Below are 56,866 nucleotides of genomic sequence, written 5' to 3'. Positions count from 1 at the left end.
TCGAGGATATTCCCGAATACCAGGTTGATGACCAGATAGCCTGCCAGAACCACCAGCGCATCGTAAAGGCCGCTAAATACCAGCACCTGAGCAATAGGGGGAATGGCCGCCAATACCGAACCGATATTAGGGATGTAGTTCAGGGCGAAGGCCAGTAATCCCCAGACAAAGGCAAAGCGCACATCCAATGCAGCAAGCATGCCCCAGGCGACCAATCCGGTCACAATGCTGATTGCCGTTTTAAGCACCAGATAGTGAGAGACGCTGTCGATGGCGCGTTGAATCGCCGCCATACCTTCAATGGGGCGACTCATCATTTGTTTTAGTTTGTTGGGCAGTTGCGGTACTTCCAGCAGCATAAAAACTACCGTCAGTAGCAGTAAAAAGATCGATGACATAGCATTCGAAAGCTGCGCCAGCAAATTGGTCACCAGCGTCATTGCCGCGTTTGGATCGATATATTTGACGAGCTCATCCACGGAAACGCCGATCCCTGCGCGTTGTAACCATGGTTCAAGATTTTTTAGTGGAATAACCAGTGAAGAGCGATATTGCGGTAGCGTACGCGCAAGCTCATTTAAGGATGTGCCTAAATACGCTAACAGCAGTACCATTAGCATTACAATAATAACGATGAGCAATGACACCGCAAATACGCGCGGTATGCGAAGCTTGACCATCCGCTGCACCACGGGGTTCAGCACAACGGCTATAAATAACGCCAGAATAAAGGGGACGATGATATCTGCGGCAAAGCGAATGCCGCTCAGGATGATAACCAGCATGCCCAGCATAATGACTATTTTTAGACCGTTAAGCGTGATGATCGGTTTCGCCATGTGTATTCCTGCGTTTTTGATTTTTGAATCTGAATAATAGTGTGATTTGCGTCGAGCCGTTATAACAAAAATCAAACGGGGCAGGTAAAGAAGTGAAAAAACTTTGAGTTCGTATTGAAGCTATGATACAAATCATCTGTGTTTAACTACCGAGGACAATTATCATCCGCGATGATGAGAAGCAACACTGCGGATAATTGTAATATTATGGACAATATGTTCAGGATGTTTTTGCGTTTACCTTCACTTCTTCGTACCTCTTCCACTTTCTTGCTTGCGGGTGAGCAACACTGGCGCAACGCGCTTTAGTCCCTTCTTCTGCCTGAGCTGGCGCTGTGCGCTGAGCTAACTAATTTTATTTTTTGGTTTACTGCATGCAGTAGGCCCAAAGGACTATATTCTCAAGCAGGAGAAGCATCATGTTTTACTGGATATTATTAGGTCTGGCCATCGCGGCTGAAATTACTGGTACGCTTTCAATGAAATGGGCAAGCGTCGGCCATGGTAATTCGGGCTTTATTTTAATGCTGGTAATGATCGCCTTATCGTATATTTTTCTCAGTTTTGCCGTTAAAAAAATTGCCCTTGGTGTGGCCTATGCCCTGTGGGAAGGGATCGGTATTTTATTTATTACGCTGTTTAGCGTTCTGTTATTTGACGAAACCTTGTCCACATTGAAGGTGGCAGGACTGGCTTCACTGGTGGTCGGCATTGTGCTGATTAAATCCGGCACCCGAAAGCCTGTTAAACCAGGCAAAGAGGTGACCCATGCAACAGTTTGAATGGGTTCACGGTGCCTGGCTGGGTATGGCTATCGTGCTGGAAATCGTCGCTAACGTCTTTTTGAAATTTTCCGATGGTTTTCGCCGCAAGATTTATGGCGTGCTGTCGTTAGCTGCCGTATTAGCGGCCTTTAGCGCGCTGTCGCAAGCGGTAAAAGGTATTGATCTTTCGGTGGCTTATGCCCTGTGGGGCGGATTCGGTATTGCCGCGACGTTAGCGGCAGGTTGGGTGCTGTTTGGTCAGCGCCTGAATAATAAGGGCTGGATCGGCGTGATACTGCTGCTGGCCGGAATGATAATGATAAAACTTGCCTGATATCCATGCTGCCCGTTAATGCGGGCAGCATGTGTTATTCCTGCGCCAACGCTTCCAGCTTCTCGCGAAAACCGGTCACGGATATGGCGCGATTATCTGCCCGCCAGCGATCTTTTGCTGCTGGAGCGGAGCTTTGCACACCAATCAACTGCCAGCCAGAATCTGTCTGCAACATCAATGGCGAACCGCTGTCGCCCGGGAGCGTGTCGCACTGGTGTGACAAGACGGTATTCTGCGCCCAGCCGGTCACCACACAATCCTGATGTGTGTACAGGTCGTCCAGATGATCTTCCGGATAGCCCGACTGCGTGACTTTACGATCTGCAGTTTTTAGCGCCGCGGTTAACGCGTCTTTGTCACCATCAAACAGTGGCAGCGGTGTGATGCCAGACGGCGGATTACGCAGCACCACCAGACCAAAATCCCACGGGGCTGCGGCAGGCGGCACTATCCAGCCATCACCATCGGCTTTTAAACGTTTGGCAAGTGAGGGCGCAACCCGGCCTTCAATGTCGTGGATTTCATAGCGCCAGAGACCCTTTTTAGACACGAAGCGCAATGCGACGGCTTTGTCCGGCTTACCTTTCGGGGGGGTGAGTAAACAGTGTCCGGCTGTAAGGGCCAAATGTGGCGAAATGAGCGTGGCGGTACACAGGTTACCGCTGGCGGTTTCCAGTTGCCCGATAGCGTCCCACGGCGATTGTGTAGGGTCAGTCACCTTTACGCGATCGTCATGACCAAAAAACAGCGTTTTTATATTTTCTGCTTCAGTGCTGTCCGTTGCAGGCTTGTCCGCATGTGCAACGACAGGAAGTAAACAAAGTGAACCCAGTAATACAGCAATGGTTTTATGCATATCACGCTCTGGTGGGGAATTATGATTATTAACAGCAAACCCTCAGTTAATACTATAGACGGGACGACTTGAAAGTGGGAGTAAAATCAGATAACTACATTCAGGCAAGATAAAAACGCATGGCGATGATGGCGCAAATTATCAACGTAATAAGAATTAACTCAAAGCGGTAATGTGACACCATTTTACCCTCCGAAAGGCGGCGCTACATCAGGTCGATCTAGCGCCGTATGCTATGGCGTGGGGGACGCCATAGTGACTACAAATGCGTTATGCTGCAGGTTGAGCTGCGGGTTTAGCAGTGTCGTGTTTTACTGCTTTTTTGGTGTGTTTTTTAGCGGCCTGAGCTTTCTGCTCTGGCGCTTTTTGTTCTGCAGCTGGTTTGGTTGCAGCTTTTTTGGTGTGTTTTTTAGCAGCCTGAGCTTTCTGCTCTGGTGCTTTCTGTTCTACAGCCGGTTTTGTGGTGGATTTTTTAGCGTGTTTCTTGGCAGCCTGTGCTTTCTGCGGCGCTGCTTTGTGCTGTTTTTTATGATGCGTGGTTTTTGCCGGCGCAGCTTTAGTGGTTGCTGCAGCAGCCGGAGCGGTTGTAGCAGTTGTTTCAGCAGCAAATGCAGCAGAAGACAGACCCATAGCAGCGGCAACAACCAGAGCTAATACTTTTTTCATTCTCATACCCTCGATTTGGTTTTTCATTCAACCCCACTGCGGGGCCGTTGAAATAACTATATCGCTGTAATCACAGGGCTTCCGTGAGTCATTGGTATCGACGTGTAACGATATGTACAATGACTCACGGTATGAGATTACAAATAGCGGGCTTCCAGGTGGGCGCGGAAATAACGGCTGCTAAGCGGCTCTCCGGTGGCCTGGGTAATAAGCTGTTCAGTGGTGAAACGGCTGCCATGCTGCCAGATGTTCTGACGTAACCAGTCAAACAGGGGACCAAACTCACCTTGCGCAATAGACTGATTCAAATCAGGTAATGCGTGGTTAGCGGCACTGAACAACTGCGCCGCATACATAGCGCCCAAGGTATAGGAAGGGAAGTAGCCAAAGCCGCCGTCGGTCCAGTGAATATCCTGCATACAACCGTTACGATAGTTTCCGATCGTTGACAGCCCCAGCCAGGCCTGCATTTTCTCATTCCACAATGCCGGGATATCATCCACTTCAATATCGCCATTAATGAGCGCACGTTCGATTTCATAACGCAGGATCACGTGAGCGGGATAACTCACCTCGTCGGCATCAACACGGATAAACCCGGGTTTGACCTGCTGGTTCCAGGCGATGAAATTGCTTTCTTCAAATGCAGCCTGATCGCCAAAGTAGCGCGTTACAGCAGGAATTAACCGTGTCAGAAAGGCTTTACTGCGTCCCAGTTGCATCTCAAAGAACAGACTCTGGGACTCATGAATGGCAGTTGAGCGTGCCAGAGCGATAGGTTGCCCTGACCAGTTACGCGGAAGATTTTGCTCATAGCGGGCGTGACCGGTTTCATGGATCACGCCAAACAGCGCACTGAGTAATTCGTTTTCATCATAGCGGGTGGTAATGCGAACATCTTCTGGTACGCCGCCACAGAAGGGATGTGCACTGATATCCAGCCGACCAGCGGTAAAGTCAAAACCTAGCTGTGCCATTGTTTCAAGACCCAACTCTCGCTGTACAGCTGTTGGGAAAGGGCCTACCGGGGCGATGAGCGACTGTTGAGACTGCTTTGCCACTACCTTGTTTAGCAAGTCGGGTAGCCAGCTTTTAACGTCCGCGAAAAGGTTGTCCAACTGCGCGCTGGTCATCCCCGGTTCAAAGATGTCCAGTAACGCGTCATACGGCGAACAACCTTTAGCTTCTGCGCGCAGTCGGGCTTCTTCGCGGCTATACTTCACAACCTCTTTCAGGTTTTCGGAAAATCCTTCCCAGTCATTTGCCGGTCGCTGGCTACGCCAGGCATGCTCGCAGCGGCTTCCCGCAAGTGATTTTGCTTCTACCAACGATTCCGGCAACAAGGATGCCTGGTGATGCAGTCGCGACATTTCGCGCAGGTTCGCCTGTTCTACATCGTTGAGGTCTTCGTGTTGTGCTGCGGAGATCCACATTGCCACTTTCGGATCGGTTAACAGTTGGTGTTCAAGCACGCTCAGCTCGGCCAGCGCTTCGCCGCGGGCTTTGCTTCCTCCTGACGGCATCATGGTAAACATGTCCCAACTGGCGATTGCCGAGAGGTGGGAGAAGCGAGAGAGCCGCTGGAACGTGCGGGTGAGCTGATGGTAATTATCATTGTTACTCATTTTTTGTTCTCGTTCTGTTTAGGTGTGGTTAAGAAGTTTACCGTGATTCACTCACTTTTCATAAACACACCTTTATACCTGGTTTTTCGTAAAAGCTTTTTATAGCGAAAAGCCAACAGAACCACAAAACAGATGGCGTAGATAATAGGGAGCGGTGACAACACTTTTACCGACCACAGGTAATGCAGCGGTAGCAATATGGCGGTCAGGTAGACGTAGTTGTGCAATGTTTGCCAGCGTTTACCCATTTTACGCTGCGCGGCTTGCGTGGAGGTCAACGTCAACAGGAATAAGATAATCCAACCGGTCATGCCCAGGGTTAGCCATGGGCGTGAAACCAGTTCACGACCCAACAATCCCAGATTTTGTATACCCAGTTCCAGCAGAGCATAGCTGGCCATATGCAGTGTGGCCCATGCAAAGCACCATAAACCTAACAACAGCCGGGTACGAAACAACAAAGGCTGCTTTGCATAGCGTGCAAGCGGGGATACCAGCAAAGTAGCAAGCAAAAACTTTAGCGCGGTAATACCCGTAAAGTGTTGGATATCTTTTCCCGGGTCGGCACCCAACCCGCCATGCTGCGCGGCCCAAAAGAGCCATAGCAGGGGTAAAAAACCAGCGAGATGCAGCAGCACTTTCAGGCCGGTTATCTGTTTTGCGGTCAATCTCACTAAAAATACTCCCGAAGATCCATACCCCGATATAACGATGCCACCTCATCGGCATAACCATTAAAAGGTAACGTGGGCTGTCGCTGCACATCAAGAATGCCACCCGAACCGATAAACCGTTCAGTAGCCTGAGACCAACGAGGGTGATCGACCTGCGGATTTACGTTGGCGTAAAAACCGTATTCATTCGGTGCTGACATATTCCAGGTCGTCGGCGGCTGCTCACGCGTCAGCGTAATACTGACTATCGATTTAATGCCCTTGAAGCCGTACTTCCAGGGTACGGTCAGGCGTATCGGCGCCCCATTTTGCGGCGGCAATGCTTTGCCATATACGCCTACGGTCAGCAGTGTTAGCGGATGCATGGCTTCATCCAAACGCAGACCTTCAACATAGGGATATTTTAACCCACCGCCAATGAAGCGATCTTTCTGGCCGGGCATTTCATCAGGGGCGTAGCGAGTTTCAAAGGCGACGTATTTGGCGTGACTGGTTGGCTCAACCAGCGCCAATAATTTATGCAAAGGAAATCCGACCCACGGCACAACCATCGACCATGCTTCAACGCAACGCATCCGGTAAATACGCTCTTCTAACGGAAAGCGAGTGGTCAGCGCATCATGATCCAAGGTTAAAGGTTTGTTGACCTCACCGTTGATCGTCAATGTCCAGGGATCGGTTTTCAGACTACCGGCATTGGCGGCGGGATCTGCTTTATCCAGACCAAATTCATAGAAATTGTTGTAGCCCGTCACCTTCTCTTCTGGCGTCAGAGGCAGGCTGTTTTGCCAGCGCCCGGGCTTTGTAAATTCGAGCGCTTTGCCTGCGGGTGCTGGTGGACGATCGTTGCCTTTAAACCAATCCAACAAATTAGCCTGTGTAGGGGAAGACAGCGTGGCCGCCGCCGCGCCTATCCCAAGTGCTTTGAGGATTTGTCGTCGTTGCATAAAAAAAACTGATTCGGCTGTAACATCAGCTTCCCGAAGTGGACGTTTTTTCTGCATAACTTTTCCTTTTTATTTTCATGTTAAGGAAAACAAAGCGACGTTTCCCTGTTGATGCCTGGTGTGTCTATAACGACATACTGCGCGTATGCGTATCCCTGGATCCTCACGAAAAGTTAAAAATTTTGTGATAACTTCCGCCCCTTGCCTGAGGTAAGCTTTCAGCACGACGAGAGGGGGATGACACTGATGGCAGGCGCGAAAAAGATATTTTTGGTGGAAGATGACAGCGATATTGCCTCACTTTTGCAACTTAGCCTGAAGGATGAGGGTTACGAGATAGTTCATGAAGCGGACGGCACGCGAGCGCTTGAACAACTGGAGAAACACGTTTGGGATGCCGTTATCCTCGATTTGATGCTGCCGGGTGTCGACGGGCTGGAGATTTGTCGTCGCATTCGCCAAATGAGTTTTTATTTGCCCGTCATTATTATCAGCGCCCGCACCAGCGAAACGCACCGTGTATTGGGGCTGGAAATGGGGGCCGATGATTATCTGGCCAAGCCTTTCTCGGTGCTGGAGTTGATGGCTCGGGTGAAGGCGTTGTTTCGCCGTCAGGAAGCGATGAGTCAGAACCTGCGAATGGAGGCGGGGATTATCACCGTTCATGGCGTAGAGATTGACCCTTTAGCCCGGGAAGTTCGGCTGCATGGTAAATCCCTCGATTTGACACCGCGAGAATTCGATCTGCTCTATTTTTTCGCCCGTCATCCAGGCGAGGTCTTTTCGCGCCAGGCGCTGTTAGATCAGGTGTGGGGCTACCAGCATGAAGGGTATGAGCATACGGTGAACAGTCATATTAATCGTCTGCGGACCAAAATTGAAAAGGATGCTGCGGAGCCGGAAATTATTCTCACGGTTTGGGGACGAGGCTATAAGCTTGCTGCGGTTAATGCGGAGCATCAGCCATGATTTATCGCCTGTCGCTGAGCCAGCGTCTGACTCTGGTCTTTACCGCCATTATGCTGATTTGTGCGGTTGCCGTCAGTGCTGTCCAGGTTCGTAGTAGCAAACAATATGGCGACGCGATGGTGCAAAGGCTCTCGCTGGAGCTGGCGAGCAAGATTGTCAAAAGTGAGTCGCTTATTGATGCCAGCGGGCAGGTTAATCGGCAGACCTTAAAAGGATTGTTTAATCACCTGATGACGCTCAACCCCAGCGTGGAGCTGTATCTGGTTTCACCATCAGGTGAAATACTCGCTGATGCCGCACCGCCGGGGCATGTCCAGCGGCAGAAAATTAGCGTGCAGCCGATTCAGGATTTCCTTAACTCAGATGCGTTGCCCGTATATGGCAACGATCCGCGCAGCAGCCAGCAAAAGGTATTCAGCGCCGCGCCGGTTTTATATAACGGTGAGCTGCATGGCTATTTGTACATTATTCTGCAGGGCGAAGATCTGAATATGTTGGCGAATACCGCCTGGCAAAAAACGCTCTGGAATACCGTGGCCTGGACGTTAATACTGGTTTTATTAGCCGGCGGAATTGCAGGTTTTCTGGTGTGGCGATGGGTGACGAATCCAGTGAAAAGGTTGACTGGGCAGGTGGTCAAACTGGAACAGGACAGCATTAGCGTCATCAAACAGCTGGCGCAAAAAAATCCCGATCCGGCCCCGGCAAATGAAATTGCGTTGTTGAACAATGCGTTTATCGAGTTAGCGCAGAAAATTGCGCAGCAGTGGGATCTATTAGCGGACAGCGATCGTCAGCGCAGAGAGTTTATAGCCAATATTTCGCACGATTTACGCACGCCGCTGACTTCATTGCTGGGGTATCTGGAAATGCTGTCGCTGAAAGCCGATACGATGACGCCGGAGGAAAACCGGCATTATCTTAGTATCGCGCTGCGCCAGGGACATAAAGTTCGTCATCTGTCACAACAGCTGTTTGAGCTGGCAAGACTGGAGCATGGCGGTATAAAACCGCAGCGTGAACGTTTTGCTATTGGTGAATTGATCCAGGATGTGGCACAGAAATTTGATCTCCCTGTTGCCACGCGTCATTTGCAGTTGCACCTTGATGTAATGGGGCCGTTACCGCTGGTGAATGCCGATTTATCAATGATAGAAAGAGTTGTGACGAATCTGCTGGATAACGCTATCCGTCATACGCCTGACGGAGGCGAAGTGCGGCTAAAAGTCTGGCGTGATGCAGACCGTTTATTAGCCGAAGTTCAGGACAGCGGGCCAGGGGTAGAAGAAGCTGTGCGAAAAGTATTGTTTCAGCGCCCGACCGCGTTAGTTCCCCGTGAGCAGAGGGCTGAGCGCGGCGGCCTGGGCTTACTAATCGTGCGTAGAATGCTCGAGCTGCATGGAGGGGATATCAGCCTGGTTAGCTCAACGGCAGGGGCCTGCTTCCGTTTTTCGTTGCCGCTGGCGGATTCTCCCCTGAGTAGTTGACGGTGAAGTTCCGGAGTAAAGAGGGTTTTGGCATTGTACCAATGGGCATTGCGTAAAAGTTGGTAGGTTGTCAGTGATAATGAGAATTTTTATCATATATCAGTAATTCATCAACTTATCTTCGATGAGCGCAAGGAGATTGTATGTCACAGGATGCCGACAACCTGTATATCGCCAGGACCAAAGCAGTGGCTGGCTGCTTTTCAATGTTTTTACTGATGTTTGGCCTCACGTTTACCCCGTTGTTTTTCCCCGCGAGTCAGGGCCTGCTTGCCAAAGGGCTACTTTTCCCGCTGTTGTTTGCATTGGAATTTGTTGTGCTGGTTCCGCTGTATTACTTCTTCTTCAGAAAAAGAGAGGGGCTGGGCAAAGGCATTTTCAACGCCAGGTGGTTTACCATTTTGTTCGCGGCGCTGCTGTTTATTCAGCTTATCCTGCCATTGATTTTGGGTCTCAGACAAACCGAAGCGTGGGTGACCAGCCAAATATCCTTAAGTAGTTACGCATTGTGGTTATCTACGTTGACTCTGATATTTATTGCGCCAGTTTATGAAGAAATTGTTTTCAGAGGCTGTTTATTCAACGCGTTCCAGTACTGGTTCAATAATAAAACCTGGCTGTCGTCAGTGGTGGTATCGGTCATTTTTGCCATCATGCATACGCAGTATGTGGATCTACGTACGTTGCTGATGTTGTTTCTTGTGTCGCAGGTTTTGATCATCGCCAGACTGAAAAGCAACGGCCTGTTGATGCCGATCATGCTGCATATAGTGATGAACGGGACGGTTATTGCTCTGCAAATGGGAGCCCAGACGTTACTGCCTGATTCATAAAGGCGATGCCCGGAATCCGGGCATCGGGGATTATACGTGCAGACGATGGTGCAAACGTGCGCCGACCAGCAACGCCAGCACCAGCATCAGGGCGATAAATCCGCCCACGCCGTTCCAGCCGTAGCTGTGCCAGAATACGCCGCCGAGCGTACCGGCAATACTGGATCCCAGATAATAGCTGAACAGATACAGGGAAGAAGCCTGGCCTTTAGCGCGTTTTGCCCGTGGTCCAATCCAGCTGCTTGCAACGGAGTGCGCGGCAAAAAAACCGGCTGAAAAGAGCAGCATCCCGACGAAGATCAGCCATAGCGATGTGAGCAGGGTCATCAACAGTCCAACCAGCATCACGCCAGTTGAAAAGAGCATTACCGGGCCACGGCCATAACGAGTGGTCATAGAACCTGCTTTTGGCGAACTCCAGGTCCCGGTCAGATACGCCACAGATAACAGACCGACAACCGCCTGGCTGAGCTCCCACGGAGAGAGCATCAGGCGGTAGCCGATGTAATTAAACAGCGTGACAAACGATCCCATCAGTAAAAAACCTTCCGCAAACAGCAGCGGCAAGCCTCTGTCGCGCCAGTGCAAGCGGAAGTTGATAAACAACGTTTTCGGGCGCAGTGACGTTGGTCTGAAATGACGAGATTCCGGCAGGATTTTCCAGAACATCAGCGCAGAGGCAAGGGCAAAACAGCCGATCGCCGCCAGCGCGATACGCCAGTTAAAAAAGTCGGTAAACACGCCACTGATCAAGCGACCACTCATACCGCCAATCGAGTTACCGCTGATATACAAGCCCATTGAAAAGGCGACGAAACTGGGATGAATCTCTTCACTCAGATAGGTCATCCCTACCGCCGCGACCCCGCTCAGTGAAAGACCTATCAGCGCACGCATGATTAAAATACCGTGCCAGCTGGTCATCATTGTTGAAAGGAGCGTACAACAAGAGGCGAGCAGCAGCGCGGTAACCATCACCGGCTTGCGGCCAATAGCATCTGAAAGTGGGCCGGTAAACAGTAACCCTATCGCCAGCATCGCCGTTGAAATGGAGAGTGAAATACTACTGCTGGCAGGAGAGACACCAAACTCGTGCGAAAGCACAGGCAGTATGGGTTGTACGCAATAGAGGAGGGCAAAAGTCGCCAGTCCGGCGGAAAACAGCGCCAGCGTGACGCGCATAAATGGGGATGTTCCGCGTTTTATAAAACCATCCGGCGGGGTAACTATCTGTTCATCAACATCGCTTGTTGGCGCGGTATCGACAGTTGTTGTACGGCTCACTTGAAATCCTTGCTCATCCAATTACGTCTACAGGACCAGCCTTAAGAGTATGAAAATCACAATATTCTGTCTAATATATTAATAATCTCAAATAATACTTTAAAAATATGAATATCGAACTGCGTCATTTACGTTACTTTGTGGCCGTTGCCGAAGAGTTGCATTTTGGTCGGGCGGCAGCGCGATTAAACATTTCGCAACCGCCGCTAAGCCAGCAGATCCAGATCCTTGAACAGCAGGTTGGCGCCCGGTTACTTGCCCGAACTAACCGTAGCGTGGCGCTGACCTCTGCTGGAAAGCAGTTTCTGGCAGACAGTCGGCAGATCCTCGGGCTGGTTAATGAAGCCGCCGCCAGGGCTGAGCGTTTGCATTTGGGAGAAGCAGGGGAATTGCGTATCGGTTTTACGTCGTCGGCGCCGTTTATCAAAGCCGTTTCAGATACGTTATCTCTGTTTCGCCAAAGCTACCCGGCAGTGCATATGCAAACCCGCGAAATGAACACACGTGAGCAAATTGCCCCGCTCAATGAAGGGACGCTGGATTTGGGACTTCTGCGCAATACGCAGCTTCCGGAAACGCTGGAGCGTGAAATCATTCTTCATGAACCACTGATGGCGATGATCCCACGCGCGCATCCGTTGGCGCAAAAACCCGTGGTCACGTTGGCCGAGCTGGCGAATGAGCCATTTGTCTTTTTTGACCCCCATGTGGGGACAGGGTTGTATGACGATATTCTTGGCCTGATGCGTCGCTATGGACTAAAACCGACGATTGCGCAGGAGGTTGGCGAAGCGATGACTATCATCGGGCTGGTGGCTGCAGGATTAGGGGTTTCTATACTTCCTGCTTCTTTTAAACGGGTGCAGCTATATGAAATGTGTTGGATCCCGATAGCGGAAGAAGATGCTGTCTCGGAAATGTGGTTAGTGTGGCCAAAGCATCATGAGCAAAGTCACGCCGCGCAACGCTTTCGTGAGCAGCTGCTGGCGGCCGTTCAGGCGATTAATTTAGTTTAAAAATGAGTGAAAATGTGCAGTAAATCACAAGGCTAAGTAAAAAGTTGACGGGAACCATTGAAGTGCTTCACCATAGCCCGCAGATTATTTCGGAGCGCGAAAATAAAGGGAGTAAGTGGTGGTTGCTGATAGTCAGCCTGGGCATATCGATCAAATTAAGCAGACCAATGCTGGCGCGGTTTATCGCCTGATTGATCAGCTGGGTCCGGTATCGCGTATTGATCTCTCTCGCCTGGCGCAATTGGCGCCTGCCAGTATTACTAAAATTGTCCGCGAAATGCTCGAAGCGCACCTGGTGCAAGAGCTGGAAATCAAGGAAGCGGGCAGCCGTGGGCGTCCGGCAGTTGGGCTGGTTGTTGAAACGGAAGCCTGGCACTATTTATCCATCCGTATCAGTCGCGGCGAGATCTTTCTGGCACTGCGCGATCTGAGCAGCAAACTGGTGGTAGAAGATTGTCTTGAAATGGAGCTGGTCAGTGAAACACCGCTTCTGGAACGTGTTATTACCCAGGTCGACCAGTTTTTCATCCGCCATCAACAAAAGCTGGAACGCTTAACCTCCATCGCCATCACCTTACCCGGCATTATTGATACTGAAAACGGTATCGTGCATCGCATGCCATTTTACGAAGATGTCAAAGAGATGCCGCTGGGCCAGGCGCTTGAGAACCATACTGGCGTACCGGTCTATATTCAGCATGATATTAGCGCCTGGACCATGGCTGAGGCGCTTTTCGGCGCATCGCGTGGTGCGCGCGACGTCATTCAGGTGGTGATCGATCATAACGTGGGTGCCGGGGTAATCACTGACGGTCATTTACTGCATGCAGGCAGCAGTAGCCTGGTGGAAATTGGCCATACGCAGGTGGATCCGTACGGTAAACGCTGCTACTGCGGTAACCATGGTTGTCTGGAAACGATCGCCAGCGTCGACAGCGTGCTCGAACTGGCGCAGGTGCGCTTGAAGCAGTCAATGAGTTCTTCTTTACACGGACAACCGCTGACGGTAGACGCACTGTGTCTGGCGGCAATGCAGGGTGATTTATTGGCGAAAGATATCATTAGCGGCGTCGGGACCCACGTCGGCAGAATTCTTGCCATCATGGTGAATTTGTTCAACCCGCAAAAGATATTGATTGGGTCTCCGCTCAGTAAAGCGGCAGATATCTTGTTCCCCACCATCGCTGACAGCATTCGTCAGCAGGCACTTCCGGCTTACAGTCAGCATATAGTCGTTGAAAGTACGCAGTTTACCAATCAGGGGACGATGGCGGGGGCGGCGCTCGTTAAGGACGCGATGTATAACGGTTCTTTGTTGATTCGTCTATTACAGGGTTAACATTTTTTAACTGTCGTACGAAAAATTGCGCTATCTCAAGCTGATCCTGGTCGTCATACCTTAGACTTTCTCCACTGTTTTATTTTCCTGACTTATATTTTCAAAGCATAACGGTGGAGTTAGTGATGCTGAAGCGTTTCTTTATTACAGGTACAGACACTTCTGTTGGGAAGACCGTGGTTTCCCGCGCATTACTACAAGCGTTAGCGTCAGGGGGTAAAAGCGTTGCGGGTTACAAACCTGTAGCCAAAGGCAGCAAAGAGACGCCCGAAGGTCTGCGCAACAAAGATGCGCTGGTGCTGCAAAGCGTGTCCACTATCAAACTGCCTTACGAAGCGGTCAACCCGATTGCGCTCAGCGAAGACGAAAGTAGCGTAGCGCATAGTGGTCCGGTCAATTACACCCTGTTATCCAACGGTCTCGCAAGCCTCAGCGAAAAAGTCGATCACGTTGTCGTGGAAGGCACCGGAGGCTGGCGGAGCTTGATGAACGATCTGCGTCCGTTATCGGAATGGGTGGTGCAGGAACAACTGCCGGTGCTGATGGTGGTGGGTATCCAGGAAGGCTGTATTAATCATGCTATCCTCACCGCACAGGCGATTGCCAGCGACGGACTGCCGCTGATTGGCTGGGTCGCGAACCGAATCAACCCGGGGCTGGCGCATTATGCGGAAATCATTGATGTGCTGGGTAAAAAATTACCTGCCCCGCTTATCGGTGAACTGCCTTATCTGCCTCGTGCAGAGCAGCGTGAGCTGTCGCAGTACATCCGTCTGTCAATGCTCGGCAGCGTGCTGTCGGTAGATAGAGTCGTGGCGTAACGTACGCGACAGCACCGACGCCAGGACACAGGCAATCAGTAATCCGGGGAGCAGGCGATACTCCCCGGTCATTTCACAAACCATCAAGGTCGACATTATTGGTGCATGCGTGGTAGCTGCCAGCAGCGTGGCCATCCCCGTTAAGCCCAGCAAAATAGCAATTTCATCTGAGCCCGGAAGCCATAATCCCCATACCTGACCCAGCAGCATGCCCACCGACAAGCCGACAAACAGCGTTGGCGTAAACACGCCACCTGGCGCACCGGATCCACTGCTGGCAAGCACCGCCAGTAATTTGCAGATAAAAATCCCGCTAACTACGGCCAGCAGCGGTGGCGAAAGTAAATATGACTGCACCACGCTGTAGCCATTACCCCAGACCGCAGGCGTGAGCAATGAAAGCAGGCCAACGATCAACCCACCAAGCGCCAGTTGCCACGGCGGCGAGAGTTTTAAGCGCAAAAAACCATTATGACTGGCGGTCATCAGCCACATGAAGAGCGGTCCGCAGAAGCCAGCAGCCAAACCGGTGCTGACAATCATAACGTATTCCAGAGTATGCAATTCCCGAGACAGGTGAACGGTATACAGCAGCGCATTGCTGTCGCTAAGCAGATTGGTGGTGAGTAATGCGACTACGGCGGACACCACTACCGGTCCCAGTGATGCGAGGATCAGCGTGCCAAACAACACTTCGGCAATAAATAAACTGCCCGCCAGCGGGGCATGATAGGCTCCGGCCATACCCGCTGCGGCGCCGCAGGCAATCCATAACTTCCATTCTGTACGTGGGGTAAAGCGTTGAGCAAAGCAGGAAGCCGCCAGCGCCGCCAGTAAAATCATGGCACCTTCGCGTCCGATAGCGCTCCCGCTGGCGACAACCAGTAACGAGGCCAGCGATTTCACCAGGCTGGCACTGACGTCAAATTGTCCGTCGGTTTGTAGAGCTTCCATATAATCAGTGGGAGCCTGTGGGCGTAAACGGTTAAATTTTTGCCAGCCCCACAGTAGTAATCCAGCCGCCAGACCGCCGAGTGCAGGTGTAAGCATACGCCTTAAAGGCGAAAGGTTTGTCGCAGCGTTGACCAGACTCCCCGTGTTATTGCTCAGAAACAACCATTCGAGAAGCAGCATGGCATGACGAAATCCTGCGACGGCCAGCGCAGCAAGGACGCCAATCAACGCGGCGATCAGCAGACGGCGGAACATGGCGCGCAGGTCAGGATAAGCATGTAAATGATGCATGTGTGGCCAGAGAGGAAGTTTCAGACGTTTTATTTTGCGGCTATTTGACAACAGAAGCAAAAGCTCAGCGTGCGCAACAGGATGCACCACAGGCAGTATGCATCCTGCCTGTGACGAAATTAACGAAACAAAGGCTTATCGGCTACCGGGATCAATAACTGTGATTGCCACTGTGCCAGCGTCAGACGCGCCAGCTCACCCAGCGTCTGGTAGAAAGGGTGATCGGCTTTTTCGATAAACACATTAAGGAAGCGCGATGACCATGGGAACAGATGCCAGGCCAGCAGCTGTTCGCACTCGGTGTGGCGTTCGTTCTCAGCAAGCCAGGCCGTCAGCAACAGTAGTGAACCAAAGTGATCTTCCGGCTCATTTTGCTGCATAGCAAACTGGATACCGTTGTCACGCATCCACTGACGCAGAGCCAGCGTGGAGTCGCCAAACAACACGTTTTCACGATCCAGCCAGACGGATCCCCAGGGCGGAGAAGGGAGCGCATAAGGGCCAACAAACAGACGTTGCCAGGCCTGCGGGAGAGACTCATCGGCCTCAGCCTGAAACTGTGCAACTAACGGCGAAATCGTTGTCTTTTCAAGCGGCCACTGCGCCTGCCAACCATCGTTGCTTAACGCACTGACCAGTGCCGAAGCTTCGGCACTGTCTGGGGCATAGTAAAACAGCGCGCCGAGCACACGCGCTGCGGTGGAAAAGTTGTCACGTTGTGAAAAATGGGTCATGCAAACAATCCTGAACAGTGCGGGTTGCCCCGCACCCGAAAATTAACCTGCGACAGCCATTCCGACTGTCATATGTAAACCGTAAAACAAGCCGCGGCCAATGATTTCACCGGCGAGGACGGACACTAAGCCCAGCGCCAGTCCGCCGACGGACGGTTCTTTGCGACGGACAAGCGGGCATATCCAGCAGCCCAGCCCCGCAACCAGCAGGAGGATGCGCCAGACCTGCAGGCTTGCGTAGTCGGGCACCAGCGCGCCAGCGTTTTGTACCGAACTGTGGATTTCGCCGAGCGACAGTCCCTGCAGCACAACAACAGCCACGGTCACCAGCAGGGCCAGCACGCTGATACCGGCGAATCTGGCAGGGCTGCAGGAAACACCCGCAGCCCGCAGCAGCAGGGCGGCAAACAGCGGCCCGCTCAGCAGCATCGTCATGAAAAACGCCAGTGTAGTATAGCCATTATACCAGGTTGGGACGGTGTCTATCTGGTAGACGTTGGTCATCGCATAGACAAATACCAGGCCCAGCAACATGCTCAACAGCAGCCAGATTTTACCTAACGTTGCGGGCATTTTACCGAGAAACGCCACCAGCCACCACAGGCCACCGACGGCGAAAAACAGCGAACCGCTGGCAATTTCGTTACTCAGCGCCGATGCGCCAATTCGGTTCAGCGAGTTAAATGCGCGCAGCGGCGAACCTAAATGCATGACCGAGGCGAGAAAGGCGATGCCCATCACCAGCCACAGAAAAAACATACTGCGAACGATACGTTGTTTTACCCGCTCGTCTTTAGCGGTCAGCCAGCCGTAACCACTTACGATCAGCGCCCCGGCCACGCACTGGCCGAGCACCGTAAACAGGACCAGTGGCCATTCATGCCATCCATTGCCCATTTTACACCTCCTTTGGATTAGCCAGAAAACCCGTGGTATCCCCGGTCGGGCGGCAATTGGCGTTTGGTTTGATCACAATACTCGGTCTGGTGAAGTGCGCACTCGGCAGCGGGGCGACGGCTGCCAGATCACCATATTTTTCGCGCAGCTCATCAATGGGACCGAAGTCCAGCGCACGCAGCGGACAGGACTCGACGCAGACAGGCTTTTTGCCGTCTGCCACGCGTTCATGACAGCCATCGCACTTGGTCATATGCCCTTTGGCGGCATTGTACTGCGGTGCGCCGTACGGACAGGCCATGTGGCAGTAACGACAGCCAATACACACATCTTCATCAACGACCACAAAACCATCATCACGTTTATGCATAGCCCCGCTGGGGCAAACCTTGGTACAGGCCGGATCTTCACAGTGGTTACAGGCAATGGAGAGGTAGTAGGCGAAAACGTTCTGTCGCCAGACGCCGTTGTCTTCCTGCCAGTCACCTCCGGCGTATTCGTAAATCCGGCGGAAACTGACGTCGGGCGTGAGATCCTTGTAGTCTTTGCAGGCCAGTTCGCAGGTTTTGCATCCGGTGCAACGACTGGAATCAATAAAAAATCCATACTGAGTTGTCATGGGTTAGTCCTTAAACCTTCTCGATTTCGACCAGATTAGTGTGCTGTGGGTTGCCTTTTGCCAGCGGTGAAGGGCGCTGTGTTGTCAGCGTATTGACGCAGGCGCCATGATCAATTTTGTCGCCGGTCATATCGGCATCGTGCCATGCACCCTGGCCCATTGCGCTGACGCCAGGCAGGATCCGCGGCGTCACTTTGGCCGCAATACGTACTTCACCGCGGTCGTTAAAGACCCGCACCATATCGCCATTTGCAATACCACGCTTTTGGGCATCGACAGGGTTGATCCACACTTCCTGACGGCAGGACGCCTGCAGAACATCGATATTGCCGTAGCTGGAGTGCGTACGGGATTTGTAATGGAAGCCAAACAACTGCAGCGGAAATGCGCTGCGTTTCGGATCATCCCACCCTTCAAACGTAGAGGCGTAGACGGGAAGCGGGCTAATTACTTCGTCCTTTTGCAACTCCCAGGTGTTGGCTATTTTCGCCAGTCGACTGGAATAAATTTCAATCTTTCCGGACGGTGTTTTGAGCGGATTGGCCTGCGGATCGTCGCGGAATTTTTTATAAGCGACAAAATGCCCGTTAGGGTCTTTACGTTTATAGATCCCCATTTTTTTCAGCTCGTCATAGGAAGGCAGCGCGGGGTCTTTGGCCAGCATTTTTGCATACAAATACTGGAGCCACTGTTCCTGAGTACGGCCCTCCGTAAAGCGTTGATAGATATCATTGCCAAGGCGTTTGGCGACTTCGCTCATTATCCAGTAGATCGGTTTACGCTCGAACTTCGGTGACGTCGCGGGTTGAATAAAAATGAGGTATCCCATGTTGCCCGCATAGTCGTTAGGAATAATGTCTTCCTGTTCGACGGTCATTAGGTCCGGCAGCAGAATATCGGCATATTTGGCCGAGGATGTCATGAAGTTTTCGATGACCACTATCATTTCGCATTTCGTATCATCCTGAAGGATCTCATGCGTTTTATTGATATCTGAGTGCTGATTAGTAATGGTGTTGCCCGCGTAGTTCCAGATAAATTTAATCGGTACATCGAGCTTATCTTTCCCGCGCACGCCATCGCGGGTTGCGGTCATTTCCGGGCCACGAGCGATGGCGTCGGTCCAGCTAAAGCAGGATATCTGGGTCTTGATGGGATTCTCCGGCAGCGGCATGCGTTCAATCGTGATGGTGTAGGTTGATTCTCGTGCACCGCTATTGCCGCCGTTGATGCCAACGTTGCCGGTCAGGATAGGCAACATCGCGATCGCGCGTGAGGTCAGTTCGCCGTTAGCCTGACGTTGCGGACCCCAACCCTGACAAATATATGCCGGTTTTGTGCTGCCGATTTCCCGAGCCAGTTTGATAATGCGATCGGCGGGGATCCCGGTGACATGCGAGGCCCATTGGGGCGTTTTAGCGATACCGTCATCGCCGTTGCCAAGTATATAGGCCTTGTAATGTCCGTTAGCGGGGGCGTCGGCGGGTAGGGTTTTCTCGTCATAACCAATGCAATATGTGTCGAGGAACGCCTGATCGACAAGATTTTCGTTAATCATAACCCAGGCAAGTCCCGCCACGAGTGCGGCATCGGTTCCTGGGCGGATAGGGATCCACTCATCTTCACGACCCGCAGCGGTATCGGTATAGCGCGGATCAATGACGATCATCCGGGCATTAGATCGCTCCCGGGCCTGCTCAAGGAAGTACGTTATTCCGCCGCCGCTCATGCGCGTTTCGGCTGGATTATTGCCAAACATTACTACCAGTTTCGTGTTTTCGATGTCGGATGTGCTGTTGCCGTCATTTGAGCCGTAGGTATAAGGCATTGCTGCCGCGATTTGTGCGGTGCTGTAAGTGCCGTAATGGCTCAGGAAACCGCCATAGCAGTTCATCAGGCGAGCGACCAGCGAGGCATAAGGAGAGGAGCGCGTAATGTTGCCGCCTACAATGCCTGAGGTGTAATTAATATAAACAGCTTCATTACCGTATTTCTCTACGGTATTTTTTAAACTGTCACTGATGGTATCCAGCGCTTCCTGCCAGGTTATACGTTCGAATTTTCCCTCACCACGTTTGCCTACGCGCTTCATCGGATAATTCAGGCGATCCGGATGATTGATCCGTCGGCGGATTGAACGCCCTCGCAGACAGGCACGAACCTGGTGCTGACCATAAAGATCGTCTCCGGTCGTATCGGACTCCACCCATACGACTTCGTCATCTTTGACGTGGAGTTGCAGGGCACAACGGCTGCCGCAGTTTACGGAACACGCGCCCCAAACCACTTTCTCTTCAGCCGGTTGTATCGCCTGTTGTACCGCAGCGGCGGCGGTGCGCATTCCAAAAGGTAATGACAGCCCACCTGCGGCAAGCGCCAGCGAACCGATAGCCGAGGATTTCACTAACGTCCTGCGGCTGATGCCTCCATATTGCTCAGTATCAGACATAACTCACTCCATTATAGTTATCGCTATATATTAATCTCTACAGCGAAATTAATAGCATGCTAATAATGGAGTGAGTTTACCCATTTATGAGTATGTCATCTTAATGCATATCAAACTGGAGTAACCCTCCGCGCACGGAGGGTGAGATTTATTGCGGTTCGGCGACGTGTCCGTCTTGTGCAGATGTGCTATTGGCGGGGGCGTTGCCGCTGTTGGTTCGGGTATAGAGAATTTTGTGCGTATCATTTGCACAATGTCCGACTACCAGTGAGTCAGGTTGATCGGCCTGATCGTTGGGGACAATATTCAGCGTGAAGCTGGATTCAGCAACACCATTATTGATGATGCGCTGTTCGATATCGCTTTTTACGCGTTCGCATGACGCGGGTGCCGCCAGAACCTGCGGGGAAGCGACTACCAACATGATCGCGGCAATTCCTGGTATGTATTTCATCATCAGCTCCTTTATGATCGACTTAAACTAAGATTAGCATTTCTGGTGTAAATAACTGTATTTGCTAATATGATTGAGAATTATCTTCTTATCCCGGTGAAAAATGTGAAGAAACAGACCCTGTTAGGTTTCCTGTGCGTCGTGCTGGTTGGCTGTGATAACGCCAAAGGGCTGGTTTCCTTTACGCCGGAAATGGCCAGTTTTTCCAATGAATTTGATTTCGACCCGCTGCGTGGGCCGGTGAAAGATTTCAGCCAGACGCTGCTCAATGATAAAGGTGAGGTCACTAAGCGTGTCGTTGGTACGCTGTCACAGGAAGGGTGTTTCGATACGCTTGAACTGCACGATATTGAAAACAATACCGGTATGGCGCTGGTCCTGGATGCAAACTACTACCGGGATGCCGAAACGCTGGAAAAACGGATCCGTTTACAGGGCAAATGCCAACTGGCGGAACTGCCTGCGGCAGGAGTGGTGTGGGATACCGACGATAACGGTTTTGTCGTTTCTGCCACGGGGAAAGAGATGAAGGTGCAATATAGATATGATGCGGAAGGCTACCCGCTGGGTAAAACAACCGTTAATAAGGACAATACCTTACAGGTTGATGCCAAACCGTCGGTCGACCCGTTGAAGAAGCTGGATTACACCGCGGTGAGCCTGCTCAACAATCATCCGGTAGGCAACGTCAAACAAACGTGCAAATACGATGAATACGCAAATCCGGTCAACTGCCAGCTCGTTATCGTTGACGAGAGCGTGAAGCCGGCAGTTGAACACCATTACTCAATTGAAAACACCATCGCGTACTATTAGTCAGACTTTATTGAGCGGTAGGTTGCAGCAGGTTAGGACCTGACGTTTTATGTTCTGCCAGATACTGCTGCTGGAAGATACACATACGTATAGTGTTGCGGTATTGGCCGTTGATAAAGAATTCATGAATCAGCTCGCCTTCGACCATAAAGCCAAGTTTACGGTAGATGTGGATAGCTTTTTCGTTCTCTTTATCAACGATCAGATACAGCTTATATAAATTGAGTACGGTGAAGCCGTAATCCATCGCCAGCTTAGCAGCCCGGGAAGCCAGACCTTTGCCCTGATAATCAGGGGAAATAATGATCTGGAATTCCGCCCGTCGGTGCACATGGTTAATTTCAACCAGTTCCACGAGTCCGGCTTTTTCACCGTCGCATTCCACCACAAAGCGACGTTCGCTTTGGTCGTGAATGTGTTTGTCATACAGGTCTGACAGCTCAACAAACGCTTCGTAAGGTTCTTCAAACCAGTAACGCATTACGCTGGCGTTATTATCAAGCTGATGAACGAATCGTAAATCTTCACGCTCCAGCGGGCGCAACTTAACACTGAGGGCGCTAGTCATATCGTATCCTTTCAATATCCTTCAAAGTGCAATAATTATGGGGCAACGGTGCGGCCAGTACGGCGGTCAAGGCAGCGCAGTGTGTTAGGTTCCCAGTACGCATTAATATTAGCGCTCTGTTCGCATTTATCACGGCTATCAAAGGCTGTATCGGCTTTGTCCCACTCTTTCTCTGCACGTTTGTTGACTTTCTGGCGAAGCTGACGCGTATCGTTCCATTGTTCCTTTTCCATTGCTGCTTGTTGACGACTTTGCGCACTGTCCCCGGATTCAATGACCAGTTTACTGGTTTCAGCAAATGCGGAAGAGGTGTACACAGCCGCAGCCAGCGTCAGCATAGCCGTCAGGCACAGGCGTTTGGTCAGTGTAATTTTCATGGCGAATTCCTTTTATGGGAAAGGGTAAAAACGATAAAACAGGGTTAAATTCTACACTATTCCGGTTTGCGGGCATACCCACCCGGTGGATATGGATACGCTAACGAGATTCTGTCGTATCATAGTTAAACCGAAGGTAACTGAATAACATCAATGCTTAAGACCACATTTCTTTTTTTCGTCACCGCGTTATGCGAAATCATTGGCTGCTTTTTACCCTGGCTTTGGCTTAAGCGCGGGGCTACAGCCTGGTTGCTGATACCCGCCGGGATGTCACTGGCTTTATTCGTCTGGTTGCTGACACTGCATCCGGCAGCCAGTGGGCGTGTATACGCAGCCTATGGCGGTGTTTACGTGGTGACCGCGCTGCTATGGCTACGCATTGTCGATGGTGTAAAACTCAGTTTGTATGACTGGTCTGGCGCGCTGGTGGCGTTGTGCGGCATGTTGATCATTGTGGCAGGATGGGGGCGCGCATAGCGCCTTTTTTGTGATCAAGCAGAGTTTTTTTGATCTTTATACTTGTATGGTAGTAGCTCAGTTGGGTAAATTTCATGCATCACAAGAACAGATGTAGGGAATAAGAAATGAAGATTGTTGGGGCTGATGTTTTTGTTACCTGTCCTGGGCGTAATTTTGTGACGTTGAAAATTACGACAGAAGATGGGATCAGCGGGCTGGGAGATGCCACGTTAAATGGACGCGAGCTGTCCGTGGCGTCGTATCTGAAAGATCACGTGTGTCCGCAGCTTATTGGTCGCGATGCGCATCGTATTGAGGATATCTGGCAGTTTTTCTACAAAGGCGCGTACTGGCGTCGTGGGCCGGTCACCATGTCGGCAATTTCCGCAGTGGATATGGCATTGTGGGACATCAAAGCGAAAGCAGCCAATATGCCGTTGTACCAGTTACTCGGCGGTGCTTCTCGTGAAGGAGTTATGGTTTATTGCCACACCACTGGCCATACCGTTGATGACGTACTGGAAGATTATGCGCGTCATAAAGAAATGGGTTTTAAAGCGATTCGCGTGCAGTGTGGCGTACCGGGCATGAAAACCACTTACGGTATGTCTAAAGGCAAAGGACTGGCCTATGAACCTGCCACTAAAGGGCAATGGCCGGAAGAACAGTTATGGTCAACGGAGAAATATCTCGATTTCACACCAAAACTGTTTGAAGCCGTGCGCGATAAATTCGGTTTCAACGAACATCTTCTGCATGACATGCATCACCGTCTGACGCCAATTGAAGCGGCCCGTTTTGGCAAAAGCATTGAGCAATATCGTCTGTTCTGGATGGAAGACCCAACCCCTGCTGAAAACCAGGAGTGCTTCCGCCTGATCCGCCAGCATACCGTCACGCCGATTGCGGTAGGGGAAGTGTTCAATAGCATCTGGGACTGCAAACAGCTGATCGAAGAACAATTGATCGACTATATCCGCACCACCATCACCCATGCGGGTGGTATCACCGGTATGCGCCGGATTGCTGATTTCGCGTCGCTGTATCAGGTACGTACCGGTTCACATGGACCTTCCGATCTATCGCCTGTGTGCATGGCCGCCGCGCTGCATTTTGATCTGTGGGTGCCGAACTTCGGCGTACAGGAATATATGGGCTATTCCGAGCAGATGCTGGAAGTGTTCCCACATAACTGGACCTTTGATAACGGCTATATGCACCCAGGAGACAAACCCGGCCTTGGGATCGAGTTTGACGAAAAACTGGCGGCGAAATATCCGTATGACCCTGCATATCTGCCTGTTGCTCGCCTGGAAGATGGCACGCTGTGGAACTGGTAAGGAGTGATTTGCTATGAAAAGTATCGTGATTGAAAAACCGAATACGCTGATTATCGCTGAACGACCGGTGCCAGAACCCTCAGCAGGTGAGGTCAGGGTAAAAGTGAAACTGGCGGGAATTTGTGGTTCAGACAGCCATATTTACCGCGGTCATAATCCATTTGCACAATACCCGCGTGTGATTGGCCACGAGTTTTATGGTGTGATCGAGGCGGTAGGTGACGGCGTTGACCATTCGCGAATAGGCGAGCGGGTGTCCGTTGATCCGGTCATCAGCTGTGGACATTGTTATCCCTGTTCCATTGGTAAACCTAACGTTTGTACATCGCTAGTGGTGCTGGGCGTGCATCGCGATGGCGGTTTCAGCGAGTACGCTGTCGTGCCGGCGAAAAACGCCTGGACGATCCCCGATACTGTGCCGGATGAGCATGCCGTTATGGTCGAACCATTTACCATCGCCGCAAATGTAACCGGGCAAATTAATCCGACAGAAAACGATATTGCGCTGATTTATGGCGCAGGGCCTATGGGACTGACCACTGTACAGGCGCTTAAGCGTGTCTATAAGGTTAAAACCGTAGTGATTGCTGACAGAATCGATGAACGCCTGGCCATGGCGAAGCAGTGTGGTGCAGACTGGGCCATCAATAATAGTCAGCACTCGTTGCAAGAGTTTCTGGTAGAAAACGGGCTAAAACCGACCATCATCGTGGATGCAGCTTGCCATCCATCCATTTTACAGGAGGCTATCACGCTGGCATCGCCAGCCGCGCGAATTGTTCTGATGGGCTTCTCCAGCGATCCTTGTCAGATTATTCAACAAGGTATTACCGGTAAAGAACTGTCCATTTATTCCTCAAGATTAAATGCGAACAAATTCCCGGTTGTGATTGACTGGTTGGTCAATGGACTCATCGATCCTAATCAACTTATTACTCACACTTTTGACTATCACCACGTTACAGACGCAATTGAATTGTTTGAGAAAGATCAGCAGCACTGCTGCAAAGTCTTACTCACATTCACTGAATAATATAAAAACTGCGAGTAAGTGGTACGCATCTTACCTCTTAGAGATAGCCAATATGAATCAAGAAAAACACGAAAGGTCCACGAAAGATCTGGTCAGAGCTGCCGTATCCGGATGGTTGGGTACTGCGCTCGAATTTATGGATTTTCAGTTATATTCTCTGGGTGCTGCACTGGTATTCCATGAAATATTTTTCCCGGAACAGTCTGCCGCCATGGCGCTTATTTTAGCGATGGGTACATACGGTGCAGGATATATTGCTCGTATCGTTGGCGCATTTATATTTGGCAAAATGGGTGACAGCATTGGGCGTAAAAAAGTGCTGTTTATTACCATCACCATGATGGGAATTTGTACGACCTTAATTGGCGTGCTACCAACATATGCACAAATTGGTATCTTTGCGCCTGTTCTGCTGGTGACGCTGCGTATCGTGCAAGGGCTTGGTGCAGGGGCTGAAATCTCCGGCGCAGGCACGATGCTTGCTGAGTACGCGCCAAAAGGTAAACGTGGCATTATTTCTTCACTTGTTGCCATGGGAACCAACTGTGGAACCCTTAGCGCAACGGCAATCTGGGCAGTGATGTTCTTTGCTCTCGACCGTGAGGAGTTATTAGCCTGGGGTTGGCGTATTCCGTTCCTGGCGAGTGTCGTGGTGATGATCTTTGCCATCTGGTTACGTATGAATCTCAAAGAAAGCCCGGTATTTGAGAAAGTGAATGATGAAGAAAACGCTCCGGCATTAAATAATTCGTCAGAAAACACGCTGGCGGCGATGTTTACCAGTAAATCTTTCTGGCTGGCAACCGGCTTACGTTTTGGACAGGCGGGTAACTCAGGGTTAATCCAAACCTTCCTTGCCGGTTATTTAGTGCAAACCCTGTTATTTGATAAATCTATCCCCACTGATGCCTTAATGATCAGTTCGGTACTGGGCTTTATTACAATACCATTGCTTGGTTGGTTGTCTGATAAATTTGGTCGTCGTTTGCCTTATATTATCCTGAATATCTCGGCAATTATTTTGGCTTACCCGATGTTGTCAATTGTAGTGGATAAAACGTATAGCCCGGGTGTCATTATGACGGCACTGATTGTTATTCATAACTTTGCCGTATTGGGATTATTTGCTCTCGAAAATATTACTATGGCGGAAATGTTCGGTGCCCGTAACCGGTTTACGCGAATGGCGATTTCAAAAGAGGCGGGCGGGTTAGTTGCCGTTGGTTTTGGTCCGGTTCTGGCGGGTATTTTCTGCAACATGACCAATTCCTGGTGGCCAATTCTGGTGATGGTCATCGCCTACTCACTGATCGGTCTGATTTCCGCGTTGCTGATGCCAGAAGTGAAAGATCGCGACCTGAGCGTGCTTGAGGATGCTGCCGAGGTGAATAAAGCCGAGAAGGTTCGTTGCTCGGTGACTCAGACAAACTGATACCAGACACTAGCATGGACGGATGTCTCATAGGCTGTCCATGCTATTACACAGCTTTATATGATGTCATACCAATCATAAAAAGCTTAATGCAAATCAAAACATACAACCATACAGGCGTTACTCTGGAACAGTCCTGATTTCATTTATAAGTAGGCCATACCATGCAAAACAAGCTCTTAGCGGCAAAGGCTGCACTTCCTGACTACGATCGTACAAAACTGGTTCCGCGTATTGTTCATCTGGGGTTTGGCGCGTTTCACCGCGCACATCAGGGGGTTTACGCTGACATTTTGGCTGCAGATCACGGCAGTGACTGGGGCTACTGCGAAGTGAATCTGATTGGCGGCGAGCAGCAGATTTTCGATCTGAAACAGCAAGATAATCTGTATACCGTTGCAGAGATGTCTGCTGATGCCTGGACTGCGAGAGTCGTGGGCGTGGTGAAAAATGCATTGCATGCGCAGGTTGATGGTCTGGAAAGCGTACTGGCAGCGATGTGTGAACCACAGGTCGCGATCGTTTCCCTGACCATAACGGAGAAAGGATACTGCCATTCTCCGGCGACCGGTCAACTGATGTTAGACAATCCAATGATTGCCGCCGATCTGCAAAACCCGAAACAGCCAAAAACTGCGCCAGGCGTAGTGGTTGAGGCTTTGGCACGCCGCAAAGCGGCAGGTTTAGCCGCCTTTACTGTGATGTCCTGCGACAACATGCCTGAAAACGGTCATGTAATGCGTAATGTTGTCACCGCGTATGCCAGAGCAGTGGATGAAGAACTGGCTGCGTGGATCGAACAACATGTGACGTTCCCGTCGACTATGGTTGACCGAATTGTCCCGGCAGTTACCCCAGAGACACTGGACAAAATTGAACACATCACTGGCGTACGCGACCCGGCAGGTGTGGCATGTGAGCCGTTCCGTCAGTGGGTTATCGAAGATAACTTTGTCGCCGGTCGCCCTGAATGGGAGAAGGCAGGTGCGGAGCTGGTGGCAGATGTCATTCCGTTTGAAGAGATGAAACTGCGTATGCTCAACGGCAGCCACTCTTTCCTGGCTTATCTTGGTTATCTGGCCGGTTATCAACACATTAATGATTGTATGGATGATGAAAACTATCGTCTTGCTGCTCGTGCGTTGATGTTGCAGGAACAAGCACCCACGCTGAAAGTAAAAGGTGTTGATCTACAACGTTATGCCGATCTGTTAATTGAGCGTTACAGCAACCCGGCACTGCGTCATCGTACCTGGCAGATCGCTATGGACGGAAGCCAAAAATTGCCGCAGCGTATGCTTGATTCCGTTCGTTGGCACATTGTAAACGGCAGTCACTTTGATTTACTGGCGCTGGGCGTGGCGGGCTGGATGCGCTACGTCGGCGGTGTGGATGAGCAGGGCCAGGCGATTGAAATTAGCGATCCGCTGTTGCCCGTGATCCAGAATGCGGTGCGTAGCAGTAACGAGGGCGAAGAGCGCGTTCGGGCGCTGCTGGCGATCGATGCTATCTTTGGTCGTGAACTGCCGCAGGTTGAATTGTTCAAAAACCAGGTTACACAAGCATATCTTGCTTTACTGGCTGAAGGGGCGAAGGCGACGGTTGCGAAGTATGCAGCAAAACTGAAGTAACGAAGATTATGTTTTATGTCGCCATCTGGCTTTCAACGGGCCAGATGGCGCTGTGTTTTCTGGCATTCACACCAATTAGTTCATGCCTAAACGAATCAGCTCGAGGGGGGCATATTTGCCTTCACACCCTTCGATTTCCACTGTTTTTCCGCGGCGAATCTGCTCAGCGGTCAGGCCATCGGTATCTATCGCTGTAATGCGGCCTGTGAGCCCGGTGTCGCTGATCATGACGCGGCTGCCAGTGGTGATTGCGTTACGGTTACGATCGTATGTTTTCATGGTGTTTTCTCCTTTCCAACTTACCGTCAAAGCCCGTGGGCTTTTAGTCCCACGTAACGGGCGCAATATAAATACGCTTCTCGTTAAGGATTTTTTTTGTTTTCGATCAAAATCACAGCTTTTTTTATGCAGTTATGCAGGAGAGGGTAAAACGCAGGAGAAACTCACCCCGGTGTGAGGCGAGCGTAGTATTAATCTTCGCTGAACCAGTCGCTATTTTCCTGACGAATAAGCTGAACGGACTCACCAATTTCCTGGAGATGGAGCATCATTGCGCGCTCGACCGCATCGCCATCATGTTTCTCAAGGGCGGCAAAGATATCGTGATGCTGGCGTAACAGCATTTCAGGCGGGGAAATATGATCCAGGCTCATATAACGAACGCGGTCAATTGTAGCCTTTATATTCTCAACGGTATCCCAGGCGAGTTGGCACTCGGCGATTAAAGCCAGTTTCTGATGAAACTCATCATCAAGCTGGAAGAAATCATTGATCTGTTTTCGGTCAATTGCTATGCGCTGCTGATGCAAATTTTGTTCAAGCTGATAGCACTGTTGGTCGTTGATCAGCGATGCGGCGCGGCGTACCACGGCACATTCAATCGCCTGGCGGACAAAACAACCATTTTGCACCTGCGACAGCGAAATCTTGTTCACATAGCTGCCACGCTGTGGGCGGATCTGAATCAGACCGTTTTCTGCCAGTTTGATGAATGCTTCTCGTACCGGCTGGCGTGACACATTAAAGCGTACGGAAACCTCTTTCTCAGACAGCGGTGTACCGGGTGCTATCAGACAATGCACGATATCACGGCGAAGAATACGGTAAATCTGTTGATTTACTGGCTGTGTAGGGTTGAGCTGCGTTTCTACGGTCATTCATTCTTACTTTTTAGAGAGTTAACCCGGATATTTTATCACTTCTTTCAGGCTATCTATACCCGGCGCAAGGCCGGGCAGATAAATTAGCTCCGATGAATACTCAGCCCGGCAAAAGACTGTGTGACAGGCATCATTTCAAGGGTGTTGATATTGACATGAGCCGGTAAAGAAGCCACCCACCATACCGCTTCTGTGACATCTTGCGGGGTCAGCGCCGTGGTATTTTCGTAGGCTTTTTCAGCTTTGGCATCATCACCTTTGAAACGGACATTAGAGAATTCCGTACCGCCAACCAGACCCGGTTCGATGTCGGTAACGCGAATGGCAGTGCCGTGTAAATCAGTACGTAAATTCAGGCTAAACTGGCGAACAAATGCTTTGGTCGCACCGTAGACGTTACCGCCAGCGTATGGCCAACTGCCCGCTGTAGAACCGATATTGATAATATGACCGCGGTTGCGTTCAACCATGCCTGGCAGAACGGCACGGGTCATATAAACCAGCCCTTTGTTGTTGGTGTCGATCATATTTTCCCAGTCTTCAACGCTGGCCTTATGGGCAGGCTCAAGGCCCAGCGCCAGACCTGCGTTGTTGACCAGAACATCAATATTGCGCCATTCAGCAGGGAGGGCGTCCAGCATCTCTTCAATTGATGCACGATTACGTACGTCCAGTTGCGCGGTATAGAGGCGGTCACCCAATTCCTCTTTCAGTTCCTGCAGGCGCTCCTGGCGGCGTCCGGTGGCAATAACTTTATGCCCATTCTCAATAAAACGACGCGTAATGCACTCACCAAAACCTGCGGTTGCTCCGGTTACTAAAACGATCATCTCACTGTTCCTCAACGCTTTTTATGTAGTACTACCATAGCACGTCATTTCCGTTCAGAGCTATTCCTGCGTAACGCGATTGCGGTTGATTCCTGGGAAGTCTACTCTGGTAAACAAATCGTTTTCAGGAGTGAAAGATGTCGTTAACGAATCCTTTTTTACGTCACAGCACGTTGCCGTACCAGGCCCCGCAGTTTGATCAGATAGAGGTGCAGCACTATCGCCCGGCGTTCGATGAAGGCGTGCGGCAAAAACGTGCAGAGATCGAGGCGATTGTGCAAAACCCGCAAGCCCCTGATTTTGCCAATACGTTGCTGGCGCTTGAACAAAGCAGCGCTTTGCTGACACGCGTAACCAGCGTTTTCTTCGCGATGACGGCGGCGCACACCAACGATGAACTACAGCACCTTGACGAAGAGTTTTCCGCAGAACTGGCGAGCCTTGCCAATGATATCTATCTCAATGAAGCACTCTTCTCGCGCGTTGACGCTGTCTGGCAACGGAGAGGTTCTCTGAGGCTGGAAAGTGAATCATTACGCTTGCTGGAGGTCATCCACCAGCGTTTTGTACTGGCCGGCGCATGTCTGAATGAGACTGATAAAGCGAACCTTAAAGCGCTCAATACAGAGTCCGCCACGCTGACCAGCCAGTTTAACCAACGGCTGCTGGCAGCGAACAAGTCCGGTGCTCTGGTGGTGGATGATGCACGTTATCTGGAGGGACTCAGCGCTGAGGAAATTGCCGTTGCCGCTGAAGCTGCAAGGGAGAAAGGGCTCGACGCGCGTTGGGTTATCCCGCTATTGAACACGACTCAGCAACCGGCGCTTGCGGCGTTACGCGATCGCCATACCCGTGAAAGTCTGTTCACCCGCGCATGGAAGAGAGCAGAAAACAATGACGCTAACGATACTCGGGCTATTATTCAGCGACTGGTCGAGATCCGGATGCAGCAGGCGAAACTACTCGGTTTTGCCAATTACGCTGCATGGAAAATTGCCGACCAGATGGCAAAAACACCGGAAGCTGCACTGACTTTCATGCGGGCGATTGTTCCTGCCGCGCGAGCTCGGGCGCTAGATGAACAGGCCGAAATCCAGAATGTTATCAATCACGAACAGGGGCAATTTAACGTCGAGGCCTGGGACTGGGCATTTTATGCTGAGCAGGTTCGTCGTGAGAAATATGCTCTGGATGAGGCGCAGCTCAAACCTTACTTTGCCCTTGATACGGTGCTGAACGAGGGCGTTTTCTGGACGGCCAATCAACTCTTTGGCATAAAATTTATAGAACGGTTCGACATTCCTGTTTATCACCCGGATGTTAGGGTATGGGAAATATTTGATCACGATGGTGTAGGTCTGGCGTTATTTTACGGCGATTTCTTTGCCCGGGAATCGAAAAGCGGTGGTGCCTGGATGGGCAATTTTGTTGAGCAATCGCAACTCAATGAAACCCGACCGGTTATTTACAACGTGTGTAATTATCAAAAACCGGCAAAAGGTCAGCCTGCATTGTTATTGTGGGATGATGTTATTACGTTATTTCATGAGTTTGGGCACACGTTGCACGGTCTGTTCGCCACTCAGCGTTACGCCACGCTTTCAGGGACCAACACTCCGCGTGATTTTGTTGAATTTCCTTCGCAGATTAACGAACACTGGGCGAGTCATCCGCAGGTCTTCGCTCGTTTTGCTCGTCATGTTGTTACCGGGGAGCAAATGCCGCAGGCGTTGCGAGATAAAATGCAGCAGGCCAGCCTGTTTAACAAAGGTTACGACATGACCGAACTGCTCAGTGCTGCATTGCTGGATATGCGCTGGCACGGTCTGGAAAATAGCGCGTTATCTCTTTCGGTCGATCAATTTGAACAGCAGGCGCTGGCAGCAGAAGGTTTGGATCTCAAGGCCGTGCCACCACGTTATCGCAGCAGTTATTTTGCCCATATCTTCGGCGGCGGTTATGCCGCGGGTTATTACGCCTATCTGTGGACGCAAATGCTGGCCGATGACGGCTATCAGTGGTTTGTAGAGCAGGGCGGATTAACCCGTGAAAACGGGCAGAAATTCCGCGAAGCGATTTTGTCCCGCGGAAATAGCACTGATTTAGCTGAACTCTATCGCCAGTGGAGCGGACGCGATCCACGAATGGAGTCGATGCTGGAACATCGTGGTTTGAGCGCGTAAGGTTTGTTCAGAGGGGGAAAGTCCTCAATTCAGCTTAGTTAAACAGAATGATGCCGATAAATTCATCATTGTGATGAAAAGGGAATTACGCAGCAGGCCGGATAGCGAAGCGCCATCCGGCCTGCTGCTTACTGTCGCTTCGGGCATCAACAATCGGATGTGATGCCCGTTTATTTGAATTATCTAAGAAAAGAACCCTGCAATTTAACGTCCTTACCGGAAAAAGTTACTTTTACTCTGTGCGACAATCATTGTTCCAAAACATTGAACTTCATAGAGGTCTTAAACATGCCTGAACGTACAGAACTTGTTGATAAAATCGTCCTTAACAGTCTGCAAACCTACTTTGAGAATTGGCCACTGGCGACAGCAGAGGATATTGTAATTTTTATCCTGACCGTAACAACTCTGACGGTAGCATCACTGACACTGGACATTCATAGCTATAAAAAGCTTAAGGCATACACATCAGCTTTCTTATCGGTTTTTATCTATCCGCGAAAATAAAAGGCTCAATGAACCGCGACTAATTTGAGCCAGGTATGAACTGAGTCGGCGATACTCGCTATGCCGCGACCAGTGGCATAGCGCAATGCTATTGTTAATCGCGGCTTATTAATTACTATTAAAAAATTTACATAAATTTTCTTTTTTATCGTTAAGATAATTCCATCAGAAACGCTCGAACAGGGAGAGAGAACGTGATGATGAGAAATACGAAGGAAATAGATGCAATTTTGATTGAGTTGAACAAGTCCATTGATGCCCACTACAAATGGTTAGTGACAATGTTCCGCTGCGTGGTGTCTTCAGATGTTACACAGCCGGATATTGTGGGTGAAAACTCGCATTGTATTTGTCGATTTGGACAGTGGCTTAATAATCAATCGCGGTACAATGAGGATGATTGTAGTTACGTAAGCAAGATAAATGCCACCCACGAAAAGATGCATTTATTAGGCAAGGAGTTGCTATTGGCTATAGTGGAGAAACGTAGTCATTCATGGCATTTCGACAGTTTCCAGGACGCGCTGCTGGCATTTACCTCATCTGTAATGGACTACAAAATATATTTATTGAATATCCGCAGTAATATCGATGTATTAACAGGTTTACCTGGCAGAAGAATGCTCGATGAGTCTTTTGAGCGGCAGTTGCTCGATGCCGAACCGCTTAATCTCTATATATTGTTGTTAGATATCGATCGTTTTAAATACGTTAACGATACCTACGGCCATTTGGTTGGTGACGTTGTATTGCGGGCTCTGGCATCAAATTTATTGTCATGGACGCGATATGATGAGGTGGCGTACCGCTACGGTGGAGAAGAGTTCATTATCATCATCAGAACAAAAACGGACGAGCAGGCATGCCAGGCGGGTTTGAGACTTTGTCGTTTGATTGGTCAGAAAAAAATTCCCTACTCTGATGGAGAGATCGCTATCACGGTAACGGCTGGCATAACCCGGGTTCAACAGGGTGAAACGCTGGATACCGCGCTTGGTCGGGCTGACAGGGCGATGTATCAGGGGAAGCAGACCGGCAGAAATCGCTGTATGTTTATGGATGAAAATGAGCAGATCGCGTTGGTGGACACCAATGACGGGACCTCGTATCCCCTCAGTGCGTGAGTTTTCGAAAACGCTTTGAGGTAGTTGCGTTTCGTTTAACTTTCATTGGGGTTGTTGATGATAGGTTAGCTGACTATCCGTTATCTTCGCAGGGAATTGCCAGATAGCGTATAAAAGCAAAACACAAATCTATCCATGCAAGCATTTACCGCTGGTTTATCCGGCGGTTTTTTTTATCTGTAAATCAGGAAAAAGGTACCACGAGCGCGATTTGGGCAAAAAAATGGCCCCTTGTGCAGCTACGCAACAAGGGGCCGGGTCGGTGCAGGACTATCTCCGTTCATCAATCATCCCATCTGTGGCTAAAATACGCGGCCAGGAAACCGGAAAATAAAATAATTCCCAGAACAGCCATAAAAATATTCATATTACCCAGCATAGTAAATGCTCCTTTATCTGTGAGTTTCCTCTCTTACCTTAAGTTCACCTCGCTTATGACTATAGTAGCAATTCAATCTTAAACAAAGGCTGAACTGTGTGATTATTTCGGCTGAAAAGTAAATTTTTGACATGAGCACGTCGAATAAAATAAATAATAGTGACGAGACACATTTATCTGCGCACAAATAATCCTGTTTTTAAACCCTGAGACGCTGCTATGACAGTGTGCTGCTGACACAGATTGTTGCACGTTTATAATGCAGAGTTGTCTCATGGTGGTTCAATTTTTCCTTTGATTAACCCGTTTGGTGGGAAAATGTAATACTGATTTTTGTGCTCGAGATGCTAATTTATTGATTTTATATGATGTTTTAATATCTGGCATCGTTTTTGCCTTATCACTTCTGAACACCTTTAATTTGCACCGTTTTGTCTGCCCGGCTGCACCGGAGCTTTCAGCAAGTTTAATTTCAGGAGTGAAACTATGCAGCGTCGTACATTTTTAAAAGCTTTTGCACTTTCTGCCTCTGTTGTAGCAATGGGCGTGAGTTTTAGCGTTCAGGCAGCCGACACCATCAAAGTTGGCATCATGCATTCTTTATCCGGCACGATGGCCATATCCGAAACGCCGCTAAAAGATGTGGCGTTGATGACCATCGATGAAATTAATGCTCAGGGCGGTGTGTTGGGTAAAAAGCTGGAACCGGTGGTGGTTGACCCGGCCTCGAACTGGCCCTTATTTGCTGAAAAAGCAAGGCAGTTGCTGAGTCAGGATAAGGTAGCGGCAGTTTTTGGCTGCTGGACATCGGTTTCGCGTAAATCGGTTCTACCAGTATTTGAAGAATTGAACGGTCTGCTGTTTTACCCAGTGCAATATGAAGGTGAGGAGATGTCACCTAACGTCTTCTATACCGGCGCAGCCCCCAACCAGCAGGCGATCCCTGCGGTTGAGTATCTGATGAGTGAGGACGGCGGCAGCGCGAAACGCTTCTTCCTGCTGGGCACGGATTATGTTTATCCGCGCACGACCAACAAAATTTTACGCGCCTTTTTGCACTCAAAAGGAGTTGCCGATAAAGACATCGAAGAGGTGTACACCCCATTCGGACACAGCGATTACCAGACCATTGTCGCCAGTATTAAAAAATTCGCCGCAGGGGGAAAAACGGCGGTGGTATCAACCATCAACGGCGATTCTAACGTTCCATTCTATAAAGAGTTGGCCAACCAGGGCCTGAAAGCCACCGATGTTCCTGTGGTGGCATTCTCCGTGGGTGAGGAGGAGTTACGCGGTATTGATACCAAACCGCTGGTGGGCAACCTTGCAGCCTGGAACTACTTTGAGTCCGTCGATAACGCTGCCAACAAGAAGTTTGTCGCGGATTACCGGGCGTATGCCAAAGCGCACAAATTACCAAATGCTGAATCGGTGGTGACAAACGACCCCATGGAAGCTACGTATGTTGGCCTCCATATGTGGGCGAAGGCGGTAGAAAAAGCCGGAACGACCGATGTGGATAAAGTTCGCGCTGCAATGGCGGGGCAATCCTTCGCTGCGCCATCAGGCTTTACCCTGACCATGGATGCGACCAACCATCACCTGCATAAACCCGTCATGATTGGCGAGATTGAGGGCAATGGCCAGTTTAACGTGGTATGGCAAACCGATGAGCCGGTCCGCGCCCAGCCATGGAGTCCGTACATCGCTGGTAATGATAAAAAATCTGAACAGCCTGTGAAAACCGCCAGCAACTGATCGTGTGCCCTCCTGCGGGAGGGTACCGCTTTGGAGAACGCTCATGAAAGCTATGCGCTTTATTCGTGGTGTGTTGTTGCTGACGTGGTTTTTGCCGTGGATAGCACAGGCATCAGATGCCGATACCTTTACAGCCGCAAATCGAACTCAGCAGGCCGCCTTGCTTGAACAATGGGCGGTGAATCCCGATGTTCAGCGCATCCCGCTGCTCAGCGCGTTGCGAGATGAGAATCTGCTGACTGATAACGCGAAAAATACCTTCATCATGAACGGCTCGCACGCACTACCGTTAGGAACAGCGACAACCCCAAACGGCGAGCTAAAAAAAATTCGCCTGACTAACCGCCTGCGTAATCTGGTGGCAGGAGCGCTGGCTGTCCATCAGCTTTTAAGTGACAGTGTCACGTTAAGGTTAGAGGCAGCTCGTACATTACAGCGTGAGGCACAGCCGGATATGCTGCCGTTTTTACAGCAACGACTGGCTCAGGAGTCAAATGGTGATGTGAAATCCGCGCTGGCTATTGCACTGGCAAATCTGCAGCTGAACAGTTCCTCGCCGGAGGTCAGACGTCAGGCAATCGAACTATTAGGGTCGTCAAATGATCCTGAAACTCAGGCGCGCCTGCAACCATTCACCCGGGCTGAACATGAACCCGATACCCGCGTGCGTGCTGCCGCTGGCGAAAGCCTGAATTCCATCGCGCATCGCATGAAGGTTGGGGACCTTCTTGGACAGGCCTTTATGGGGTTGTCACTGGGCTCAATTTTGCTGCTGGCGGCATTGGGTCTGGCTATAACCTATGGATTACTCGGCGTCATTAATATGGCGCATGGCGAGATGTTAATGCTCGGGGCTTACTGTACCTGGATGGTACAACAGCTGATGAGCCAGTTTTTCCCGCAATGGCTAGCCTGGTATCCGGTTATTGCGCTGCCGGTTGCCTTTTTACTTACCGCGGCGGTGGGAATGCTGCTTGAGCGCGGGGTGATCCGCCATTTATACGGGCGTCCTCTCGAAACGCTGCTGGCGACCTGGGGGATCAGCCTGATGCTCATCCAGTTGGTGCGTATGTCCTTCGGCGCGCAAAACCTGGAAGTCGCCAATCCGGCATGGCTTTCAGGGGGGATTCAGGTTTATGCCAATCTGATTTTACCGTGGAACCGAATTGTGGTGCTTGGCTTTGCCATTCTGGTGCTGTTTTTCACCTGGCTGTTGTTGAATAAAACGCGTCTGGGGCTGCGCGTACGTGCCGTGACGCAAAATCGCAATATGGCGGCCTGCTGCGGCGTACCTACCGGACGCGTCGATATGCTGGCCTTTGGCCTTGGTTCAGGCATTGCCGGGCTGGGGGGCGTAGCGCTCTCGCAGTTGGGCAACGTAGGACCGGAATTGGGGCAAAGCTACATTATCGATTCGTTTCTGGTTGTGGTGCTGGGCGGCGTGGGACAACTCGCCGGGAGCGTGGCCGCGGCGTTTGGACTGGGGATCTTCAATAAAATTCTGGAGCCTCAGGTGGGGGCGGTTCTAGGCAAAATCATGATTCTGGTGCTGATTATTCTGTTTATTCAGAAACGTCCGCAGGGGTTGTTCGCGCTAAAAGGGAGGGTTATTGACTGATGACGATGCCAATGACATTAACGCTGGCGCGTAAAGCGCCACGCGCGACGCGCATCCTGGGGCTGGGGTTATTGCTGGCGTTGATTACTCTGCCGTTTCTTGCGCTGTTACCTGCGGACCATCCGCTGGCTATATCGGTGTGGACGCTAACGCTGGCCGGGAAAATTCTCTGTTATGCCATTGTCGCGGTCGCGCTGGATCTGGTGTGGGGCTATGCCGGCATGCTCTCGCTGGGACACGGTATTTTCTTTGCGCTGGGAGGGTATGCGATGGGAATGTACCTGATGCGCCAGGCCTCTGGCGAAGGATTACCGGCCTTCATGTCATTCCTGTCGTGGAGCGAGTTGCCGTGGTTTTGGTGGGGGACGCAACATTTTATCTGGGCGCTCCTGCTGGTCGTTCTGGTTCCTGGCCTGCTGGCGCTGGTATTCGGTTGGTTTGCCTTTCGGTCAAAAATCAAAGGGGTCTATTTCTCTATCATGACCCAGGCCCTGACGTTCGCAGGAATGCTGCTGTTTTTTCGCAACGAAACGGGTTTTGGGGGAAATAACGGTTTTACCGGCTTTACCACCATTCTGGGATTCCCGGTAACCGCCACCTCAACCCGTATCGCGCTGTTTCTGGCGACGGTCATGCTGCTGGTGCTGGCATTATGGCTGGGACTGGCGCTGGCCCGCAGTAAGTTCGGTCGTATTTTGACTGCCGTGCGCGATGCAGAGAACCGTCTGATGTTCTGTGGTTACGATCCGAAAGGTTTCAAGTTACTGGTGTGGACGCTTTCCGCTGTACTGTGCGGCCTGGCAGGAGCGCTGTATGTTCCGCAGGTGGGGATCATTAACCCCAGCGAAATGTCGCCGACCAACTCGATTGAAGCGGCGATTTGGGTTGCTCTCGGCGGACGTGGAACCCTGATCGGCCCGGTATTCGGCGCCGTGTTGGTGAGCGGTGCGAAAAGCCTGTTTACGGTGATTATGCCGGAATACTGGCAGCTGTTTCTTGGCCTGATCTTTATTGGCGTTACGCTGTTTTTACCCCGAGGGGTAATTGGTCTGTTTCGCAAGGGAGACAAATAATGCAACCAGATGAAGGGCTATTTACTCGCCAGATGCCGGGGGATCGGTTTCGCAACCAGACTGATCCGGTGCTACAGCTGGAAAAAATTAACGTTAACTTCGATGGATTTCAGGCGCTAACCGATCTCACGCTCAATATTGGCGTTGGGGAACTGCGTTGCATCATCGGGCCCAACGGCGCCGGAAAAACGACGTTAATGGATGTCATTACCGGTAAAACCAGGCCGCAAAGTGGTCGTGCGATATACGATCAGTCGACCGACTTAACGACGCTGGATCCCATTGCCATTGCGCGTCAGGGGATTGGACGGAAATTTCAAAAGCCCACGGTATTTGAAGCATTAACGGTGGAAGAGAACCTGGAGCTGGCGCTGAAAAATGATAAATCTGTCTGGGGTTCTCTACGGGCACGACTCTCAGGCGAACAACGGGATCGTATTGATGAAGTACTGGCGCTGTTGCGGCTGGGTAATGAGCGGACCCGCCGCGCCGGTCTGCTTTCGCATGGGCAAAAACAGTTTCTCGAAATTGGCATGCTGCTGGTACAGGAGCCGCATTTACTGCTACTGGATGAACCCGCGGCGGGGATGACGGATGCGGAAACGGAATACACGGCGGAGCTGTTTCGCCAGCTTGCCGGTAAGCACTCTCTGATGGTTGTTGAGCACGATATGGGATTTGTCGAAACCATTGCCGATCGCGTCACAGTATTACATCAAGGACGTGTCCTGGCTCAGGGGAGTCTGCGTGAAGTGCAGGCCAACGAGCAGGTTATTGAAGTTTATCTCGGGCGTTAAGGAGTGCAGATGCTGCAGGTGAAAGAACTCAATCAATATTATGGTGGCAGCCATATTCTACGCGGGGTGAACTTTGAAGCGCGTATCGGTGAGGTGACATGTCTGCTGGGGCGTAACGGCGTGGGGAAAACAACGCTACTTAAGTGTCTGATGGGGCTTATTCCGGCCCGCAGCGGAAGTGTGCTCTGGCAGGAGAAAAATGTCACTCAATGGAAGCCGCATCAGCGGGTCAGGGCCGGTGTGGCATATGTCCCGCAGGGGCGTGATATTTTTCCGCGTTTGACGGTAGAAGAGAATCTGCTGCTCGGCCTTTCCCGTTTTTCAGCACCGGAGGCCCGACATGTGCCGGATGATATTTACGCGCTCTTTCCGGTTTTACAGGAAATGAAGCATCGGCGGGGCGGAGATTTGTCCGGCGGGCAGCAGCAGCAACTGGCGATTGGGCGAGCACTGGCAAGTCGCCCGCAATTGTTGATCCTTGATGAGCCTACCGAGGGGATCCAGCCGTCGGTGATTAAAGAGATTGGTCAGGTGATTTCCCAACTGGCGCATCGCGGCGATATGGCCATTTTGCTGGTGGAGCAGTTCTATGATTTTGCCGAGCAGCTCGCCGACAAATACCTGTTGATGTCGCGGGGCAGCATTATTCAAAGCGGCGACGGTAAAAATATGGAGTCCGAGGGCGTTCGGGGACTGGTTGCTATCTGAGGTATGCGACAGAGCGACTGTGGCTCTGTCGCGAACATAATAACTAGCAGACCGCCGTCTGGCCCCAGGGTTTGGCGCGCATGCCTTTTATCATTAGCGCCCAGGCAAGAACGATCGCCACTATCAGCGCCACAAACAGCGACCAGGGTGGCAATGTGGTTAAAATGACGCCGCTGACTAATGGGTTAACCGCTGCGCCAAGCCAGCCTAACGACTGGGCAGAAAAATAGCTGGCTTTCATGCCTGCTGGGGCGATGTTGTCGATAAGCATGTATTCACCCGGTGCGTAAATGACTTCGCCGATAGTGAAAAAGGCAGCAGAAATTCCCCATAACAACAGACTGTTGCCGGAGAAAGCGAAACCGACCAGGCCAACGACAAAGAAGACTGTACCCATTGTCATTAACGGGCGGATATTCGTGGCGGTGAGCCTGCGACCAAGTGCGTATTGCAGTGATACTACGATGGCGGCGTTAACGGGCAGGACGACTGCCACCACTTTCTCGGCAAAATCGCCGTTTGCAACCACCATAACGTATTGCGAAATACAGGATGCAAAGGCACCGCCAACGAATGATGCCAAAAATGCTGACAGCGTAAACCAGAATAATGCTCTGTCGCGCAGCAGTACTGAAGGGGACCAAACAGCGGCATTTAAACCTTCTGCGGTTGCCGGTGAACGTTTTACCCACGTCTGGATAAACACCAGAGGTAGCGCAGAACAGGCGGCAGCCAGCCAGAACGGCAGGTTAATGCTTTGTATAACCAGCAGCGTGCCCAGCGGCGGACCAACGGTCCAGCCGATGTTCAGCACGGTATAGTTAAGTGAGAAAATTTTCGTTTTGTTGGTCGCAGACAAGTTATCGGCAAACCAGGCTTTCAGCACCGTGGCGAAGACGGAGTAGGCGCAGTTGATCAGGGCAAAGAGCAAAACCACTATCACGACGTTATGCACCAGCGGAATAGCAATAAAGCCGGAGGCAAAGCCGCAGATAGCCAGCAACATATAGCGTTTTTTATCGAACTTGTCGGCCAGAATACCAAAGCCAAGGCTGAAGACGACGCCTATGGTCAGTGCAACCGTCATCGCATAACCGATCAGGTCGACGCTCAGTTGATACTGTCGACTGAGGTAAATCGTCATAAATGGCAGCGTGGCGCCACGACCAATGGTTAATAACAAAGATGACGCAAGTAACGCGAGAGTGGACCTTCTCAGAGAGATATTCATTTTCCTGCCCGACAATGCATGTTGTTATGTTTTTTTTAGATATCAGAAACAAATAGCATGCTAAAAGTGTGATGTACACCCAATAAGTTGTCCGAAAATGCCCTGTGTGGCCTACCTGAATTAATGATCTGTTACGGTACAACGATTTCCGTTACTTTAACTTGTTTACAAAAATTTAATATTTGCAGGGGCGGTGGTATGTCGCGTAAAGACGGGTTATTGGCGTTACTGGTCGTTGTGGTTTGGGGACTGAACTTTGTTGTCATTAAAGTGGGTTTGCACAATATGCCGCCGTTGATGTTGGCAGGGTTACGCTTTTTGTTGGTGGCGTTCCCGGCGATTTTTTTTGTTGCCCGCCCGAAAATTCCGCTTTCGCTTTTACTCGGCTACGGCCTGACAATTAGTTTTGGACAGTTCGCGTTTCTCTTCAGCGCCATCAAATTTGGTATGCCTGCCGGGTTAGCTTCTCTGGTATTACAGGCTCAGGCGTTTTTCACCATCATTCTGGGGGCATTCGCCTTTGGCGAACGTCTGCAGGGTAAACAGCTGGTAGGAATTGCGCTGGCGGTATTTGGTGTGCTGGTACTGATTGAAGCCAGTCTGAACGGTCAGCATGTTGGCATGCTCGGTTTTATGCTGACGCTGGCGGCGGCGCTAAGCTGGGCCTGTGGCAATATCTTTAACAAAAAAATCATGCAGCATACATCGCGTCCGGCCGTTATGTCGTTGGTGGTATGGAGCGCGCTAATCCCCATTGTTCCGTTCTTCCTGGCCTCATTACTTCTCGATGGTCCAGCGCAAATTACCCAAAGTCTGGTGGCGATAGATATGACAACCATTTTGTCACTGGTGTATCTGGCGTTCGTGGCGACCATTGTGGGTTATGGCATCTGGGGTTCGTTACTCGGACGCTATGAGACCTGGCGGGTAGCGCCGCTATCGCTGTTGGTGCCGGTTGTCGGTCTGGCGAGTGCGGCCGTACTGCTGGACGAAACGCTTAGCGGATTACAGCTACTTGGTGCGCTACTGATCATGGCTGGGCTGTATATCAATGTGTTTGGTTTTCGGTTGCGTAAAGTTGCGTCGGTGAAGGGCTAAAAAAAGCCCCGCAGTAGCGGGGCAATATAATTACAGGTTGCGCAGATTGTAATAAGGCACACCTAATTCGTCGGACTTGTCGCTGCCTGCACCCATATGATTAAAATCGAACGGGGACTGATCGTGCGCAGGGGGCATAATCATCGCGTCGCGACTGTTCTGTGTGGCAGGTTGCGCGGTCTGTTCCGCCATGCTCTGACCCGAAACAACAAAAAGCAGGGCCAGCATTGCATAAGACAGAAGTTTCATGATTTCCTCGGTTACGTCGTTAACTGGCGATTAGCAATTACATTGATTGAGTGGAAGCAAATAGCGCGATTCGCCATGCATATTCGTCATACGGTATTTGTGCGGCGGAACATCAAAATAGTTTTTGAATGTCCGGGTCAGCGTCTGCTGAGACTCAAAACCGTAACGCTCTGCCAGATAAAGAATGGGCTCGTTACTCTCTTTTAATTTTTGCGCTATTTCAGTCATTTTACGGCTGCGAATGTATTGACCCAGTGAATGACCGGTTTCTTTTTTAAACATCCGTTGCAGGTGCCATTTGGAGTAACCTGAACGCTCAGACACCTTTTCCAGCGAGAGCGGCGATTCAAGGTTATTTTCGATCCAGTCCAAAATGCTATGAATAGTGATTGTGTCAGTATTGCGTCTGGACATCGTCATACCTCTTTCTGTTTACGGCAGGATTCTCTTAAGCAAGTGCTCAAGTGTGGCTACTTCATCCGCCGTTAAGTTTTTTGTTAGTTCCTGGTGCAGGTCTTGCCCTACTAATTGATGACACTGCTCGCAAATTGCTGCGCCATGCTCGGTGAGTTTCACCAGCACGCCACGCTTATCATGTGGATTCGGAAGCCTTTCTATCCAGCCTTTACAGGCCAGTCTGTCCAGCATCCGCGTCAGGGCGCCAAGGTCGACAGACAGCACTTTTTTCAATTCGACAGGGGTGATGCACACCGCGCAACGGATGGAGCAGAGCACCTTGAACTGCGATGCCGTGATATCCAGCGGTGACAGATAGTCGTTTAGCAAACGATCTTTTTTCTGATTAACCATATAGATCAAACGACCCAGTGGGATGATTTCGTTAAACAGATCACTGGTGTTTTTCACAATGGTTGCCCTGGCAAGTAGTTAGTCACGGCTGATATTATTGCTTAGGCAAATATAAGTCAAACGAATGAATCCGCAAATGCCACGTTTTGCTAAATCATCAGACTAAATACCTGGCGAGTGGAATTTTAACGGTTTGATAATTATGGTTTATACGTGCGGATGAAAAATGAATCCTTACATCACGAAAATGGCTTATCTCGCGGATTACACCGTATACTTGCCGCTGACGATTAACGCACAGGAAAGATGACATTATGATGGACTTGTTTAAAGCAATAGGACTGGGGCTGGTAGTCCTGTTACCGTTGGCAAACCCGTTAACCACCGTGGCGTTGTTCCTTGGCCTAGCCGGCAATATGAACAGCGCAGAGCGTAACCGTCAGTCACTCATGGCATCTGTCTATGTATTTGCCATTATGATGGTGGCGTACTACGCCGGGCAGGTGGTAATGAATACGTTCGGGATTTCGATTCCCGGGTTACGTATTGCGGGTGGGTTAATCGTTGCGTTTATCGGCTTCCGGATGCTGTTTCCGCAGCAGAAGGCGCATGATTCTCCGGAAGCGAGAAGCAAGTCTGAAGAGCTGGAAGACGAACCGACGGCCAATATCGCCTTTGTACCGCTGGCTATGCCAAGCACTGCCGGTCCGGGGACAATTGCGATGATCATCAGCTCCGCGTCAACCGTGCGTCATGGCTCCGAATTTCCGGACTGGGTGATTATGATCGCGCCGCCGATTATTTTTGCGGTTGTCGGGATTATCCTGTGGGGCTGTTTGCGCAGTTCCGGGGGGATCATGCGGTTGGTCGGTAAAGGTGGTATCGAAGCGATTTCTCGTTTGATGGGCTTCCTGCTGGTGTGTATGGGCGTGCAGTTTATTATTAACGGCGTGCTGGAAATTATCAAAACCTACGCTTAAAACACTATGCCCGGTAATATTTACCGGGCATATTTTTTATGAATGCTGAGGCTGCTCTTCCAGTGATACCGGCCATTTACGAAAGATAATCACCGACCATATCAACGCGGCAACGGCAGGCACTGCGCCGACGTAACCAATCGTAGACATCGACCAGTGCAAACTCACCTGATTGCCTACCAGTGCGCCAGCGCCAATACCGATATTAAAGATTCCGGAGAACAGCGCCATTGCGACGTCAGTCGCATCCGGAGCAAGTGCCAGCACTTTCACCTGCATACCCAGGCCTATCAGCATGATGGCGACGCCCCAGAAAATACTCAGGATGGCAAGGTGCATTTCGCTGTCAGCGGCGGGAAGTAACAGTACCAGGCATATCGTCAACAGGGCAATGGCACTGCTAATCAGTACGGACGCATGCAGATTACCCAGCTTACCGAAAATGACGCTACCGACAATTCCCGCACCACCCAGAACCAGCAATAAGACAGTAGCAAAATTTGCGCTCAGGCCCGCGACGGTCTGCACGAACGGCTCGATATAGCTGTAGGCCGTATAATGCGCGGTGACCACAACCACCGTCAGTAGATACAGACTGATCAATGCCGGGCGATGGAATAACACGGGCAGGCTTTTTAAAGAGCCGGAGTGCTCACTGGGTAGTTTGGGCAGGAGCTTAATCAGGCAAAGCAGGGTAACTAACGCCCCCATACCGATGGCGAAGAAGGTCGTGCGCCAGCCAAAATACTGACCGACGATACGCCCGATGGGCAGCCCCAATACCATCGCCAGCGCAGTGCCAGTGGCAATCAGGCTGAGAGCCTGTGCACGTTTCCCGGCAGGAGCCAGGCGAATTGCCAGCGATGCGGTGATCGACCAGAAAATAGCGTGCGCAAAGGCAATACCAATACGGCTAATTACCAACACGGTAAAATTCCATGCCAGGAAAGAGAGCACATGGCTGGCGATAAACACAACAAACAGACAGATCAGAAGTTTTCGGCGCTCTACCTGACTAGTAAGTAACATGAAGGGGAGCGACATCAGGGCAACAACCCAGGCGTAGATCGTCAGCATGATCCCGACCTGAGCGGTCTGCATATTAAAGCTTTGTGCGATGTCGGAAAGCAAACCGACAGGGACAAACTCTGTGGTATTGAAAATAAAACCGGCAATGGCAAGCGTAACTACCCGTAGCCACGCGACCTTGCGGGAAACAGTGTCTGTTGTCATATCAAATAAGAGGATTAGCTGCGAAAAGGTAAGGCCACGATCTTAAAACGTTTGCTGGCGAAAATACAATCATTTTGTGATGCGGATCTCATTTCATTGGTAGGGCGCTATAATTTACTGCCGAACATTCCTCATATTTTTAAGTATTTCAATAATAATGAAATTCCGGGCGTATGACTTCACCCGGATATACAGTTATTCATGTTCTTTGAGGATCGCCAGTTACTCCGGGCTTTGTGATAACTGAGGGTTCAACACCTCAATAAACGCTTCTAACTGCCGCGTCATTGCACCTCTGCGCCAGACCAGCCATGTATTCAGCCAGCGCCAGTTCTCGCTTAGCGGCCAGGCGTTGACCTGATGATGCCCTGGCATGCTCTCCAGCATCGAACGCGGGATCAGTGCGATACCCGCTCCGGCAATGACGCAGGCCAACATACCGTGATATGACTCCATTTCGTGAATGGTGCCGGGCATGGCGCGATCGGCATGAAACCAGCTTTCAAAATGGCGGCGATAGGAACAGTTGGCGCGAAAGGCGTAAATACTGCAACCGTTGACGTCGCTGGCCCGCTGAATGGGGGGATGACCGTTAGGAGTGACAATCATCATCTCTTCACGGTAGACCGGCATTCCTTCAAGGCCTGGATGGGTAATTGGGCCATCGACAAAGGCAGCGTTCAATGTACCGTCGAGCACGCCGTCCAGCATTGTGCCAGAAGGACCTGTCGCTAACGCGAACTGAATTTTGGGGTAACGCTGGTTATATTCAGCCAGCGTGGCGGGGATGCGTACTGCTGCCGTACTTTCAAGCGAGCCGAGAGAGAAGAGTCCTTGCGGCTCATCCCCGGCGACGACCATCCTGGCTTCCTCAACCAGCGCGAGGATCCGCTGGCTGTAGCGCAAAAAGTTGTGCCCGGATGGGGAAAGCCGCAGACGCTGGTTTTCACGAATAAACAGATCAACGCCCAGGTCGGCTTCAAGCTGACGTATACGGGTGGTGAGATTAGATGGCACGCGATGAACCTTCGCAGCGGCCTGCGTAATACTGCCAGTCTCCGCGACGGCATTAAACATTTCCAGCTGCGTCAGATCCATTATTTTCTCTATTCGTGAATGGTATGGTTAATATTATTCATTTTTCAGAAAGAGTAAATATGCTCATGATATAACCATACCCTGCGATAAAGAGAGGCACTTAATGACTATCACAGCAGCAACACATGCGATTTCCATTGACCCTACCAGCGGTGAAAGACTGACGGCGACGCCGTGGGCCAGCGTGGAAGAGATTGATCATGCGCTGAACCTTACAGCGAATGGCTATAGCGAATGGAAACACACTTCTGTTGAGCACCGTGCGCAAATGCTGCGCCATATTGGGCAAGCTCTGCGCCATCGTGCGGAAGAGATGGCGCAGTGTATCTCACGTGAAATGGGTAAACCCATTAAGCAGGCGCGTGCTGAAGTCGCCAAGTCAGCTGCGTTGTGTGACTGGTACGCCGAGCATGGACCGGCGATGCTCAGTCCGGAACCCACGCTGGTGGAGAATAACCAGGCGGTGATTGAGTATCGTCCGGTAGGAACTATTTTGGCGATCATGCCGTGGAACTTCCCACTCTGGCAGGTAATGCGAGGTGCCGTCCCGATTCTGTTGGCCGGAAATGGTTACCTGTTAAAGCATGCGCCTAACGTAACCGGCTGTGCTGCAATTATTGCGCAGGTTTTCGCTGATGCGGGTGTACCGGCAGGGGTTTACTGTTGGGTGAATGCCGATAACGCAGGGGTCAGTCAGATGATCAATGACCCGCGTATCACGGCGGTAACGGTAACGGGTAGTGTTCGTGCTGGTGCGGCGATTGGCGCCCAGGCGGGGGCCGCGTTGAAAAAATGCGTTCTTGAACTGGGGGGCTCCGATCCGTTTATTGTTCTTAATGATGCAGACCTCGATCTGGCCGTTAAGGCGGCGGTCGCCGGGCGTTATCAGAATACCGGGCAGGTTTGTGCGGCAGCCAAACGATTTATTATCGAAGAAGGGATAGCGGCAGAATTTACTTCACGCTTTGTGGCCGCTGCGAGCGCGCTCAAAATGGGCGATCCGCTGAACGAAGAAAACGATCTGGGGCCGATGGCGCGATTTGATCTGCGTGATGAGCTGCACCAGCAGGTTGAAGCCACCCTTGCCGAAGGGGCGCGGTTACTTCTCGGCGGGGAAAAAATTGCGGGTCATGGTAATTACTATGCCGTGACGGTACTGGGCGATGTTACTCCAGAGATGACGGCGTTCCGCCAGGAGCTGTTTGGTCCGGTTGCGGCAATTACTGTGGCGAAGAATGCGGAACATGCCTTAGCGCTGGCGAATGACAGTGATTTCGGCTTATCTGCCACGGTGTTTACTGCGGATGAAGTGCTGGCGCAGAAGATGGCGTCGCGCCTGGAGTGTGGTGGCGTATTCATCAATGGTTACAGTGCCAGCGATGCCCGCGTTGCCTTTGGCGGTGTGAAGAAAAGTGGTTTTGGCCGAGAGCTTTCGCACTTTGGTCTGCATGAGTTTTGTAACGTGCAGACTGTCTGGAAAAACCGCCTTTGATGGTGTAGGTGTCTCCGCTGGAGGCACCTGTCTTATTTCTGCAATTTTTCTGTCATTTACTCTCCGTACACTCGCGTCTAACGCTTTGATACAGAAGAGTAATATGAACATAACGCAAATTTTCCGTCGTCTTATTCCCCGTCAGTTTGGTCTGTTAACCGGCATTTTTTGCATTATTGCGCTGTTCTCTGTTTTGCAGGTCGCGTCCTCCTTAATGCTTTCGGCCTCAGTCAGCGGCGCACAGCATAATGAAGGACGTAATCAACTCGCGCTTATACAGCAGGCGAAGGTTGATGAAGCGCGGGTGGCGTTATTATCTGCCAGCGATTTACTTAACCGTGCGGGAGTTTATTTTATGCAGGATGCCGCCACCGGTTCGGACGGGAGTTGGCGTCCGTTAATGGAAGAGGCATACCGGGCGCTGGCGCAGTCAAAAAGTGCATGGGATGCCTGGCGGGATATGAAACCGCAGCCGGATCCGGATCTAACGGAGAGCTATCAGCGTTTTTATAGCGGTATTCAGGAGCAGGCGGATGGGCTGATGCAGTCCGGTTCCATTGATGCGTTTTTTGCCGTACCCGTGCAGGCCTTTCAGACGGACTTTAACGCTAATTACGCGCGCTTTCAGCAGCACAGTGGGCGACATGCGGAAGCTGGGCGTCAGCAGCTGTTGACCAGTCTTGAGCGTTTACAGAATCTATTTTTGTTTATTCCTCTCGTGCTGGTGGTTATCGCCTTTCTGGTCTGGCGCAGTATGTCCCGTTGGGTGATTATGCCACTGCGACGGCTGATCGATCATATCGATATTTTAGCAGCGGGGGACCTGTCTCGCCCGGCCCCGCAGGTAAGTCAGTTTAACCGGGAAGTGACGCAATTAAGTTCGCGTATTGCTGCAATGCAGCAAGGTCTCTGCGCGCTGGTGCAGCAGGTGAACGATGCCACCACTGCAATGGTAGAAAATATCAACGAACTTGCGCAGAACAATAAACAGCTATATCAGCAGTCGGCGAAACAAAGTGAAGAGTTAAGCAGCGTGACATCGCATATTTCGTTGCTGGAAATGCATGTTGAGGATAACAGTGGCTTTGCTGAACTGGCGAATCAACGCGCTGTGCAGGCGCGAGATGTTGCGGCAGGCGGGGACCGAATGATGGCGACGGTAAATACGTCAATGCAGGCGATTGTGACACGTTCGTCTGAAATGCGAGGTATTACAACGCTTATCAATAATATTGCATTTCAGACAAATATCCTGGCTCTTAACGCGGCAATCGAGGCAGCACATGCCGGGGAGCAAGGGCGCGGGTTTGCCGTGGTTGCGAAAGAAGTTGGGCTGCTGGCGCGAAAAAGCGGTCAGTCTACGCAAAACATTCAGACACTGATTAAACACTCGTTACAGGGCATTGAAGAGGGCTTTCACGCGGTTAACGGGCTGGATAAGAATTTGCAGCAGGTTATCGAACTGGTTGAGAATCTTGGCGCGTTGCTGAACGACATTTCGACAGCAACCTTAAATCAAGGGAACAATATTCACCAGTTGACTCGAAAGCTGCATGTCCTGAACGGCGAAGCCCGGCAAACCAGCGATCTGGTGAATGCTGCATCTGACTCTTCCTTGCAGCTACACCATGAATCCCGCCAGCTTATGCAGGCCGTGGCCAGATTCCGCCTTCCGGCCTGACGCTGCGTATTCAGCTCTGTTATACTCGCAGGCCTTTCATACCTGCGAGCAAGGAGCATGTTGTGGCCAGGGCCATGGACAATTCAATTTTAGAGACCATTGTGCAGCAGGTTCGTCCGCTGATTGGTCAGGGTAAAGTCGCTGATTATATTCCGGCATTAGCCTCTGTCGACGGTTCAAAACTGGGTATTGCTATCTGTACCGTTGATGGACAGCACTATCAGGCGGGAGATGCGCAGGAACGTTTTTCTATTCAGTCGATTTCAAAGGTGCTCAGCCTGGTCGTGGCAATGCGTCACTATCAGGAAGAGGAGATTTGGCAGCGTGTCGGCAAAGATCCTTCTGGCCATCCTTTTAACTCCCTGGTGCAGCTGGAAATGGAGCAGGGTATCCCTCGCAATCCCTTTATTAACGCCGGGGCGCTGGTGGTTTGCGATATGTTGCAAGGGCGTCTAAGCGCACCGCGTCAACGGATGCTGGAAGTGGTACGGGCGTTAAGCGGTGTTTCGGATATCGCTTATGATGCGACGGTCGCGCGATCAGAGTTTGAACACTCGGCGCGTAATGCCGCAATTGCCTGGCTGATGAAATCCTTCGGCAATTTTCACCATGACGTGACCACCGTTTTGCAAAATTACTTTCACTACTGCGCGCTAAAAATGAGCTGTGTGGAGTTGGCGCGAACCTTTGTCTTTTTGGCAAATCAAGGCCATGCCTATCATCTTGCGGAACCCGTGGTGACGCCGATGCAGGCCAGGCAGATCAATGCGCTAATGGCGACCAGCGGCATGTATCAGAACGCAGGGGAGTTTGCCTGGCGGGTCGGGCTTCCGGCGAAATCTGGTGTGGGTGGCGGCATCGTGGCGATCGTGCCTCACGAGATGGCGATTGCTGTCTGGAGTCCGGAACTGGACCCGGCGGGAAATTCACTGGCCGGTATCGCCGTGCTGGAGCAATTAACACAACAGCTGGGGCGTTCGGTTTACTGATGAATACGCTCGATCCTCTTTTTGCCCGGCTGGCGAAATCAACGTTTCGCTCGCGGTTTCGTCTTGGTCAGAAAGAAAGGCAGTATTGTCTGGATAAAGGGGCGCCGGTTATCGAACAACATGCTGCGGATTTTATTGCTAAACGACTGGCACCTGCGTTTCCCGCCAATGATGGTAAACAGACTCCCATGCGTGGTCACCCGGTATTTATCGCTCAACATGCTACGGCAACGTGCTGTCGAGGGTGTCTGGCGAAATGGCATGATATACCTCAGGGCGTAGCGCTAAACGATGAACAAAAACATTACGTTGTCACGGTTATTTATCACTGGTTAGTGCTTCAGATGAACAAGCCATAGATAACATTATCCTATGATATGACCCCTTGTGTTGTGTAATTGTTAAAAGCAGTATGAAGGGGTCAATCTAAGGAGAAACCATGGCTTCCGGTAAACCCTGCTTTGTGATGAGCGCGGCACAGATTCTGTCGCGAATCGACGAGCTCAGCGATGTTCTTGAACGGTGCGTCAATGACGGCGCCTCCATCAGTTTTATGCTGCCCTTTAATCGCGAAAAATCAGAGCCTTTCTGGATGAACGTCGCGCAAAGTGTTTCTCGCGGAGAACGGATCGTTCTTGGTACGCAGAACGCGCAGGGGGCGCTTGTCGGTACCGTCCAACTCATTATCGATCAACCTGAAAATCAACCTCATCGTGCTGATGTTGCCAAACTGCTGGTTCACCCCTCAGCGCGACGCGGTGGCCTGGCTCGTGAATTGATGAACGAACTGGAAAGTTGCGCGCGTCAACAAGGTAAAACGCTGCTGGTGCTTGATACGGCGACGGGCAGTGGCGCGGAGTTGTTCTACCACAATTGCGGGTGGAAAAAGGTAGGGGTGATACCTGACTATGCCCAAATGCCCGATGGGACGCTGACCGGGACCACACTTTTCTATAAAACGCTCTAATTTGTCGCCGGGGATTGATCAAAACAGGGTTTCAATGTATTAAAGTTTGCTAACCTATTGGACCAATTCAATCAGGTTGTATGACTAATCATAAAGGGAACCCATTGTGCAAACACTAAATCGTCGCGATTTCCCCGGTGCTCAGTATCCTGAACGCATTATTCAGTTTGGTGAAGGAAACTTCCTGCGCGCCTTTGTAGACTGGCAGGTTGATCTGCTGAACGAACATACCGATCTGAACGCTGGTGTGGTCATTGTTCGTCCTATCGAAAGTACCTTCCCGCCATCGCTGAGTACGCAGGATGGCCTCTATACTACTATCATTCGTGGTTTGAATGAGAAGGGCGAGGCTGTCAGCGATGCTCGTCTAATTCGTTCAGTTAACCGTGAAATCAGCGTCTATAGCGAATACGATGAGTTCCTGAAGCTGGCACATAATCCTGATATGCGTTTTGTGTTCTCTAACACCACGGAAGCAGGTATCAGTTACCACGCGGGCGATAAGTTTGACGACGCGCCAGCGGTAAGTTATCCGGCTAAACTGACGCGTCTGCTGTTCGAACGCTTCAGCTATTTTAACGGCGCATTGGATAAAGGCTGGATTATCATCCCTTGCGAACTGATTGATTATAACGGTGATGCGCTGCGTGAACTGGTTCTGCGCTACGCTCAGGAATGGACGCTGCCGGAAGCGTTTATTCAGTGGCTGGATCAGGCCAATGCATTTTGCTCTACGCTGGTGGACCGTATTGTTACCGGCTATCCGCGTGATGAGGTAGCTAAGCTCGAAGCTGAACTGGGCTATCATGATGCTTTCCTCGACACGGCAGAACATTTCTATCTGTTTGTCATTCAGGGGCCGAAGTCATTAGCCGCAGAACTACGTCTGGATAAGTATCCGCTGAATGTCCTGATTGTGGATGACATCAAACCGTACAAAGAGCGCAAAGTGGCGATTCTCAACGGTGCTCACACTGCGCTGGTTCCTGTTGCCTGGCAGGCAGGGTTGGACACCGTAGGCGAGGCGATGAATGACGCAGAAATTTGCGCCTTCGTTGAAAAAGCTATTTATGAAGAGATCATTCCGGTACTGGATTTACCTCGTGATGAGCTGGCGTCTTTTGCCAGCGCGGTAACCGGTCGATTCTGCAACCCCTATATAAAACATCAGCTGTTGTCGATTGCCCTGAATGGCATGACCAAATTCCGCACCCGTATATTGCCGCAACTGCTGGCAGGGCAACAGGCCAGCGGTAAACTGCCTGCGCGTTTGACGTTTGCACTTGCGGCGTTGATTGCGTTCTACCGCGGGGAGCGTAACGGTGAGTCTTATCCGGTCCAGGATGATGCGCACTGGATTGAACGTTTCCAACAACTGTGGAGCCAACATCGCGATCGCCAGATAAGTACTGAGGCGTTGGTGCGTACTGTACTGGCGGTCAAAGAACATTGGGAGCAAGACCTGACCCAGGTTTCTGGGCTGGTGGAGCAAGTTTCTGCCGATCTGGATGCCATCCTGGCAAAAGGCATGCGTGAAGCCGTGAAACCACTGTGCTAAAAAATGCTTAATATTCATTTATAAGCTTTTTATTTTAGCAGGCCGCAAAGGTGTTTAATTCAGGGAGAGGTTACTCTCCCTGAGCCATTTTGTTTTGTAATACAAATTATGTTTTTTTCCGTAGTTCACCCGTGCAAACTATACTTTTTTTAATTATAAAACTATAGAATTACACCACACACCGTAATAGCATCGTGATGAAAGTAGTCCCCATGGGTATTATCACCACCATTATCTCTAACGACATATAAAACTAAGTGAATTTTATCTGTTTCCGCATATAACATTTTTGATTCAACCTGTAAAAAAAGTTATAAATAAAGCTATATAAAAACCATGAAAAAATGAAGGCTTTTAGTGGGTGGGGATTACAAAAATTTCATTAAAAGATACCAATTGAAATTTTTGATGAGATATTTGTCGCGTAAGTTATTATCAGTAAGGAAATCTTAGGAAATAATTATGTTTTAAGTTTTTTTCGTTGATTAAATAGTTGTTGATTTAATTTTGAGCCTGTTGATAATCGATTCAGCTTCTCAGAGAGACTCTGCTCTTTTGAAATGCACAACAACTCGTTATATTTTTATCAGGAACAACATAATGAAAAAAATCGCCGCTATCGTTGCATTCAGCAGCGTATTTGCTGTCTCTGCTGTTCAGGCAGCCGGAAATGGCACTATTAATTTTACCGGTGCGGTAAATAACCAGACCTGTAGTGCTACGATTAATGGCGCAACAGGTAATACTGCGGCGGCTGTGACGCTGCCAACTGTTCAGGCAAATATTTTAGGTACCGCAGGTAATGTCGCGGGTCAGACATCTTTTAAAATGGATGTCACTGGGTGTGCGTCGACTAACCCAGCAGGCGCTGGCACTGTTAAGGCCTTTTTTGAAAGAGGAGCAAATGTAGACAGTAATGGTCGTCTTGTTAATACCAATACAACAGGTGCGTCCAATGTTGTGCTGGAGCTTGTCGACGGTTCCGGGAATACGCCAATTAAGGCAGGCGACATTGCGCAGAACACGGGTAACTACGTGCCTATTAGTGGTGGTAATGCAACTCTGCCATATGCCGTACGCTATTATGCAACGGGGGCAGCTACTGCTGGTGCGGTTGCGTCTAGCGTAACGTATTCGCTGATCTATAACTGATATCAGAATATTACTTAAGAAAATTTGGTAAAAGTATTTCTCCGAATAGTATAGATAAACATTTTCAAAGTGTTCTATAAACTCCAGTAATTTTCTTACTTCGTAACAAGCCGGAGTGGAAGGTTTTATGTCGAACCTTCCTCTCCGGATTTTATAAAAATAAAGAGCATATCGTTAAATATTCTGTTTTAAAGGCAATAATACTATGAAACTGCACCGATTCTTTTCTGCTACAGCGCTTTTACTGGCTACGGGAATACCAGCGACGTATGCCAGTATTCAAATCAATACCACCCGAGTCATTTATCATGCTGCGGAAAAAGATATCAGCGTGCAAATTACGAATCCAGGAAAATATCCGGTATTGCTGCAAAGCTGGACCGATGACGGTAATCCAGAAATTAAACCGGACGCAATGCGCACTCCTTTTGTGCTGACTCCTCCATTGACGCGGGTGAATGCCGACGCAGGACAAACGTTACGCCTGTCATATACCGGGACTGCTTTGCCCGCCGACAGAGAGAGCGTTTATTGGTTAAACGTGCTGGAAATCCCGCCTGTAGGTGAGAAAGGGACAAATCAGGTGCAGGTGGCCTTTCGATCAAGGATCAAGCTGTTTTATCGCCCTGTCACACTTGACGACAAAGGCGCTCGTAAGGCAATCGCGCAGCTGCGCTGGCAGGCGCAGGGTAATCATATCATCCTGAGTAATCCGACGGCGTACTACGTTTCTGCCGTGGCTGTAACCGCGACGCACGCAGGCAAAAAAACAACGATCCCCGCCGATATGCTGGCACCGCACGGCAGTCTCGATCTGACGCTTCCCTCTGGTGTAGTGGCGGATGGCCTTACCGTGGAAGCGATTAACGATTACGGCTCATCGGTTACAGAACCTGTAAACCGGTTGTAATACCAGGGGATACTCATGCGTAAAACTTATCTTGCTGAAATGCTGTCGGCAGGGCAGCCCGTTGCCTGGATATATGCGTCATTACTGATCATACCTGTTATGGCAACGGCAGCGCCAGACGATGATGTTGAGTTCAACACCACATTTCTTGACAGCACGTATACAGCGGGTATCGACTTGCAGCAGTTCAGGCAAGGAAACAGCTTGCCGGCGGGAGAGTATTTAGCGGATATCTGGCTAAATGATGAGTTGGTGGCAACGCAGAAAATGACATTCAATAAAACGTCTCAAGGAACGGTTGCTGCCTGTATGACTCCTGAGTTGCTGGCTCACCTGAATATTATGCCGTCCGCATTGCACGACATGGATAAGCTGACCCGCGGCAACTGCGTGCCCGTAGAGCAGGTGATTCCATCAGCAAAACTCACATGGAATAACAGCGAGCAAAAGCTGGTTATTGCCGTACCCCAGCAGGATCTCGCGAAAACGGCGCGCGGTACCGTGCCGCCATCGCTCTGGCAGGATGGCAGTCTGGCGGCATTTATAGGTTACAACGCCAGTGCCTATCAATCATCATCTGGCGGTGAAACGTTTAACTCTCAGTATTTGAGTCTGAACAGCGGACTTAACGTTGGAGGCTGGTATCTGCGACATAACGGGAGTCTGACCAATCAGACCGGAAGCGGCAATCGTTATCAAAGCATTAATACTTACCTCCAGCATGATGTCAGCTCTGTTCGCGGTCGTTTCCTGGTGGGTGAAGCTAATAC

At 50.6% G+C, this 56,866-nt stretch carries 58 protein-coding genes (2 of these 58 running past the window's edge); 33 read left to right on the top strand and 25 right to left on the bottom strand.

Annotated elements, in window-relative coordinates:
• On the bottom strand, positions 1–839 hold the 5' portion of the coding sequence (locus GUC46_RS12340; RefSeq protein ID WP_130714673.1) for an AI-2E family transporter. 196 nt of this gene lie to the left of the window's left edge; 839 of the gene's 1,035 nt are visible here — the first part of the coding sequence; it begins with the start codon at positions 837–839; the stop codon falls past the left edge of the window.
• A 416-nt stretch (positions 840–1,255) separates the two neighbouring features.
• Between GUC46_RS12340 and mdtJ the strand changes: the two genes are divergently transcribed.
• Together mdtJ and mdtI are read left to right on the top strand one after the other, a co-directional pair.
• Positions 1,256–1,621, top strand: a complete 366-nt coding sequence (mdtJ, locus tag GUC46_RS12330; protein WP_161799268.1) for a multidrug/spermidine efflux SMR transporter subunit MdtJ — start codon at positions 1,256–1,258, stop codon at positions 1,619–1,621.
• The gene (mdtI, locus tag GUC46_RS12325; RefSeq protein WP_003028939.1) at positions 1,608–1,937 is read left to right on the top strand and encodes a multidrug/spermidine efflux SMR transporter subunit MdtI; all 330 of its coding nucleotides are present in this window, start codon (positions 1,608–1,610) and stop codon (positions 1,935–1,937) included. Before mdtJ ends, mdtI begins: the two co-directional genes overlap by 14 nt.
• Before the next feature lie 34 nt (positions 1,938–1,971).
• Here mdtI and GUC46_RS12320 read toward each other — a convergent pair whose 3' ends face one another.
• From GUC46_RS12320 to msrP, 5 genes are all read right to left on the bottom strand, one after another.
• Positions 1,972–2,793 (bottom strand): serine protease, encoded by an 822-nt coding sequence (locus tag GUC46_RS12320; RefSeq protein ID WP_096890172.1) that lies wholly within the window; start codon positions 2,791–2,793, stop codon positions 1,972–1,974.
• Between the two features lie 270 nt (positions 2,794–3,063).
• Positions 3,064–3,459, bottom strand: coding sequence for an acid resistance repetitive basic protein Asr (gene asr, locus GUC46_RS12315; protein WP_003028934.1), 396 nt, complete (start codon positions 3,457–3,459; stop codon positions 3,064–3,066).
• A 137-nt stretch (positions 3,460–3,596) separates the two neighbouring features.
• Positions 3,597–5,084 carry a carboxypeptidase M32 gene (locus GUC46_RS12310; protein WP_130714672.1) on the bottom strand — a complete coding sequence of 496 codons (1,488 nt, stop codon included), beginning with the start codon at positions 5,082–5,084 and terminating at the stop codon, positions 3,597–3,599.
• 47 nt (positions 5,085–5,131) lie between these two features.
• Positions 5,132–5,758, bottom strand: a complete 627-nt coding sequence (msrQ, locus tag GUC46_RS12305) for a protein-methionine-sulfoxide reductase heme-binding subunit MsrQ (protein WP_130714671.1) — start codon at positions 5,756–5,758, stop codon at positions 5,132–5,134.
• Positions 5,758–6,762, bottom strand: coding sequence for a protein-methionine-sulfoxide reductase catalytic subunit MsrP (gene msrP / locus GUC46_RS12300; protein ID WP_044699866.1), 1,005 nt, complete (start codon positions 6,760–6,762; stop codon positions 5,758–5,760). The genes msrQ and msrP overlap by 1 nt, the downstream gene beginning before the upstream one ends.
• A 189-nt stretch (positions 6,763–6,951) precedes the next feature.
• Here msrP and GUC46_RS12295 point away from each other — a divergent pair, with 189 nt between their 5' ends.
• From GUC46_RS12295 to GUC46_RS12285, 3 genes are all read left to right on the top strand, one after another.
• Positions 6,952–7,674: a response regulator transcription factor gene (locus GUC46_RS12295; protein WP_003028928.1), complete on the top strand. Its 723-nt coding sequence runs from the start codon at positions 6,952–6,954 to the stop codon at positions 7,672–7,674.
• Positions 7,671–9,161 (top strand): ATP-binding protein, encoded by a 1,491-nt coding sequence (locus GUC46_RS12290; protein ID WP_103848909.1) that lies wholly within the window; start codon positions 7,671–7,673, stop codon positions 9,159–9,161. Before GUC46_RS12295 ends, GUC46_RS12290 begins: the two co-directional genes overlap by 4 nt.
• A 143-nt stretch (positions 9,162–9,304) precedes the next feature.
• Positions 9,305–9,994: a CPBP family intramembrane glutamic endopeptidase gene (locus GUC46_RS12285; RefSeq protein ID WP_130714670.1), complete on the top strand. Its 690-nt coding sequence runs from the start codon at positions 9,305–9,307 to the stop codon at positions 9,992–9,994.
• 30 nt (positions 9,995–10,024) lie between these two features.
• Here the strand turns inward: GUC46_RS12285 and GUC46_RS12280 are convergent, their stop codons facing one another.
• Entirely contained in the window at positions 10,025–11,278 is a 1,254-nt protein-coding gene (locus GUC46_RS12280; protein WP_160180231.1) for an MFS transporter, read from the bottom strand.
• A 107-nt stretch (positions 11,279–11,385) separates the two neighbouring features.
• Here GUC46_RS12280 and GUC46_RS12275 point away from each other — a divergent pair, with 107 nt between their 5' ends.
• The 3 genes from GUC46_RS12275 to bioD all read left to right on the top strand — a co-directional run bounded on the left by GUC46_RS12275 (position 11,386) and on the right by bioD (position 14,454).
• Positions 11,386–12,294 carry a LysR family transcriptional regulator gene (locus tag GUC46_RS12275; protein WP_003836337.1) on the top strand — a complete coding sequence of 303 codons (909 nt, stop codon included), beginning with the start codon at positions 11,386–11,388 and terminating at the stop codon, positions 12,292–12,294.
• A gap of 118 nt (positions 12,295–12,412) precedes the next feature.
• A complete protein-coding gene (mlc, locus tag GUC46_RS12270; RefSeq protein ID WP_003028923.1) occupies positions 12,413–13,633 on the top strand; it encodes a sugar metabolism global transcriptional regulator Mlc in 1,221 nt (406 codons plus the stop codon).
• Positions 13,634–13,758: 125 nt separating this feature from the next.
• Positions 13,759–14,454 carry a dethiobiotin synthase gene (gene bioD / locus GUC46_RS12265; protein ID WP_044712378.1) on the top strand — a complete coding sequence of 232 codons (696 nt, stop codon included), beginning with the start codon at positions 13,759–13,761 and terminating at the stop codon, positions 14,452–14,454.
• On the opposite strand, the gene clcB is transcribed toward bioD, so the two are convergent.
• From clcB to GUC46_RS12235, 6 genes are all read right to left on the bottom strand, one after another.
• Positions 14,410–15,699: a voltage-gated ClC-type chloride channel ClcB gene (clcB, locus tag GUC46_RS12260; RefSeq protein WP_130714668.1), complete on the bottom strand. Its 1,290-nt coding sequence runs from the start codon at positions 15,697–15,699 to the stop codon at positions 14,410–14,412. The two genes, bioD and clcB, sit on opposite strands and share 45 nt — an antisense overlap.
• Positions 15,700–15,818: 119 nt before the next feature.
• Positions 15,819–16,433 (bottom strand): Tat proofreading chaperone DmsD, encoded by a 615-nt coding sequence (gene dmsD, locus GUC46_RS12255; RefSeq protein WP_130714667.1) that lies wholly within the window; start codon positions 16,431–16,433, stop codon positions 15,819–15,821.
• 42 nt (positions 16,434–16,475) lie between these two features.
• A complete protein-coding gene (locus GUC46_RS12250) occupies positions 16,476–17,330 on the bottom strand; it encodes a dimethyl sulfoxide reductase anchor subunit family protein (protein ID WP_130714666.1) in 855 nt (284 codons plus the stop codon).
• Between the two features lies 1 nt (position 17,331).
• A complete protein-coding gene (locus tag GUC46_RS12245) occupies positions 17,332–17,949 on the bottom strand; it encodes a DMSO/selenate family reductase complex B subunit (RefSeq protein WP_086538957.1) in 618 nt (205 codons plus the stop codon).
• 10 nt (positions 17,950–17,959) lie between these two features.
• Positions 17,960–20,398 carry a selenate/tellurate reductase subunit YnfE gene (ynfE, locus tag GUC46_RS12240; protein WP_016150220.1) on the bottom strand — a complete coding sequence of 813 codons (2,439 nt, stop codon included), beginning with the start codon at positions 20,396–20,398 and terminating at the stop codon, positions 17,960–17,962.
• Positions 20,399–20,546: 148 nt separating this feature from the next.
• Positions 20,547–20,855 carry a DUF1161 domain-containing protein gene (locus GUC46_RS12235; RefSeq protein ID WP_096890173.1) on the bottom strand — a complete coding sequence of 103 codons (309 nt, stop codon included), beginning with the start codon at positions 20,853–20,855 and terminating at the stop codon, positions 20,547–20,549.
• A 102-nt stretch (positions 20,856–20,957) separates the two neighbouring features.
• Here GUC46_RS12235 and GUC46_RS12230 point away from each other — a divergent pair, with 102 nt between their 5' ends.
• A complete protein-coding gene (locus tag GUC46_RS12230; RefSeq protein ID WP_003843601.1) occupies positions 20,958–21,668 on the top strand; it encodes a YnfC family lipoprotein in 711 nt (236 codons plus the stop codon).
• A gap of 7 nt (positions 21,669–21,675) precedes the next feature.
• Here the strand turns inward: GUC46_RS12230 and speG are convergent, their stop codons facing one another.
• Positions 21,676–22,236, bottom strand: a complete 561-nt coding sequence (speG, locus tag GUC46_RS12225) for a spermidine N1-acetyltransferase (RefSeq protein ID WP_003032379.1) — start codon at positions 22,234–22,236, stop codon at positions 21,676–21,678.
• A 35-nt stretch (positions 22,237–22,271) separates the two neighbouring features.
• Positions 22,272–22,613 (bottom strand): DUF1283 family protein, encoded by a 342-nt coding sequence (locus tag GUC46_RS12220; protein WP_003032382.1) that lies wholly within the window; start codon positions 22,611–22,613, stop codon positions 22,272–22,274.
• Positions 22,614–22,766: 153 nt separating this feature from the next.
• Between GUC46_RS12220 and GUC46_RS12215 the strand changes: the two genes are divergently transcribed.
• From GUC46_RS12215 to GUC46_RS12195, 5 genes are all read left to right on the top strand, one after another.
• The gene (locus tag GUC46_RS12215) at positions 22,767–23,093 is read left to right on the top strand and encodes a YnfA family protein (protein WP_003032384.1); all 327 of its coding nucleotides are present in this window, start codon (positions 22,767–22,769) and stop codon (positions 23,091–23,093) included.
• A gap of 107 nt (positions 23,094–23,200) precedes the next feature.
• Positions 23,201–24,415 (top strand): starvation-sensing protein RspA, encoded by a 1,215-nt coding sequence (gene rspA / locus GUC46_RS12210; RefSeq protein WP_130714664.1) that lies wholly within the window; start codon positions 23,201–23,203, stop codon positions 24,413–24,415.
• A 13-nt stretch (positions 24,416–24,428) separates the two neighbouring features.
• Positions 24,429–25,448: a Zn-dependent oxidoreductase gene (locus tag GUC46_RS12205; RefSeq protein WP_003032388.1), complete on the top strand. Its 1,020-nt coding sequence runs from the start codon at positions 24,429–24,431 to the stop codon at positions 25,446–25,448.
• 52 nt (positions 25,449–25,500) lie between these two features.
• Positions 25,501–26,880, top strand: coding sequence for an MFS transporter (locus GUC46_RS12200; RefSeq protein WP_044712387.1), 1,380 nt, complete (start codon positions 25,501–25,503; stop codon positions 26,878–26,880).
• A 164-nt stretch (positions 26,881–27,044) separates the two neighbouring features.
• Positions 27,045–28,511, top strand: a complete 1,467-nt coding sequence (locus tag GUC46_RS12195; protein WP_058842648.1) for a mannitol dehydrogenase family protein — start codon at positions 27,045–27,047, stop codon at positions 28,509–28,511.
• Between the two features lie 75 nt (positions 28,512–28,586).
• Here GUC46_RS12195 and ydfZ read toward each other — a convergent pair whose 3' ends face one another.
• From ydfZ to ydfG, 3 genes are all read right to left on the bottom strand, one after another.
• On the bottom strand, positions 28,587–28,790 hold the full coding sequence (ydfZ, locus tag GUC46_RS12190) for a putative selenium delivery protein YdfZ (RefSeq protein ID WP_003032393.1): 204 nt from the start codon (positions 28,788–28,790) through the stop codon (positions 28,587–28,589).
• Between the two features lie 191 nt (positions 28,791–28,981).
• Positions 28,982–29,668 carry a GntR family transcriptional regulator gene (locus tag GUC46_RS12185; RefSeq protein ID WP_003032396.1) on the bottom strand — a complete coding sequence of 229 codons (687 nt, stop codon included), beginning with the start codon at positions 29,666–29,668 and terminating at the stop codon, positions 28,982–28,984.
• Positions 29,669–29,754: 86 nt separating this feature from the next.
• Positions 29,755–30,501: a bifunctional NADP-dependent 3-hydroxy acid dehydrogenase/3-hydroxypropionate dehydrogenase YdfG gene (ydfG, locus tag GUC46_RS12180; RefSeq protein ID WP_003032398.1), complete on the bottom strand. Its 747-nt coding sequence runs from the start codon at positions 30,499–30,501 to the stop codon at positions 29,755–29,757.
• A 137-nt stretch (positions 30,502–30,638) separates the two neighbouring features.
• On the opposite strand from ydfG, the gene dcp reads away from it, so the two are divergent.
• The 3 genes from dcp to GUC46_RS12165 all read left to right on the top strand — a co-directional run bounded on the left by dcp (position 30,639) and on the right by GUC46_RS12165 (position 34,315).
• Positions 30,639–32,684, top strand: coding sequence for a peptidyl-dipeptidase Dcp (gene dcp / locus GUC46_RS12175; RefSeq protein WP_130714663.1), 2,046 nt, complete (start codon positions 30,639–30,641; stop codon positions 32,682–32,684).
• A gap of 288 nt (positions 32,685–32,972) precedes the next feature.
• Positions 32,973–33,191, top strand: a complete 219-nt coding sequence (locus GUC46_RS12170) for a hypothetical protein (RefSeq protein ID WP_003836310.1) — start codon at positions 32,973–32,975, stop codon at positions 33,189–33,191.
• Positions 33,192–33,388: 197 nt separating this feature from the next.
• Positions 33,389–34,315, top strand: coding sequence for a diguanylate cyclase (locus GUC46_RS12165; RefSeq protein ID WP_086529227.1), 927 nt, complete (start codon positions 33,389–33,391; stop codon positions 34,313–34,315).
• Positions 34,316–34,598: 283 nt separating this feature from the next.
• On the opposite strand, the gene mgtS is transcribed toward GUC46_RS12165, so the two are convergent.
• On the bottom strand, positions 34,599–34,694 hold the full coding sequence (gene mgtS / locus GUC46_RS12160; RefSeq protein ID WP_003032406.1) for a protein MgtS: 96 nt from the start codon (positions 34,692–34,694) through the stop codon (positions 34,599–34,601).
• Positions 34,695–35,180: 486 nt separating this feature from the next.
• On the opposite strand from mgtS, the gene urtA reads away from it, so the two are divergent.
• From urtA to urtE, 5 genes are read left to right on the top strand one after another with little or no spacing between them, the layout of a single operon-like run.
• Positions 35,181–36,452, top strand: a complete 1,272-nt coding sequence (gene urtA, locus GUC46_RS12155; RefSeq protein WP_130714662.1) for an urea ABC transporter substrate-binding protein — start codon at positions 35,181–35,183, stop codon at positions 36,450–36,452.
• Between the two features lie 43 nt (positions 36,453–36,495).
• Entirely contained in the window at positions 36,496–38,070 is a 1,575-nt protein-coding gene (gene urtB / locus GUC46_RS12150; RefSeq protein ID WP_160180229.1) for an urea ABC transporter permease subunit UrtB, read from the top strand.
• The gene (gene urtC, locus GUC46_RS12145) at positions 38,070–39,143 is read left to right on the top strand and encodes an urea ABC transporter permease subunit UrtC (protein WP_160180227.1); all 1,074 of its coding nucleotides are present in this window, start codon (positions 38,070–38,072) and stop codon (positions 39,141–39,143) included. Before urtB ends, urtC begins: the two co-directional genes overlap by 1 nt.
• Complete coding sequence (gene urtD, locus GUC46_RS12140; RefSeq protein WP_003836306.1) at positions 39,143–39,940, top strand: urea ABC transporter ATP-binding protein UrtD; 798 nt, start codon at positions 39,143–39,145, stop codon at positions 39,938–39,940. The genes urtC and urtD overlap by 1 nt, the downstream gene beginning before the upstream one ends.
• A gap of 9 nt (positions 39,941–39,949) precedes the next feature.
• On the top strand, positions 39,950–40,648 hold the full coding sequence (gene urtE, locus GUC46_RS12135; RefSeq protein ID WP_054528371.1) for an urea ABC transporter ATP-binding subunit UrtE: 699 nt from the start codon (positions 39,950–39,952) through the stop codon (positions 40,646–40,648).
• 43 nt (positions 40,649–40,691) lie between these two features.
• On the opposite strand, the gene ydeE is transcribed toward urtE, so the two are convergent.
• A complete protein-coding gene (gene ydeE / locus GUC46_RS12130; RefSeq protein WP_130714660.1) occupies positions 40,692–41,879 on the bottom strand; it encodes an efflux MFS transporter YdeE in 1,188 nt (395 codons plus the stop codon).
• A 198-nt stretch (positions 41,880–42,077) separates the two neighbouring features.
• On the opposite strand from ydeE, the gene eamA reads away from it, so the two are divergent.
• A complete protein-coding gene (eamA, locus tag GUC46_RS12125) occupies positions 42,078–42,977 on the top strand; it encodes an O-acetylserine/cysteine exporter (RefSeq protein WP_102190900.1) in 900 nt (299 codons plus the stop codon).
• A gap of 30 nt (positions 42,978–43,007) precedes the next feature.
• On the opposite strand, the gene marB is transcribed toward eamA, so the two are convergent.
• Genes marB through marR form a run of 3 tightly spaced genes read right to left on the bottom strand, consistent with a single transcriptional unit; the run spans position 43,008 to position 44,093 of the window.
• Positions 43,008–43,226, bottom strand: a complete 219-nt coding sequence (gene marB, locus GUC46_RS12120) for a multiple antibiotic resistance protein MarB (RefSeq protein ID WP_003032422.1) — start codon at positions 43,224–43,226, stop codon at positions 43,008–43,010.
• 30 nt (positions 43,227–43,256) lie between these two features.
• On the bottom strand, positions 43,257–43,640 hold the full coding sequence (gene marA / locus GUC46_RS12115) for an MDR efflux pump AcrAB transcriptional activator MarA (RefSeq protein ID WP_003032424.1): 384 nt from the start codon (positions 43,638–43,640) through the stop codon (positions 43,257–43,259).
• An 18-nt stretch (positions 43,641–43,658) separates the two neighbouring features.
• A complete protein-coding gene (gene marR / locus GUC46_RS12110; protein WP_003832935.1) occupies positions 43,659–44,093 on the bottom strand; it encodes a multiple antibiotic resistance transcriptional regulator MarR in 435 nt (144 codons plus the stop codon).
• A 257-nt stretch (positions 44,094–44,350) separates the two neighbouring features.
• On the opposite strand from marR, the gene GUC46_RS12105 reads away from it, so the two are divergent.
• Positions 44,351–45,016, top strand: a complete 666-nt coding sequence (locus GUC46_RS12105; RefSeq protein WP_003032428.1) for a MarC family NAAT transporter — start codon at positions 44,351–44,353, stop codon at positions 45,014–45,016.
• A 36-nt stretch (positions 45,017–45,052) separates the two neighbouring features.
• Here GUC46_RS12105 and GUC46_RS12100 read toward each other — a convergent pair whose 3' ends face one another.
• Both GUC46_RS12100 and GUC46_RS12095 read right to left on the bottom strand, forming a co-directional pair.
• Positions 45,053–46,249, bottom strand: coding sequence for a sugar transporter (locus GUC46_RS12100; protein ID WP_130714659.1), 1,197 nt, complete (start codon positions 46,247–46,249; stop codon positions 45,053–45,055).
• A gap of 222 nt (positions 46,250–46,471) precedes the next feature.
• Positions 46,472–47,347: a LysR family transcriptional regulator gene (locus GUC46_RS12095; RefSeq protein WP_003032431.1), complete on the bottom strand. Its 876-nt coding sequence runs from the start codon at positions 47,345–47,347 to the stop codon at positions 46,472–46,474.
• 103 nt (positions 47,348–47,450) lie between these two features.
• Here GUC46_RS12095 and sad point away from each other — a divergent pair, with 103 nt between their 5' ends.
• The 9 genes from sad to GUC46_RS12050 all read left to right on the top strand — a co-directional run.
• Entirely contained in the window at positions 47,451–48,839 is a 1,389-nt protein-coding gene (gene sad / locus GUC46_RS12090; RefSeq protein ID WP_130714658.1) for a succinate-semialdehyde dehydrogenase, read from the top strand.
• A gap of 103 nt (positions 48,840–48,942) precedes the next feature.
• Positions 48,943–50,520, top strand: a complete 1,578-nt coding sequence (locus tag GUC46_RS12085) for a methyl-accepting chemotaxis protein (protein ID WP_130714657.1) — start codon at positions 48,943–48,945, stop codon at positions 50,518–50,520.
• A gap of 62 nt (positions 50,521–50,582) precedes the next feature.
• The gene (glsB, locus tag GUC46_RS12080) at positions 50,583–51,509 is read left to right on the top strand and encodes a glutaminase B (RefSeq protein WP_139935396.1); all 927 of its coding nucleotides are present in this window, start codon (positions 50,583–50,585) and stop codon (positions 51,507–51,509) included.
• Entirely contained in the window at positions 51,509–51,868 is a 360-nt protein-coding gene (locus tag GUC46_RS12075) for a DUF4186 domain-containing protein (protein ID WP_071687334.1), read from the top strand. The genes glsB and GUC46_RS12075 overlap by 1 nt, the downstream gene beginning before the upstream one ends.
• 80 nt (positions 51,869–51,948) lie before the next feature.
• A complete protein-coding gene (locus GUC46_RS12070) occupies positions 51,949–52,476 on the top strand; it encodes an N-acetyltransferase (RefSeq protein WP_139935397.1) in 528 nt (175 codons plus the stop codon).
• 106 nt (positions 52,477–52,582) lie between these two features.
• Positions 52,583–54,034, top strand: coding sequence for a tagaturonate reductase (locus GUC46_RS12065; protein WP_160180224.1), 1,452 nt, complete (start codon positions 52,583–52,585; stop codon positions 54,032–54,034).
• A 600-nt stretch (positions 54,035–54,634) separates the two neighbouring features.
• Entirely contained in the window at positions 54,635–55,186 is a 552-nt protein-coding gene (locus GUC46_RS12060) for a fimbrial protein (RefSeq protein ID WP_061549101.1), read from the top strand.
• A gap of 205 nt (positions 55,187–55,391) precedes the next feature.
• On the top strand, positions 55,392–56,096 hold the full coding sequence (locus tag GUC46_RS12055) for a molecular chaperone (RefSeq protein ID WP_044712408.1): 705 nt from the start codon (positions 55,392–55,394) through the stop codon (positions 56,094–56,096).
• A 15-nt stretch (positions 56,097–56,111) separates the two neighbouring features.
• Positions 56,112–56,866 carry the 5' end (the start) of a fimbria/pilus outer membrane usher protein gene (locus GUC46_RS12050; RefSeq protein WP_160180221.1) on the top strand. 1,744 nt of this gene lie beyond the right edge of the window, so only the first 755 of its 2,499 coding nucleotides appear in the window; its start codon is at positions 56,112–56,114; the stop codon falls past the right edge of the window.

This window comes from Citrobacter sp. LUTT5 (genome assembly GCF_009905315.1).
In the GTDB taxonomy this organism is placed as follows: domain Bacteria; phylum Pseudomonadota; class Gammaproteobacteria; order Enterobacterales; family Enterobacteriaceae; genus Citrobacter; species Citrobacter freundii.
Note: the sequence above shows the minus strand (reverse complement) of the source record. Positions and strands in the feature narration are given on the sequence as shown.

Excerpts from the sequence above, each read along its gene's own strand:
- mdtI (WP_003028939.1), top strand. The coding sequence starts at position 1,608 with ATGCAACAGTTTGAATGGGTTCACGGTGCCTGGCTGGGTATGGCTATC.
- GUC46_RS12320 (WP_096890172.1), bottom strand. The coding sequence starts at position 2,793 with ATGCATAAAACCATTGCTGTATTACTGGGTTCACTTTGTTTACTTCCT.
- asr (WP_003028934.1), bottom strand. The coding sequence starts at position 3,459 with ATGAAAAAAGTATTAGCTCTGGTTGTTGCCGCTGCTATGGGTCTGTCT.
- GUC46_RS12310 (WP_130714672.1), bottom strand. The coding sequence starts at position 5,084 with ATGAGTAACAATGATAATTACCATCAGCTCACCCGCACGTTCCAGCGG.
- msrP (WP_044699866.1), bottom strand. The coding sequence starts at position 6,762 with ATGCAGAAAAAACGTCCACTTCGGGAAGCTGATGTTACAGCCGAATCA.
- GUC46_RS12295 (WP_003028928.1), top strand. The coding sequence starts at position 6,952 with ATGGCAGGCGCGAAAAAGATATTTTTGGTGGAAGATGACAGCGATATT.
- GUC46_RS12290 (WP_103848909.1), top strand. The coding sequence starts at position 7,671 with ATGATTTATCGCCTGTCGCTGAGCCAGCGTCTGACTCTGGTCTTTACC.
- GUC46_RS12285 (WP_130714670.1), top strand. The coding sequence starts at position 9,305 with ATGTCACAGGATGCCGACAACCTGTATATCGCCAGGACCAAAGCAGTG.
- GUC46_RS12275 (WP_003836337.1), top strand. The coding sequence starts at position 11,386 with ATGAATATCGAACTGCGTCATTTACGTTACTTTGTGGCCGTTGCCGAA.
- bioD (WP_044712378.1), top strand. The coding sequence starts at position 13,759 with ATGCTGAAGCGTTTCTTTATTACAGGTACAGACACTTCTGTTGGGAAG.
- clcB (WP_130714668.1), bottom strand. The coding sequence starts at position 15,699 with ATGCATCATTTACATGCTTATCCTGACCTGCGCGCCATGTTCCGCCGT.
- dmsD (WP_130714667.1), bottom strand. The coding sequence starts at position 16,433 with ATGACCCATTTTTCACAACGTGACAACTTTTCCACCGCAGCGCGTGTG.
- GUC46_RS12250 (WP_130714666.1), bottom strand. The coding sequence starts at position 17,330 with ATGGGCAATGGATGGCATGAATGGCCACTGGTCCTGTTTACGGTGCTC.
- GUC46_RS12245 (WP_086538957.1), bottom strand. The coding sequence starts at position 17,949 with ATGACAACTCAGTATGGATTTTTTATTGATTCCAGTCGTTGCACCGGA.
- ynfE (WP_016150220.1), bottom strand. The coding sequence starts at position 20,398 with ATGTCTGATACTGAGCAATATGGAGGCATCAGCCGCAGGACGTTAGTG.
- GUC46_RS12235 (WP_096890173.1), bottom strand. The coding sequence starts at position 20,855 with ATGATGAAATACATACCAGGAATTGCCGCGATCATGTTGGTAGTCGCT.
- speG (WP_003032379.1), bottom strand. The coding sequence starts at position 22,236 with ATGACTAGCGCCCTCAGTGTTAAGTTGCGCCCGCTGGAGCGTGAAGAT.
- GUC46_RS12220 (WP_003032382.1), bottom strand. The coding sequence starts at position 22,613 with ATGAAAATTACACTGACCAAACGCCTGTGCCTGACGGCTATGCTGACG.
- GUC46_RS12215 (WP_003032384.1), top strand. The coding sequence starts at position 22,767 with ATGCTTAAGACCACATTTCTTTTTTTCGTCACCGCGTTATGCGAAATC.
- rspA (WP_130714664.1), top strand. The coding sequence starts at position 23,201 with ATGAAGATTGTTGGGGCTGATGTTTTTGTTACCTGTCCTGGGCGTAAT.
- GUC46_RS12205 (WP_003032388.1), top strand. The coding sequence starts at position 24,429 with ATGAAAAGTATCGTGATTGAAAAACCGAATACGCTGATTATCGCTGAA.
- GUC46_RS12200 (WP_044712387.1), top strand. The coding sequence starts at position 25,501 with ATGAATCAAGAAAAACACGAAAGGTCCACGAAAGATCTGGTCAGAGCT.
- GUC46_RS12195 (WP_058842648.1), top strand. The coding sequence starts at position 27,045 with ATGCAAAACAAGCTCTTAGCGGCAAAGGCTGCACTTCCTGACTACGAT.
- ydfZ (WP_003032393.1), bottom strand. The coding sequence starts at position 28,790 with ATGAAAACATACGATCGTAACCGTAACGCAATCACCACTGGCAGCCGC.
- GUC46_RS12185 (WP_003032396.1), bottom strand. The coding sequence starts at position 29,668 with ATGACCGTAGAAACGCAGCTCAACCCTACACAGCCAGTAAATCAACAG.
- ydfG (WP_003032398.1), bottom strand. The coding sequence starts at position 30,501 with ATGATCGTTTTAGTAACCGGAGCAACCGCAGGTTTTGGTGAGTGCATT.
- dcp (WP_130714663.1), top strand. The coding sequence starts at position 30,639 with ATGTCGTTAACGAATCCTTTTTTACGTCACAGCACGTTGCCGTACCAG.
- GUC46_RS12170 (WP_003836310.1), top strand. The coding sequence starts at position 32,973 with ATGCCTGAACGTACAGAACTTGTTGATAAAATCGTCCTTAACAGTCTG.
- GUC46_RS12165 (WP_086529227.1), top strand. The coding sequence starts at position 33,389 with ATGATGAGAAATACGAAGGAAATAGATGCAATTTTGATTGAGTTGAAC.
- mgtS (WP_003032406.1), bottom strand. The coding sequence starts at position 34,694 with ATGCTGGGTAATATGAATATTTTTATGGCTGTTCTGGGAATTATTTTA.
- urtA (WP_130714662.1), top strand. The coding sequence starts at position 35,181 with ATGCAGCGTCGTACATTTTTAAAAGCTTTTGCACTTTCTGCCTCTGTT.
- urtB (WP_160180229.1), top strand. The coding sequence starts at position 36,496 with ATGAAAGCTATGCGCTTTATTCGTGGTGTGTTGTTGCTGACGTGGTTT.
- urtC (WP_160180227.1), top strand. The coding sequence starts at position 38,070 with ATGACGATGCCAATGACATTAACGCTGGCGCGTAAAGCGCCACGCGCG.
- urtD (WP_003836306.1), top strand. The coding sequence starts at position 39,143 with ATGCAACCAGATGAAGGGCTATTTACTCGCCAGATGCCGGGGGATCGG.
- urtE (WP_054528371.1), top strand. The coding sequence starts at position 39,950 with ATGCTGCAGGTGAAAGAACTCAATCAATATTATGGTGGCAGCCATATT.
- ydeE (WP_130714660.1), bottom strand. The coding sequence starts at position 41,879 with ATGAATATCTCTCTGAGAAGGTCCACTCTCGCGTTACTTGCGTCATCT.
- eamA (WP_102190900.1), top strand. The coding sequence starts at position 42,078 with ATGTCGCGTAAAGACGGGTTATTGGCGTTACTGGTCGTTGTGGTTTGG.
- marB (WP_003032422.1), bottom strand. The coding sequence starts at position 43,226 with ATGAAACTTCTGTCTTATGCAATGCTGGCCCTGCTTTTTGTTGTTTCG.
- marA (WP_003032424.1), bottom strand. The coding sequence starts at position 43,640 with ATGTCCAGACGCAATACTGACACAATCACTATTCATAGCATTTTGGAC.
- GUC46_RS12105 (WP_003032428.1), top strand. The coding sequence starts at position 44,351 with ATGATGGACTTGTTTAAAGCAATAGGACTGGGGCTGGTAGTCCTGTTA.
- GUC46_RS12100 (WP_130714659.1), bottom strand. The coding sequence starts at position 46,249 with ATGACAACAGACACTGTTTCCCGCAAGGTCGCGTGGCTACGGGTAGTT.
- GUC46_RS12095 (WP_003032431.1), bottom strand. The coding sequence starts at position 47,347 with ATGGATCTGACGCAGCTGGAAATGTTTAATGCCGTCGCGGAGACTGGC.
- sad (WP_130714658.1), top strand. The coding sequence starts at position 47,451 with ATGACTATCACAGCAGCAACACATGCGATTTCCATTGACCCTACCAGC.
- GUC46_RS12085 (WP_130714657.1), top strand. The coding sequence starts at position 48,943 with ATGAACATAACGCAAATTTTCCGTCGTCTTATTCCCCGTCAGTTTGGT.
- GUC46_RS12075 (WP_071687334.1), top strand. The coding sequence starts at position 51,509 with ATGAATACGCTCGATCCTCTTTTTGCCCGGCTGGCGAAATCAACGTTT.
- GUC46_RS12070 (WP_139935397.1), top strand. The coding sequence starts at position 51,949 with ATGGCTTCCGGTAAACCCTGCTTTGTGATGAGCGCGGCACAGATTCTG.
- GUC46_RS12060 (WP_061549101.1), top strand. The coding sequence starts at position 54,635 with ATGAAAAAAATCGCCGCTATCGTTGCATTCAGCAGCGTATTTGCTGTC.
- GUC46_RS12055 (WP_044712408.1), top strand. The coding sequence starts at position 55,392 with ATGAAACTGCACCGATTCTTTTCTGCTACAGCGCTTTTACTGGCTACG.